Source organism: Lipingzhangella rawalii (assembly GCF_031628175.1).
In the GTDB taxonomy this organism is placed as follows: domain Bacteria; phylum Actinomycetota; class Actinomycetes; order Streptosporangiales; family Streptosporangiaceae; genus Lipingzhangella_A; species Lipingzhangella_A rawalii.
On record NZ_JAVLVT010000011.1, the window covers coordinates 1 to 47177 of the forward strand.

Consider the following 47177-nt stretch of genomic DNA (forward strand, 5'->3'; position numbering starts at 1 on the left):
ACAGCTGCTGGGCCAGCTGGTGCATGGGGGTGGTGGGCGGTGATTCCTGCTCCCCGACACCCCGAGGGCAGCCCTCCGAGCGCGGAGCCGGGCGGGTTGGCGCGGCGGGCCTGGGCGTCCGTAGACGATGAGTATCGGCATGTGGCCCTGGCGGTGGAGGGCACCGAATACGTGTTCTCGGCTGGGGCGCGGGATGTCGGTACCTCGGTGCGGCTCCTACGTCGCCTGGCCGCCGCGGCGCACTTCGCGGCGGGGGCGTTGGAGCAGTGTCACCGGGAGCTTCAGGCCCAGCGGGAGGCCCTGGAACAGGCCCAGGCCTGCCTGCCCCGCTGCGGCCTGTGCACCCACCCCACCACCGGAACCGGGTCCACCTGCACCTGGTGCGGACACCCCCAACCCCCAGCCCACCCCTGATCCCCAACAACCACCCCGACACCCCCGGGAGGAACGTGTGCCCGGTCCAGCACCACGCCCCCCCCGGGGGCTTCCCGCCACCGACGGAGTCTCCGGCGGCTGTGCGTGTCGGCCGCGGATCTGCTGGATGGGAAACCTGAGAGCGGGATCCCAGGCTCGCTGGTTTACACATACGTGGAGAGAAAGCGTTCCTGGATGGCAGAGGAATCACAGTCAGGGCTGCTGGCTCTCAGCTGTTGGGGCCTGTTTCGGCGAAGTGGAGTAGTGGCACGTCGTAGAGGCTGGAGTTTGGGGTGCGGTGCATGGTCGGGGATGTGGTCTCGATGAGTAGCATCTCGGTGAGGAATTGGACGCGCGCGGCCAGGAGATGGCTGGTGTGACCAGCGGCGCTGTGCTCCTTGAGTCCGACGGCGACGTGGATGTGTGGGGAGATGGACCCGGTGGTCTCGGCGTAGGCTAGGGTGCCGCCACCGAGGACTTCGACATTGCTGAGCTGGACCTTGGACCAGACCGGTGCGTCAGGGTCAGTGAGCTTCTCGCAGGTGCCAACAATGTCGACGTGGGAGAAGCCGGCGATGAACATGGGAATGTAGCCCTGCCGGATGTCATTGGCGTGACAGAACGCGTGTAACGAGGAGAAGAAGTCCTCGCCGTGCTCGAAGACGAGACCGAAGGTTCGCCCTTGGGTAAGTTCGTGGCTGCGCACGGTTCCTCCGCTTCGTCAGTTATGGGGTGGATGCGGGATGGGTGTAGCCGCCCGCGGCGGCGAAGGCTTCGGTGATCTCCGAGTGGTCGTGGCCGGTGGCCAGCAGAGTCCACAACAAGACGCGGGCTTTGAGTGGGTCCAGGAACCCGGCGCGAATCCATCCGCGGTGCAACAGGTCCTGTTCGGAGCCGGGGAAGGCGTAGGTGGTGGCGAGGCCTGATCCGGCCCCCGCACGGGAGGCCAGAATGGCGGGCACGCGCCCTGCGAGATCGTCGAGCATGGGCAGCAGGCGTTGGGGAACATGGCCGACCCCGAACGCGGCGATCACGACTCCATCGCTGCGTTCAGCAAGGCCATCCAGCAGCACACCGTCATCGCCAAGACACATAGTCACCAGGGCGACGCGGGGATGTGTGACCGGCGCCGTGCGTTGGAGCGCGTATCGGTGGGTGGGTTGGTTATGCACGCGAGGAATGCCTTCGACGAGGTAGCCGAGGGGGCCGCCGTTGGGCGATTGGAACGCCGATCCGCTGGTGGTGTGGGTCTTGCGGACTCGGCTGGCCGCATGGATCTCGTCGGCGAGGACGACGAGTGCTCCCAGCTGCCGAGCCGAGGGGTGGGCGGCGGTTTGGATGGCGGCGAGAAGGTTGGCGGGGCCATCGGCTCCGGCGAGGGTGGGGTTGCGCATGGCGCCGGTAATCACGATGGGCTGCGGGGCGGTGTTTAGCACGTCGAGGAGGTAGCTGGTCTCTTCGATAGTGTCGGTTCCCTGGGTGACCACGATTCCGTCCACAGTGCCGGAGGCCAGGCGCTTGTTGATGTGCGCGGCCAGCGCGGTGATGTCGGTGAGGTCCAGGGAAGCGCCGGGCATGCGCCGGTAGTCCTCGACATCGATGTCGATCCCGGTCTCGCTGAGCCCCGGTACTGCCTGTAGGAGCTGGGATGCCGATAGCGCGGGGACCACACCCCCGGCGCCCGTTTCGGCCATGGCGATCGTTCCGCCAAGCCCGTAGACCACCACACGCGGTCGGTCCTCGCAGGTGGGCATAGGGCTCTCCCTTCTCTGATGCTGATTCTGTGGGGCAGCCTACTGCCTGGGGGCCTGGAGGCTGCCGATGAAACGGCAGGCACGGTCGACGCCCTCGGTGGACAACAGACGACTGGACGGTTGGGTCAAGCCGGCGAAACCGTATGCGCCTAGCTGGGCGCACCGGTGGCCCAGCCATGTCCAGTCCAGGTCGAGGTAGTCGGCGAGTGCTTGGAGGCGTAACGCCGGCGTGGCTGCGCCGATCACGGAGCTGGCATGGGTGTCGCCCGTGACGTCGGTGTACTCGCGTACCGTCGGGATGCTGTCGGTGGCGTCCACGTGCCAGATGCCGTCCGCCCCGAGCCACGTGGCGATGATCGCCTGGCGTCCGGGATCGAGAACGAATCCTTCCACTGTGCTATAGGCAGGATCGGGGGAGAGGTGGACCTGGATGGCGAAGGATTCCATCAGTGCGGCGGCGAGCAATACGAGGATCCTGGCTGTCCGTGGCGTGGCACGGACCACCGATTCGGGTACGCAGAAGGAGCGCGTGGCTCCGGAAGGGTACCGGGCCGAGAGAGCTTGGAGGTAGTGGTACTTGTGAGCGAACAGGAGCCAAGTGCTGGCTTCTTCACCGGTGCGCTCGCGGGTCCAGAAGGTCGGTGTGGAGGTGAGGTGTTCGCACTGCCGGAGGATGTAGCGGGCACAGAAATCCGAGCCGATCCACAGCCTGGAGGTCTCGCTGAGTCCTGCGGCCATGTCGCGGCCGACAGCGGAACGGCGAAGGTCGGCGAAGTTTCCTAGTTCCTGTCGTTGTGCGGTGAGCAGCGCATCGTCGAACAGGAGCGCAGTGTCGAGTGAGCTGAGCGCCCACAGCAACCCCAGGGATAGATCGTCCAGAACGTAGGCGTCCGGGATGCGCAGCCGGTCGCTTTCGAGCGCTCGTGGCCCGCGGCGAACCTTGCGCGTATCCACGGCTACCACCTGCTGTTCGGCTTCATTGAGTCCGATTATGAGGTGGCTGCGGTGGGATGTCGGTGTTTCGGGCGCCGAAAGCCAGACATGATCACCTTCGCGGGAGGCACGGGAGATTCCCGCTTCGACGATGGCGCCGCCCATAAAGGTGCCGGGAAGTGCTTCAAGGGTGGTTTGGTGCCCCACGGTGACGTTTCCTCGCCAGATCCACAGCGGATTGGCGGGCAGGGTGGATTCGGGGTGTGGGCTCGTGTCCGGTGCCAGCGCTGCGGGGTGCTGGGGCTTCAGCAGCTCACGTGCACGCCGAAGGACGCCTCCAGTATTCAGAACGTCGTCGAGTTGGGCGGCCAGCCCGTCGGGGCAGTCCCGCTCGGCGGTCTCGATCTTGGCGATCATGCTTGCGCTGGTCCAAACCTGGCGTCCGAGTTCCGCTTGAGTCAGTCCGCGAGCCAAGCGCCAATGGCGCAGTTCCGCTCCGAACCAATCGCTCGGGGAACGACCTGGCCGTAGCGCCTTTAGGGGGTGTGGCATCGGAGACCTCCGATAAAGACTGAAGTGGACAGTGACGGTTGTCCAGTTCAGCATCTCGACTCTACGGCGTGTGCGCCATCACTCTGGAACTCTCAGTGAAACATGGGCCATAGCAGTAGGGATTGCCGGTCTCGGGAGCGCTGGGAGGTCAACGGTCTTGTCGCATGTGATGAGCTCCGTCGCAGCAGTCTCCGGAGCCGGAACTGCCCACGCTGGTCACCAGCGGAAACTCTCGTGGTCTCGGCACAGATCAAGGAGTGCAGCAGATGAGAATGCCAACCACCGCCCAGAATGACGAGTTTCAGCAGGTCATGGACACCGAAGATGGGGGCGATCAGTCCGATCCATTCGGTCTGGACATCACGTTCATCGAGAACACTCCCGCATCCGAGTCGGTGCTCATGTGCAGTACGGGTGACAACTGCGGAAGTTCCTGCCCGAGCGCGTGCACCACGTCGTAGGTCCAGTGCCGTTGGCGGAGTGACGCTGTGGTTGCCAGGTGGGCCGTAGGTCGGCCCGTGACGCGCAACGAACGGAGGGCAGACTAGTGGCACGTTCCCGCAGGCGCCTGTACCGAGGGATCGGTGCGGGGATGCTGCGCGCGGCGGCGAACCGTGGTGGACCGGACATGCCGCCGTGGCCAGGAGCCAAGGCACCGCTGGAGCACTGGCGCGGATGGCTAGTCACAGTATGGGCTGACGATACCTTTCGTCGGGCAGTCTCCGCTGCCAGTCCGAACTTGGAGCACCGAGTCCAGTCGATCATCGATGGTCACTCGCCCAAGCCACGGCGGGTACGGCGGGCAGCACTGGCCATCGCCCGGTACGCGGTCAGGTACACGTGCCGATCTACCCCGTTTGGCTGGTTCGCCGGCGTCGCGCCGATCACGTTCGGTGGCTCGACCAGGGTAGGAGTCGGCAACCGCCATCGGGTCATAACTCGAGCGGACCCCCAAGCTCTGGACGCGGCGATCAGCTCTTGGGAAACCGACAGTGAGCGAATGGTCGACTTCGATGTTTGCGTCAACAACCTGGTGCAGCGACGCGCAGGACGCCTATATGTCCCCTCCGAAGGGCCTTCGGAGTTCTCCCTGGTGGCAACACCGGAGATTGAGCTGGTGATGGAGGCGGCCCGGTCACCGATGCCCTTCACCGTCCTCCGCGGCAAGCTCGCCGTCGAGTTTCCGGATACACCCGAACACCATTGGAATGCACTGCTCACACAGTTGTTGCGGATACGGCTGTTGCAGTCATCCTTGCGTGCACCCGCCACCGTTGCCGATCCGGTGACCCAGCTCCCCTCTGCTCTGCGCGAGCACATGAAAGGTTACAGGTCAGCGGTAGACCTACGGCTGGAGGCGACAGTGCGTCTCCCGGCGTCGGTCGTCACGGAGGCTGAGACCGCCGCGACTGCCCTGACTCGGCTCGTCAGATATCCCGGAGGAACTCCGGCATGGCAGCGTTACACCGAGAGATTCGCCGAGCACTACGGCGACGGCGCTGAGGTGCCTGTGGAGCAGGTGATCGACCCGAAACAGGGATTGGGCCTCCCCGAAGGCTTCGCAGGAGTCGCTGAACCGCCTCGGCCGATGACCCTGCGGGACCGTTTGTTGCTGGAACTCGCCGCCACTGCGGCTCTAGAAGGCCGCACCGCGGTAGTGCTGTCCGAGTCGACGATCGAACGGTTGGAGGCCGCAGCCGGGAGGCCCGCACTTACTGCACCGCACCTGGAACTGTGCGCCCAGCTCCAGGCCCTGTCGAAACCGGCCCTGGACGCAGGGGCTTTTCGTCTTCGGGTTTCCACCGTCTCTCGTGGGGTGGGGTCGATGACGGGCCGGTTCTGGCACCTGTTCGACGATCCGGGCGTGAGGTGCACGGATCTGTCCACGGTCGAGCCCGGGGCGGAGTTGGCCCAGCTCTCCTTCCATCCCGCTCGTACCTCAGGCGATCTGCTGACCCGGACACCGCAGGTGCTGCCCCGGATCGTTAGCGTCGGTGAGTTCCGGACCCGCACGCCAGAGATACTCTTCCCTAGTGACTTGGCCGTAGGGCTGAACGAGGGTCGGTTGTATCTCACCGAGACAGCGACCGGAACGCGGCTGGAGTTGCTCGCACCCACCGCGATCAACTTTCAGTGGAACAACTACACCCCTCCCCTGGTCCGGTTCTTAGCCGAACTCAGCCGGGCTGCAACACCGCAGGTGACGTGGTTCGATTGGGGAGCCGCATGGGCGCTGCCGTTCACACCAGCGCTGCACTATCGTCGATCCATCTTGACGCCGGCCCGCTGGAAACTCCATGCGCGGGAATTGCCTGGACACGCCGCGACATCACAGGAATGGACTGATGGCCTGCACGACTGGATGAGGCGGCTCAATGTTCCCGACCAGCTGCTGCTCGCCCAGGACGACCAGCAACTTCCCCTTGACCTGCGTCACGAAATGCACCGGGAGCTGCTGCGTTCCCACCTTGCCACAGCCCCCAACAGTGTCGCGGTTCTAGTGGAATCACCATCGTGTGACGCCGATGGATGGATCGATGGGCGTGCCCACAGCCTCGTCTTCCCGCTGGGAGCACGCTCATGACCACACTGCCCCTGCCGCGCCTCCAGGACCTGGCCGTAGGATCACTGGGACTCGCGCTAGCGCACGTTGAGCGTGGTGATTTCGACGCGGTGCGCCATGCTCTAACGCATGCGGTTGCCGGCGGGGTTAGTTCCGGAAGCAACGCATCGCTGTTTCACGGCGCCCCGGCGCTAGAGTTCGTCCTCAACTGTGCAGGAGCAGATCGCAGTGATGTGCGCGAGGCCGTAGATCGCGTCGTGGTGGCTCGGCTCGCCACAGCACGCCAGCGTCAGAAGTCAGGTGCGCTGGCATCCGTGGCGGAATTCGATCTCATCGAGGGCCTCGCCGGGCTGGGGGCGCTGCTTCTGACCCGGGGGACCCCATCACCGATCCTGGAGGACGTGCTGGCCTACCTGGTCTCCCTGGCACAGCCAATCCACAGCGTTGGTCAGAAGCTACCAGGCTGGTGGACCTCCGCCGGCCCTTCCGGTACGGAACTCGATGGCGGTCACGGCAACAACGGTATCGCCCACGGCATCAGCGGCCCCCTCGCCGTGCTGTCCCTCGCCGTACGGCATGGTGTCCAGGTGCCGGGACACCACGAGGCCATCGCGTTGTTCGCCAGCTGGCTCGACACCTACGGCGGGGACTACTGGACCACCCGTAAGCAGCTGAAGGCAAGTCAACCGCGCACGCTGACACCGTCGCGCCCATCCTGGTGCTACGGCCGAGCCGGCATCGCCCGCGCCCAACAGCTGGCCGCGTTAGCCCTCGACGATCCGGCCCGGCGATATGCCGCAGAGGAAGCCCTCTTGCAGACCTTGACCGACCCGGCCTGGCTGGGCCGGATCAACGACGCCACTCTGTGTCACGGATGGGCCGGACTGCTCTGCGTCACCCGAACCGTCACCAATGACAGTCCGACCCCGGATCGCTTCGCCACGCTGTCCGCAGATCTGCACCAGCGTCTGATCGCCGACATAGACGACTTGCCCGAATCCGGATTCCTGGAAGGCCGCCTCGGAGCCCAACTTGCCGCCGAGGGCACCGACACCACCGGATGGACTCGCCTACTACTGATCACTTGACCAGGATCACCACGCGCCGTGAGGGCCACAACCAAGGAGCGTGCCGAGCCCATGAATTCCGACGACGAGGATCTTCCTACCACCACCGAGACCTACTGGCGGCACGCTGGTGTGACTTTCGCAGCCGCCCCCGGAAAGTCCGCGCAAGCAGCCCGAACACTCGCCGCCGCACTGGGCGAGCAGAGATTCCATTTCCTGCGTAAGGGCACCGGGATACGGCTGCGCACCGAACACTGCGCTGCCGCCCTCCTGGACCGTCTCGTATTCGACCAGCTGGCCACGGGCTGGGTGCGCGGCATCTACGAACCGGAAACCGAAGCCTTCGGCGGCAGCGACGGTATGGCCGTCGCGCACACACTGTTCTGCGCGGACAGTCCAGCTGCCCTGGCCCAAACCGGCACCCCAGATACAAAGGAACGCTGCATCCTGCTGATGTCTACCATGTTCCGACACGCCGGCCTGGACCCCTTCGAGGTCGGCGACGTGTGGGCGAAGTTGGGCGCACTGCGTCCAGGCCTCACCCCAGACAGCGGCACGGAACGTGACCGCGCGGTCGCGGCCATGCGGAAGCTGATGCACACCGATGCTGCGCGGCGGCCGGAGGCCGAACCGGGTTGGACCGCACGCGTCGCCGCGTTCGCCAAGGCCGGACACCACCTGAAATTCCTGGCCACATCTGGACGGCTGACACGAGGCCTACGGGCGGTTCTCGCCCATCACGCCGTTTTTGCCTTCAACCGCGCTGGAGTATCACCCGTTCACCAGGCCGCCACAGCCTGGCTTGGCCGTCACGCCGCCTTCACCGTAGGAGGCGTCACTGACGTGTCCACCCACCCGATCACCCACCCAACGCCTAATGTGTCCCGAGGGGCAGATATGACGCCTACCACCGATCCCGCCGAGCTGAACGAAGCACTCGTGAACCGTCTCATCGGCAGTGGACACCTGCGCAGCCCCGAGATCGTCGCGGCTGTCCGGGCCACCCCACGCCACCGCTTCCTGCCCGGTGTCAATCCTCAGACTGCGTACACCGAGGATGCTGTCGCCATCAAGCACGAGGAGAGCGGGGACATGATCTCCTGCATCTCTGCCCCGTCCATCGTCGCCACCCAATTGGAACAACTTGGCGCAGAGCCCGGTCACCGGATCCTCGAAGCGGGAGCCGCCACCGGCTACAACGCCGCGCTCCTTGGCCATCTCGCTGCGCCAACAGGCCACGTGTGGACTCTGGACGTAGACACCGACCTCGTCGACGGTGCCCGCAAGAACCTCGCTGATATCGGTGTTTCCAATGTGACTGTTGTGCAGTCCGACGGTGCAGCCGGACTGACGGACCATGCCCCCTACGACCGCATCCACTTCACTGTGGGCGCCGGTGACGTTCCCACACCGATCCTCGACCAGCTCGCCCCGCACGGGCGCCTCGTTCTGCCCATGCGGATCCGTGGCAGCATCTCCCGCAGTTTCGCTTTCGAACGCGACGGTGATACCTGGACGACGGTTTCATGCGAAATGGCGACGTTCATCCCACTGCGGCGTGGCGTATGCGGCGACATCTACACCCTTGTTGAGATGGAAGGCCAGGGCAATGTGCGCCTGGAGACCTTCAGCGAGCAGGACGTGGACCGCGACGCGATTTGCACCGTGCTCGACCAGCCCCCGACCAAGGTCTACTCCGGAGTGAGATTCCGCCAAGGGGACCCTTGGGAATGGCTCTACCTCTACCTGGCCGCAGTCCTACCCAACGGCCTCTCCCGCATGCCCGGATCCCGGCCGGGATTCACCCCACACTTTGCCTGGGGTTCTATGGCCGCACTCCAGGGAGAAAGCCTGGCCTACCTAACCGTGCGTGAGGGAGAAGATGATCAAGGCAGATTCTGGGAAATCGGTGCCATCGGCCACGGGCCACGCGCCACCGACCTCGCTGAGCATGTCGCCCACGAGATCGCGGAGTGGGACCGAGGCTGGGGTAACACCGCCCCTGTCCCCTCCTTCCGCATGGCCACTGGCACGACACGCAACCGACTGACGGCCACCGAGCCCCGGTTCATCGTCGACAAGCCAAACAGTCGTCTAGTCATCGACTGGCCGCGCCGCAGGTGAGCTGATGCTTCCCCGAATTTCCGCCCACATCCCACTGGTGTGCCGACCCAAGGCTCCCGCACTACCGTTGGCAGAACGCCTGACCCACCTCACGGGACAGGTCGATGACTCCGCCAGCGCGAGTCACCATAACCCCGTGGCGCGTGCCAGCGGAGTCCTCAACTACGCCGCGCTGATCGCCTCCGACGTCGGGATGCCCGACCTGGCTGCCGATCTATGTTGGAGGCAACACCGGGTCTTCGCCGAGGCCGGCCGTCTCACCGGGGACATCGCAGTGATGGCGCTCATGCCTTTGCTCAACGTTTCCCGTCTGCTCACCCGGGGCGGTGACAGCGACGGCGCCTACGACGTTCTTACCCAGCTCTACCGTGCCGCCCAACAGCGCAGCACGACCGACATTCGCGGCCACACGGTCGATCTCTCGATTCTCACCACCAGCGAATCCGACCACTACCGGGTCTGCCAGGAACTCTGGGGCGCCGTCCTCGTCGACGGTGCCCGGGCACTGGCCCGCAGTGGGCGCTGGAGCCATGCCGCTGATGCCTTGACCGTGTACCGCGGCGTGGGGCATCGTCTCCTGGACGGTCGTCAGATCTACATCATGTCGCTGCTGGAACGTGGCCTCCATGACCAGGCCCGCGCCGCCACCGAGGCCACAGCCTCCACCGACTCTTGGGAAAATGCCATCGCAGCTCTTTTGCGGGCAAGCTGTCACTCACAGGCCGAATCCGTACGCTCAGACGAGCTCGACGATGTTCTACGGGAGTCGGTCGCGGTGCTGTCCTTCCCAGATCCCGCGACCGCACTATTTCAGGCCCGCGTCGGCCTTGCCGCTCTCGACCTAATCTGTGACCACAACGGCCCTCAGTCGATCCGACTCTACGATGCTCTCCACGACGCGGCACTTCTCGACGCCTACGCTGCCCGCGACGTCCGGAACCACCCCAGGGCGGAGCGGTATCTGGACGACGAACAGAAACAGCACCTCGACGTCGTGCTCCGCACAGCGGGGCTCGGCGCTGGCACACTGCCACACCCCCACATGAACACCCTCACTGTCGCCGTAGAAGAAGCCGAAGTTCAGCTCCACAGACTTCTGTCGTGATGACCCTGCCCCCGGTCAGGGCCTGTGTCGAATGTGGGGGGGAAGCCCGTGGTGCGCATCGAGATCCTGGGTCGGCTGCTGGAGCTGAACCACGAGCGCTACGCCGCCGAGGTTGCGGCCGGGTTGCGCGAGTCCAAGAAGGGCAGCCGGAAGAAGCAGCCCGGCCTGCCCCGGCCGAGTGGGACACCCTGTTCTGAGGCTTCCACCCGGGTGGGCAAACCACCCCGCCGGGGTCTGGCTATAGCTCCTGGGTGCGCACGGCGTTGAGGAAGGCGGTCCACTCGGCGTGGGGCACGGTGAGCTGGCCGAGCGCCTGGCCCTGGATGAGGGCGAGGATGTGGTGCGAACGCAGTACCTGATCCGCATGGATGGCCAACCTGTCTCAGCATCCCTGTCGTGGGAGCCGGCACGGATTACTGCCGGAACTGACGTCGAGGATCCACATGAGGGACCGTTGGCAAACACGGGCATTGTTCCGCGTATGGACGCGATCGGTTACCGCGTTACGGACGTGCGTGAAGATGTGGAAGGGCGCATGCCCCATGCTGAGGAGCGGGAGCGCCTCGACATAGCGGCGGGGGTCCCCCTGATCGAAATCCAACAAACCTTCTACTCCGGGGATACTCCGGTACAGGCAGCTGATATCACGATTCCGGCTGATCGCTATCGTCTGTCGTTTCGGATGCCGGTAGAATGACGCAGCGGCAGGATCCGATCTCCCCCCATTCTGGGACCAGAACCTCACCAGTCCCACCACAGTCCGGGCATTGTGGGTCAGGGGCATGCTTCATACGTCCACGGTAGCGCTGTCAAGCTCTCCCGGGCACACATACATACGTGAATCCGGGAGAGCAGCCTGTGGGGTCCGCGGTGCGGCGTGACGGCAGCTGTGCATGCTCGGCAGGGGTGAGTGCTACCCCAGCGGATCATGGCTGAGGAGGTCCGCTACGCTCGGCCCTACGACAGGGAGGAGGAACGCGCCGCGGCCCTGGCGACCTGGAACATCCATTACAACTATCATCGCCCCCACAGCGCCGCCGGCGGCCTGCCCCCGGCCTCACGCCTACACGCCGGCGTCACCAACGTCCAACCCTCATGCAACTAGCCCAGGGAGTGTCAGATCTCGCCGCGGTCCCATTGCCCCGAGGGGACTCGCCGTTCGGGGCTACAGCTCCCCGGTACGCACCGCCCCAGGAAAGCCACCCACTCCTGTCGCTGCACTCTGACCTGGCCCAGGTGCCGGTGCTGGGCATCGCGCAGGTCCACATGCTGTGGAGTTTCGCGGACCTCGACACATTCTTGGTGCGCCGCTCCGCTGTAGCTGGACGTGTGCCAGGTGGGGTGGGACATGGTGTGGTCTCCCGGGGTACGGGTGGGGGGTGGTGGGTGTGTACCCCGGGGTGTCGGTGGCTATAGCTCGTGAGTGCGTAGGGCGTGGAGGAAGGCGGCCCACTCGCTACAGGGCACGGTGAGGTGGCCCAGGTGGCGGTGCTGGGTGTCGCGCAGGTCGATGTGGTGGCTGTCGTGGCGGCACTCCAGGCAGTTCCCGCCTGAGTTTTGACTGTAGCTCGACTTAAGCCACTGCGCGTTGGAGGTCATCGTGGGTCTTTCTGATCAGGTCCAGTGAGGCGTTCGGGGACAGTGCTTCGGCTTGGAGCTGTCCGAACAGAGTTGACATCTCCTCGACATGTTCGGGTGACTCGTGTGTGGTGCCTCCAAGCGGGTGTTCGAAGTACACGACGGCCTGCGTCGGGCTGAGTGTGCTGATCCGGAAGTGGGAGCACAAGCCGGCGGTGGTCGGTGTGTGGGGCAGGACTTGGAGTCGGATGGTGTCCTGTTCGCCTAGTTGGGCGATTCGCTCCAGCTGCCCTTTCATGATCATCTCATTGCCAACTATCTGCGAAAGTACCGTCTCACGCACGACAAACAGCAACAGGGGGCGGTTGTCCTGGATGTTGGCTAGCCGTTCGGTGCGGATGCGAACGAGCTCGTTGGTTTCCTCGGTGGTCTTGCGCGTGTGGCGGGCGCGGATCATGGCCTCGGCATAGTCGGCTGTTTGTAGGATTCCGGGGACCACCATCGGTTCGTACTCGCGGATGGTCTGTGCTCGCTGTTCGATGAGGAGGGCATCGCGGAACCATTCGGGTGCCGATTGCTGGTCGGCTAGGTCCCTGCGGAGGCGTTCAAGGGCTCCACCTGTAGACAGGGCCGTGTCGAGGGCTTCCGCTTGGTGCTGTTTCGGTGCGCGTGTCCCTCGTTCGATTGCGCTCATTGTGGCCTTGGCCATCAAGGCGCTACGCCCGAGGTCGGTCTGCGTTCGCCCTGCTAGTTCGCGTAGACGCCGGACCTCTGCGCCAAAGCGTGCCCACACAGCATCCCGAGTATCACCCATGACTACAGCATTCCACAGTGATTCTCGGCCTGTCCTGGCAATCCAAAAGACTCCACAAGACAGTAGATGGCATCGCGGACTTGAACTGGGGTTGTCATTGTAGACACCCAGAAACAAACGAGCCCCGGCGAGTGTTGGTCCCACTCCCCGGGGCGTGGCCCACCTGGGAGGTGTCCAGATGGATGTGTCCATGGTAGTTGCGGTGTGGTTGGTGCGGGGGTATCGCGCGTCGGTTGGTCGGGGGTGGGTGGTGCGGCCGTATGTGTTGGCCGCGGAGTTGCGGCGGGCGGAGGCGAATGCGCGGCGGGAGTTGGCGGGGCTGGTTGGCCCGCAGCTGCTGGGTCAGCTGGTGCATGGGGGTGGTGGGCGGTGATTCCTGCTCCCCGACACCCCGAGGGCAGCCCTCCGAGTGCGGAGCCGGGCGGGTTGGCGCGGCGGGCGTGGGCCGCGGTGGATGACGAGTATCGGCATGTGGCCCTGGCGGTGGAGGGCACCGAATACGTGTTCTCGGCTGGGGCGCGGGATGTCGGTACCTCGGTGCGGCTCCTACGTCGCCTGGCCGCCGCGGCGCACTTCGCGGCGGGGGCGTTGGAGCAGTGTCACCGGGAGCTTCAGGCCCAGCGGGAGGCCCTGGAACAGGCCCAGGCCTGCCTGCCCCGCTGCGGCCTGTGCACCCACCCCACCACCGGAACCGGGTCCACCTGCACCTGGTGCGGACACCCCCAACCCCCAGCCCACCCCTGATCCCCAACAACCACCCCGACACCCCCGGGCCGAAGCTGTGTCCGATATGGCATCGCGTCCTCGGGGCTTTGGCCTGGGGGCGCGGGGCGTTGTGTCCCGGGGGTGGTGGTCGTGTTGAGGCATCAACCCTCGCGGTGAGCGGACCAGGGGAACACGTGGTGGTGTTGGGTTCGGCTTGTCGTTGACCGGACCGCGCCGCTGTATGTCAGATGTCCGAGTAGTACCTTTTAGGTATATACGCCCCCAATGTTCCGTCCGGTGGATTTCTGGTATGAACCGGAGTAGCGAGGACCAGCCGAGCGATCCCGACGGCGCACCATCACCCGGGCAAGCCAACCGCGTCACCTCGGAGCAGGCCAGCTGGTTCGTGCAGGCCCGCGATATCCACGGGTCCGTGTACGTGGGCGGCCTTAGGCCCACAGGGGCAGAACCGCCACGGCAAGTGCCCGCCGTCCCCGCGACATTCACCGGCCGCACGGCGGAGCTGGAGCAGCTGGAGCGGATTTCAGCGGCCGGGGCTGGCGAGCAGAGCGTGATCATGATGCTGGTCGGACCGGGCGGGGTGGGCAAGAGCGTCTTAGCCACCCACTTCCTGCACGCAGTCACCGAACGGTTCCCCGACGGGCAGCTGTACGCCGATCTCGGTGCGTTCGGGGTTGGTGGCGGCCGAGACCCCGCGGAGATCCTGGATGGGTTCCTGCGCTCTCTGGGAATGGCGCCGGAACAGATTCCGGTTGAGGTGGCCGACCGGGCAGCGGCGCTACGTTCGCGCACCAGCGGGCGGCGGCTGGCCATGCTGCTGGATGACGCTGCCAGCGCGGCCCAGGTACGCACACTGTTGCCCGGAACGGGAGGACACCTGGTGGTGGTGACCAGCCGCCGGCAGCTGGCCGGGCTCGTCGCCGAGGGAGCGGTCCCGGTCGAGGTGGCGCCACTGACGGAAGACGAAGCGGTAACGCTGGTCCGCAGCCTGCTGGCACCACATCGGGTCATCGACGCCGAGGCCGCACGGGCGCTGGTGCGACACTGTGGCGGGCTGCCGCTGGCCGTGTGCGCCGCCGCGAGCCGCCTGGCGATGCGTCCGGGCCAGGACCTGACCGCCATGGTGGCCGAGCTGGGCAACCAGCGGCGCCGCCTGGGGTCGCTATCCCGGGATGAGGAAGTGTCGGTGCGCGTGGTGCTGCAAACCTCCTACCACGCACTCGCGGACCCGGCCCAGCGGGCCTATCGCCATCTGGGACTGCACCCGGGAACCGGGATCGATCGAGCCGCCGCGGCCGCGCTGCTGAACACAGATCCGGAGGAGGCCGAAGCGCTGCTGGAACGGCTGGTGGAAGCCAGCCTGCTCCAGCCCGAACCCGGCCCGGAACCCACCCAGCCGCGCTGGCGCCTGCACGATCTGACCCGACTGCACGCCGCCGAGGTCGCCCACCACGACGAGAATTCCGCAGCGGTCGAGCAGGCCCGGGAGCGGCTGTTGGACTACTATCTTTCCACCGCGATGGCGGCGGACGTTGTGCTGAATCCGCACCGGTGGCGCTTGGCTCCGCTTGCCGACCCGGCCGCGTTAACCGAACGGTTCGTGGATGCCGATGCGGCCCTGTCCTGGCTGGAGGCCGAGCTGGACACGCTCCGCACCTGCGTACGCCTGGCCCACGACAGCGGACACCACCACCGGGCTTGGCAACTGTGCGACGCACTCAGCAGCCTGTTCATCCGCCGCCAGCACTATTCCGCATGGCGGGAGACTCACGCTCTGGGGCTGGCCTCCGCCGAAGCCCTCGAAGATCCCACCGCCCAGGCTCGCATGCACACCGCCCTGGGGGCCCTGGAACTCCACCTGAACCAGACCCACCAGGCCACCGAGCACTACACCCGTGCCCAGCACCTCGCCGAGGCGTGCGGCCATAAGCTCAGCCTCGCCGCCGCACTGGAAGGCCACGCCAAGACCGCCCTGCGCACTGGCCAGCCGAACACGGCGATCCCTCACCTGGACCGCATCCTGCATATCCACCAGGACCTGGGCCGGCCCCGGGGCGTGGCCCTGATGCGTCGCTACCTCGGCCAGGCCTACCGTGCTGTGGGGCAGCCGAGCACCGCCGCCACCCACCTGCGTGCCGCCCTGGACTACTTCGACTCCACCACCGAGCCCTACGCCCACCTGCGCGCCCGCACCGAACTTGCCCAGACCCTGCACACCGCCGCCGACCCCCAGGCCCACACCACCGCCCGGCAGGCCCTCGACCTCGCCGAGCGGATCGGTGCGCGCCACGAAGTCGCCCGCCTGCACGAACTCCTCGCCACCATCGCCCAGCACCACGGCCATACCACCACCGCCCACACCCACCTCACCCACGCCCACACCATCTACACCGACCTCGAATCGCCCAACGCCGACACCACCGCCCGCAAACTCGCCGAATGGGCGAACCCGCCCGAGCCGGAGTAGCCGCCCCGCCCATGCCCCGCAGCCACCGGCAGGCAGCACGCCGACAGCCACCGCAGCGGTGGCTGACATCCCCGCAGTGCCGGGCGCACCCACCAGGCGCCGTCCCGCCGCATCACCCACCAGCGACCCGGGCGGTACACGGCCGCCAGCGCGCATCCGGGATAGCGCGCCAGCAGTATTGCGGGCGTTAGCGTCCGTGCGGCACCCCAGGCCGGATCGGCGAGTGTGACGATGTCGGCCATCCCCAGCCAGGCCGCGGAGCTGGTCGCGGCGTCGGCCCAGATCTGGGTGTCCAGCCCGGCGACGCCCCCAGGTGGCGTCGCCGAGCCGTCCCTGTGCTCCCAGTGGATCAGCGCCGGGCTCACGCCGCCCACCTCCCGTCCTCGGGACTGTCGGGGGAACCCAGCACCGGCAGTGGCCGAGGCAGATCCGCGGGAGCGATCACCGCGGGCGACTGCGGCTCCTCCAGGCGCAGCATCCGGTACATGAGGCTGCGCAGCAGCGGCGCCGCGCGGCCCGGGGCTGAGGTGAGCCGGCGGGCAACGCGGTCGCCGTCCCGCGGGTCGTGCTCCAGCTGCGCGGACGCCAACTGGGGGGCCAGCTCCTCGTCGTAGCGCAGTCGGGGAAACTGCCGGGCCAGCTGGGACATCGCCGAGCGGGGGCTGACATCCCCGCGCGGGCAGGCCCCCAGTAGCACCGGCCGTGTGGCGGCTGCGGCATAGCAGGTGACACTGCCCAGATCCCCCACCACCAGATCGCTGGCCACGAGTGCGGCCTGCCACCCCCACTCCGGGGGAAGCACCATCAGGCCGTCCCGCTGTGCGGGGGCAAACCAGGCACGCACTTGCCGCCGCCCGTGCCAGAACCACGCCACCGGGTGCGGAACCACCACGACCCGGTAGCGGCCCGCGGGCAGTTCCCGCACCAGCCGCTGCGGCAGCTCCGGGTGACGTCCCAGCAGGGACCGTGGCCCCCACCGGGAGGAGACCACGACGAGGCGCTGCCCATCACCGACCCCGAGCGCGGCCCGGTAGGCGTCCCGCAGTGCCGTGCTGGCCTGGATCCGGTCGTGGCAGTGGTCTCCCACCACGTGGGTGACCTGCGCCGCCTCGGGTACTTCGCGTCGGATGAGTTCCCGCAGCCGTTCGTTGGCCACCCCGATCGCTGCGGGGACGACGCGCCCGCGGTGCACCAGCTGGTTCGGCACGGCGCCGCGAACCGGACGGGACACCGCCGGCCCGTGTCCCGGGCGCCGTGCGTCCCGGGAGCCGGGCCCCACCCCGTGGTTCAGGACCAGGGCTGGCGCCCGGAGCTGCTCCAGCCCGCCGTAGTTGGCGGCCACAGCCAGATCGAAGTGGGTCCGGGTCGCCTCGTCCCAGGGCAGGTAGGCACCGTCCAGCTCCCGCACGAACCGTGTCCCCGACCCCGCGAAATCCGAGGCTGGTGGGACCGTGAACGTGACCTCGACGTGTGGGTTGGTTTCGACGAGGGGGAGGACCTCGTCCGCGAGCCGCGTCCCCGCGGTCAGGTGATGCACCACCGCCACCACGCGACGGCGGACCGGCCAGGTCGCTCGACGCATGCCGCCAGCTCCGAGACCACGGCCCGGTTGATTCGCCACCATCTCTACACCTCCGAATTCGAGTGCGGACGGTCCCCGTGGGGGACCGGCACACTCAGCCTCGGCGGCCGTGCATGGCGCGAACCGTGCGCTGCGGTTTCACCTCACTTGCAGGTGGTGGAGCTTTCGTCCTGCCTGAATACAGCTTTGCGGGCCTCCGTGTCTGGGCTGGAGATCCCGTTTCCGGTGGAACCCCGGCGCGTTGGTTTCCCACCCGCGCCCTGTCTGCCAGTGGTCTACGCAGATGGAGAGGCCGTGTTCTGCCACAGGTGTCCTCACGAACAGTATGTTTGGGGAGTTTTTGGACATACGTGTGCCCGGGAACAAGGAACAGGAGCCCCGGCATGGGAGATGCTATGACATCAAGGCGCTCAAAGGGCAAATGCGGACCGGTAGTACATGCCGGATCCTCGTATTTTGCGTCAATGGTACAAATCGGAAATATTGGTAGCGCAGGGGTCGATTGTGGTTTTTTGGGTCAGTGGTTCAGCTTTGCTCGGATCCGATCGACGCCGGAGCTTCCGTGCTGATCCAGGAGGGAAAGAGCGCGCAGCCAGTGGATCTGAGCTTCATGCGCCGTCGAGACCTTGTTTCGGCAGTCCCCTATTCCCTCCTCGGCCTGACCTTCATGTAGTGGCGACCCCAGGTTTCGGGCAGCCTCAGCAGCGGCTGAGTAGTAATCGATTGCCTCGGCATAGCGGGCCTGTGCGTACCTGACATTGCCCAACCCCAAGGTCGCCGTGATCCATGCCCGATCGGGGAACTCCCGCGTGCCCTCAGTGGTGGTACGTGCACGCTCGTATGCCTCAACAGCTCGTCCAAAGTCTTCTCGTCGGAGATGCGTGTCCCCAGCATTGCAGTCCACATCTGCCATGCTGCGAGTTGCTCCGATCTCTTTGAACATACTCCGGGCTTCCTGGAAGTGCTCCAGGGCCGTGTCATAATTCCCGAGCTCATGATGCGCCCACCCAATGTTTCCGATGGTGAGAGCCTCGTGGTGGCGCATTCCCAGGCTATGGTACATATGAACCGTGTGCTCGGATATATCTAGGCTCCTTTGGGGTTCTCCATTGTTTAGATGGATCCCCGCGATATTGGCAATGGCCATGGTGGATTTTGCGGCGTCTCCTATTTTTGTGAATATCGAATACGCCTCTTCAAAGTAGGGTTTTGCATTGTTGTAGCTGCCCATCTCGAACCAGGCGATTCCGTAATACAACAATGCGGTTCCCACATCAGACAGATCGCCAACTTCCCGCATGATCGACAAGGCCTGGCTCTGGATACGCACCGCGTCGTTGAGTTCCCCGAGTTGCCGATGCGTGTCTCCAACCTGATTCATGGCACGAGCAGTCTCGACAGCGTCGCCAACGTCCTGAAGAACAGCGAGGGCCTGGTGTCCACATGCTTTCGCTGCACGGTGCATCCCTTGGCGCATCCAGATCCTGGCTAGGTCCAGCTGCGCCCACGCCGTACGCTTGCTCTCACCCTTCTCCTCCCACACCTGCACCGCGCGCATGTACAGCCGTGGGGTGCTGTCGACGGTCGGATCCACACTGAGGTGTTCCACCAACACGTAGGCCAGATTGGCCTCGTACTCCGCAAAGCCGTGTTCGCGGGCGATTCGGGCCGTGTGTAGGAGCCATTCCCGGTGCGTGTGGAGCCACTCCACGGCCGCCTGGGTGTTGCTGAATGGCTGGTGGTCGCCGTGGTCGGTGACCGAAGGTCGACGAGTGTGGGGATAGGCGGTGCGCACGGCAGCCTCGGCTGTCACCAGATGTTGCTCCAGCAGGCGACGTACCGCCGCGGTGCGCTCCTCCGCGTCGATATGCTCGTCTGCCTGCTGCCGTGCGAACGCCCCCAGTAGGTCATGGAACCGGTACCAGCCGCTGGACGGCTCCGCCAGCAGGCTGTGCCGCAGCAGGTCCTCCACGATCCGGTCCGCGCGAGCCGGAGCGCAGTCCAGCAGTGTCGACACCGCGAAGCTGGTGAACACGCCACCGGCCAGCAGTCCCAACATGCGAAACGCCCAGGCGTGGTCCGGGGCCAGGTCGTGCAGCGCCAGCTCGAACCGGCTGTCGAGTTCCTGGTCCCCACCCCGGATCTCTGCGATCGGAGCCGGGCTGGTGCAGACCTGCCGGTACACCTGAACGGGGCTACGGGCCGGATGTTCTCTCAGTTTGGCCGCCAGAATCCGCAGGGACAGGGGGTGCGACGAACACCACCGCACAATGTCCGCGATCGGTGCCTCATCCTCCTCCCGGTCACGCCCGGAACACTGGTGGAACAGGGCCAGCGCGTCCGGCCACTCCGGCGCGTCGAGCGTCAACGTCCGTACACCCTCCAGATCCGCGAGGTGCCGTCGGCTGGTGATCAGTACCAGGCTGTGCGGGGACTCCGGAAGCAGGTGTCGCACCTGGGCGCTGCTGGCTGCGTCGTCCAACACCAGCAGCATGCGCGCCTGCGCCGTGCGGTCCCGCCAGCGTGCCGCCAGAGCGTCCCGGGCCTGTGGGATGCGCGCCTCCGCGCCCTCGTAGGAACGCAGCAACTGATGCAGAACCTCCGCCGAGTCCCGCGGGGTCCGTTGGACACTGTCCACCCGCAGGTCCACTTGGAGCTGCGCGTCCGGGAAGGTGCTGCGCAGCTGGTGGGCGATGCGCACGGCCAGCGCGGTCTTCCCGATTCCGCTCATGCCGGTGATGTTCCAGACGCGGGGCACGGCCCCCGAGCCACGCACACTGTTCATGATCGTGTCGATCTCGGCGGCGCGCCCCACGAAGTCCGGCGTGTCCCGGTGCAGGGTGAACGGGCGGTCCGGGGGGCGGAGCGAGGCCTGCGGTTCGGTGGGGACCCGGCCGATGTCGGCGGGCACAGCCGGCCCCGCCGGTCCGCCGCTGGTGGCCGGCGTGGGGGAGCGTGGGGCGGGAACATCAGCCACGGTGGGATTCGGGGCCGGAGCCGGTTGCGGATCCGGGATGGCCGAGGCGCGCAGACTCGCGTCCTGGCGCAGGATGCGTTGGTACAGCTCGTTGATCCGGTCGCTCGGGGCGAAGCCCTGGTCGCGCAGACGACGTTGGAACTCCCGGGCCGCGTCCAGGGCCTCGTGACCGCGTCCACACCGGTGCAGCGCCGTCATCAGATGCCGGGTCACCGCCTCGTCGTTGCGGTAGCGTCCGCTGAGCTCGACCAGGTCACCGACCAGCGAGTGTTCTTCCCCGAGTTCCAGCCGCACCTCCACCAGGTCCAGCCGGGCCTGGCGGCGCGCTTCGTTCATCGACTGGCGCAACCCGTCGATTCGCGGCCCGTCCAGGCCGATCAGTGGATCCCCGGACCACAGGTCCAGCGCGGAATACAGCACGTCCCGCGCCTCCGCGAGCGCCCCGTTGTGTCGCGCCTGCCGTGCCTCGGCCACCCGGCTGCGAAACAGGTGCCAGTCCACCTGCTCCGGGGTCCCGCGCAGCATGTAGCCACCGGCGGTGCGCTGGATAATCTGCCGCCCCGCGCCGAAACCGTGGCGTTCCAGGATCTCGCGGGCGCGGCGGATCTCGGGATGCAGCGCGCCCCGCGTGCGGGTGGCCTCGCCCCAGACGTGGTCGAGGAGCTCCCCGTCGGACACCGGGCGGTTCAGGCTGTGCAGGAGGACAGCCAGAATCAGCACCCGGTTACTGTCACCGAGTGCGAACATCCCCTGGTCATCAACATGGAGCGCCACCGGTCCCAGAATCCGGAAGCTCGGCTCCACGAGACACTCCCGTAGTCATCCCGTCCGCGCTCGTTTCTGCGTCAACCATATTCGGGTTTCGCGGACACGGGAATGCATGGTTTCGGCCGAGATGGTGGCACGGCGTGGGCGGCCGTTCCCCTTGGTTCCACGGATGATCTCGGGGCTGAACTGAGGTTTTTCCGAATTCGATCTTGGCGCCGCATACATTGGCGTCGCCACGCGCACTCCATCATTTCCGGGATGCGTTATGGAATCGAGACGGGTGCGGTGGCAGCGGTCGCAGAGGCGTCGCGGCGCAGCACACATGGTCAGTGTGCTTGCAGTTGGCGTGCAGCCCACGGACAGCAGTGGCTGGCCCGAAGCGGCCAGAGACGGGCGCTTCGCGGCAGGCCACGACCGGCCTGCCGCGAAGCCGGATCAGGTGATCGACACTCCGCTGTCGATGCTGACCACCTGGCCCGTCATACAGTCCTGGCTGAGGAACAGGTCCATGCTGCGCGCCACCTCCTCGGGGGAGACGAACCGCTGGACGGGAGCCTGTTCCCGAAGCCCGGAGACAACGCGGTCCGAGAGCCCTTCGGTCATGGGAGTGTCCATGAATCCCGGGGACAGGGCGTTCACGGTGACGCCGCGCCGGCCGCACTCGGCAGCCAGGGTCCGGGTGAAGCCGATCAGCCCCGCCTTGGACGCGGAGTACGCGGTCTGCCCGGAGGTCGCGATCAGGCCCGATGGCGAGACGATATTGACCACCCGCCCCCATCGGCGCCGGAGCATGCCCGGAACCGCGATCCGGGCCGTGTGAAAGGATCCGATCAGGTTGGTTGTGATCACGCGGGACCATTCGTCCGGATCCTGCATTGCCATCAGCGCGTCCTTACGGATCGCACTGTTGTTGACCAGAACATCCACCGGCCCGAGACCATCGGTGATCTCGGAGAACAGGCTGGTCACCGCCTCGTATGAGGCGACGTCACCGGTTACGATCATCGAGTCGTTGTGCAGTTTCTCCTGAACTGCCAGGGCCTGTGCTTGCGCACTGTTGTAGTGGACGGCCACCCGGCAGCCCAATGCGTCCAGCTCGACCGCCAACGCCTGGCCGAGACCGCCGGAGGCTCCGGTCACCAGGGCAATGGGCGAGTGTGGACGGGTTTCGGCCGTTCCCCCATCACTCATGTCTGCGGACCTTTCCATTCGAACAACACCGATCCCCAGGTCATGCCGGCTCCGAACCCGGCCATGAGGACCAGGTCCCCGTCCTTGATCCGATGCTCGTCGAGCGCCTCGCCCAGAGCGATCGGGATGGATGCCGAGGCGGTATTCCCGAACCGGTCCAGATTGCTCACCAGCCGCTCCCGGGGAAGACCGGTGTGTTGCAGGATGGAGTTGATGATCCGGATATTGGCCTGGTGCGGGAGGATGTGCTGCACCTCGGAGGCGTCCACCTTCGCTGAGTTGAGGGTTTCCCGAACCGTCTGGACCGTGTAGCGAACCGCGTTGAGGTAGATCTCATTGCCCTTGATCTGCGCGTAGTGCAGTCCCGCACGCACGGTTTCCTCCGTGGGTGGCATCCGGCTGCCACCGGCGGGCACCTTGAGACTGCCCGTGCAGGAGCCGTCGGCGCCCAGGTTCCAGGCACGCACCTGCCCCGGCGCGATTTCGGGTATCAGGACGACCGCACCCGCCCCGTCGCCCACCAGGATGCTCAGGTCGCGGTCCTGGGGGTTTGTCGTGAGGCTGTGTGTGTCGGAACCAACCAGCAGGATCGGGCGGGGATCGAGGGCCATCAGTCCGAGGGCGGAGACCAGCCCGTAGATGAACCCCGCACACTCGGAGTTCACGTCGTGGGCGCTTCCGGTGATCCCCAGATCGTGGTGGACGAAGGCGGACGTGGCGGGCGAAAGCTGCTCGGGTGTGGCGGTGGCGACGATCAGGTGGGCGATGTCCGCGCCAGTCATTCCGGCTTTGTCCAGTGCTGCCCGACCAGCATCCACAGCGAGGGACGCGGTGGTCTGTCCAGGAGAGACCACACGTCGCTCCTGGATACCGCACCGGCTGACGATCCACTCCTCCTCCACACCGAACCGCTGTCCGAGTTCCTGGTTGGACACGATGTTCTCGGGAACGGCTACGCCCCACCCGGCGATACTGAATCCAGTCATCTGGGCTCTCGTCAGTTCTGGCTCGGTACGAGCTTCTGAATCCGCTCGTGCACGTTCCGTAGCGTCGTGGTGTCGTCCATGTCGGCGAAGAGCGATTCATCGACAGGAATGTCTGGGTGTTCGTTCTGGAATCCGTAGAGCCATTCCATGAGGTCAAGCGAGTCGACGTCCGCGATGTGCTGGATGGGATGGTCAGGGTGTACCTCGTCGGCGCCGGATACCTGCGCAAGTTGCTTTGCCAGTTCCTCGACGGTGGGAATGGACATGACCACCGGTCCTCTCTTGCCGAAACTTCAGGTCCCGCCTGTATGGGACAACCGTGCTCGCAAGCGAGGCGCAACACAGCAGCGATATCGCCCTGGTGTTGCGCCTCTGTTGCGAGACCCGCGTTGTGCTGGGCCCTGGAGGGCTCCCGCCACACGAGCATCACGAGACACGAGGACAGGCGCGAAATGAACGTCACCACGGAAACCAGTGACACCGAAATTTCGGTCAACCCCGGGGTCTACGCCATTCGACACCACTATGAAGTGGCCAACGACTTCTACCGGCTTCTGTTGGGGCCGACGATGATGTATTCCGGTGGCTACTGGGAGCCCGGTGCGGACCTCGTGGCCACGCTGGACCAGGCTCAGGAACGCAAACTGGACGTGTTCGCCGAGCTGGCCCGCGTCGCCGAGAACGATCGTGTGCTCGATATCGGCAGCGGCTGGGGCACCCTGCTGGACCGACTCACCCGACGACACGGAGCCGGACACGGGGTCGGGCTCACGTTGAGCCGGACCCAGCAGACCTTCACCGAAGAATTGAACAACCCACGTATCCAGACCCGGCTGGAGAGCTGGGACGAGCACGAGCCCGACCAACCCTACGACGCGGCCTTCTCCATCAACTCTCTGGAACACTTCGTGCACGCCAGTCTGCCGCCACGAGATCGCAGGAAGCGCTACCACACGTTCTTCCAGCGGGTTCACACTGCGTTGCGTCCAGGGGCTCGGTTCGTGCTGCACACGATGACAGCCGAGGCGCTGCCGATGAACCAAGCCCTGCTCTCCGACCTGAAGTTCCTCCAGCGTTCGGAGTTCGAGGGTTGCCACATTCCCCACCTGCACGAGTTGACCTGGGGCACGGAGGGGCTCTTCCACGTCGTGGAAATCGTCAACGAACGTGAGGCCTTTGCCGCAGCGTGTCGTGCCTGGCTGGAGCGCCTGGCCCAGCGCCGAGACGAGGCGGTGGCCCTCGAAGGTGAGGACGTGGTGGCTCGGTTTGAGCGCTACCTGGACATCTTCGCCTACACGCTCGAAGACGGGTTCTTCAACAACTTCCGCATCACCCTGGAGCACCGTTCCTGAGGAGGCCGTCCGCATGACGAGTGTTACTGGCCCGACCCACGATTCCGGCGAGGGGGCCGTGCGCACCACCCCAGACGGAAGCGACACCGGACCGAGACCTCGGGAACTACGCGTTGCCGTGATCGGCAGTGGCTTCTCCGGGCTCGGTATGGCTATTCGTCTGGTGCAGCAGGGGATCGAGAACTTCCTGGTCTTCGAACGGGCCGACGAGGTCGGCGGGACCTGGCGCGACAACACCTATCCGGGGTGCCAGTGCGACGTCATGTCCCACCTGTATTCCTTCTCCTTCGCCCGCAATCCCGGATGGACGAGTACGTTCGGGCATCAGGCAGAGCTCTACGCCTACCTGCGCGACTGTGCCGACCGGTTCGGCGTGCGCCCCCACATCCGCTTCGGCCACGAGATGCTCGCCGCCCACTGGGACGGTGACCTCCGTCGATGGCGGGTGCAGACCTCGCAGGGTGAATATCTAGCCCAGGTTCTGGTGACCGGCAGCGGCTACCTCAGCGAGCCCTCGATTCCGGACATCCCCGGGCTCGCGGACTTCGACGGGACCATGTTCCACTCCTCGCGCTGGAACCACGACCACGACCTGTCGGGGAGGCGAGTGGCCGTCATCGGTACCGGTGCCTCCGCGATTCAGTTCATCCCCAAGATTCAACCGCAGGTGGAGCGGCTGGACGTCTACCAGCGCACCCCACCCTGGATCGGCCCCAAGAACGACAAGTCCACCACCGCTGTGCAGTCCTGGCTGCTGCACAATCTCCCTGGATACCAGTCCCTGCGCCGTAACTGGAACATGTGGGGACGCGAGATCCTTGCTTTCGTCATGGCACGTCCCCGAGTCGCGGCCAAGATGCAGAAGATGGCCAGCGACCATCTGCGCAAGAGCGTCCTAGACCCGCAGCTGCGAGCGCGTCTCACCCCAGACTACGTGATGGCGTGTAAGCGACTGTTGTTCTCCAACACCTACTATCCCGCCATTCAGCAGAGCAACGTTGAGCTGGTAACCGACCGCATCAAGAGTGTAAAGGGGCGCTCCGTCCACACCCAGGACGGCCACCAGCGCGACGTCGACACAATCATCCTCGGCACCGGATTCCAGGCCACCGACCAGCCAATAGCCCGCCGCATTTGGGGTCGCGACGGTGAGCAGCTGTCGCAGGTCTGGCAGCGGGACGGGATCGCGGCACACCGTGGCACCACCGTCGCCGGTTTCCCGAACCTGTTCATGATGCTGGGCCCCAACACGACCCTCGGCCACTCCTCTCAGACCGTGATGATCGAGGCACAGATCCGCTACGTCCTGGACGCACTACGGCTGATGGACAGCCGTGACCTGGACAGCGTCGAGGTTCGCCCACACGCCCAGCAGGAATGGAACAGCACACTGGCCAGGCGCCTCCGAGGCACCGTCTGGACAGCCGGCGGCTGCACGAGCTGGTACCACGACGCGCAGGGGCGCAACCCGTCGATCTGGCCCACCTACACCTGGCGGTTCCGCCGAGAGACCAGACGATTCAACCCCAACGAGTATCAGCTCGCGCGCCGTTCGGACATCGCAGGAACCACTTCCCCCGTCCACGCCTAGCATCGGAAAGGGATATACTCGTGAGTAACACGCTGTCGAGGCGCAACGCCCTGGGAGGCATCGCCGCCGCTCTGGTTGTCGGCTGGAGCGCGAGCCGTGGGTCCTGGATCACCGCCCCTGCCCACGCCGACACCGACGTCGCTTCCGTGCCCCAGTTGGACGGAAGTCTCACCACATCCGCCGACGCCCTCAGCAGTTTCGGGCACGATTTCGGTCGCCTCGTCACGGGAGACCCCTGGGCAGTACTGCGCCCCGGCTCCGTGCGCGACGTGCAGAAAGTGGTGCGGTACGCCGCTGAGCACAACCTGAAGGTCGCCGTGAACGGACGCAGCGGCCGAGACGACGACATCGAGTCCCATTCCAGCCACGGTCAGGCGCTGGTGCCCGGCGGTGTGGCCATCGATGCTCGAGGGCTCGCCGAGATCACCAACCTCGACCCGGGTAACGGGACCGCCGTGGTGGAGGCCGGGGTTACCTGGGCGGACCTCACCAACGCGGCGCTGGAGCACGGAATGACCCCGCCAGCCCTTCCCGACTACCTGCACCTGTCGGTTGGCGGGACACTGAGTGTCGGTGGCATCGGCGGAACCGCGCACAGGTACGGCCTGCTGGTGGATACGGTCACGTCGCTCGAGGTCGTCACCGGCCGCGGGGACCTGGTCACCGCCTCACCTACCCAGAACACAGCGCTGTTCGACGCCGCGCTCGGTGGTGGCGGGCAGTGCGGCGTCATCGTCCGTGCGACGGTCGACCTCGTCTCGGCCCCCCAATACGTCCTGTTCTGCTCCCTGTTCTATGACGACCTGGAGACCTACATGGCGGCCCAGGAGAAGGCCATGGAGGAGGAGCGCTTCGACGCCCAGGCCGGGGAGCTCCTCGTGCCTCAGGAGGGGCAGCCCAGCTGGAGATACAAGCTGGAGGGTGTCGCCTACTTCACCGACGAGGAGCCCGACCGGGACGAGCTCCTGGCGGACCTGAACGACAACCGCTCCGAAGCCGAGATCGTCACCATGCCCTACCGGGCTTATGCGTTCCGTCTCAACGAGTACGAGGACTACCTCAAGGCGAACGGGTTCTGGGACCAGCAGAAGCCTTGGCTCAGCCTCTTCCTACCGGCCTCCCGTACCCAGGAGTTCCTGGAGCTCATCCAACAGGAGGTGACGGCGCAGGACCTGGGAGCCGGCTTCACAATCTGCTACCCGTACCCGACCTCCAAATCGACGCGGCCCATGGTGGCACAGCCCCGCGACGAAACCACCTACCTCTTCGATCTGTTGCGGTTCCCGCCCCCGGGAGATGTCGACTCCGAGCGGATGATGCAGCAGAACCGGCACCTGTTCGACGAGGCGGTCCGGATGGGCGGCAAGCGCTACCTGGTCGGGGCAATCCCGGACATGACGACACGGGACTGGAAGTGGCACTTCGGCTGGCGCTGGCACACCCTCCTGCGCGCGAAGATGTGGTACGACCCCTGGAACGTGCTTACGCCGGGACAGGGCTTCTTCCCCTGGGGCCGGCTCGGGTCCGCGGAGGAGGAGCAGGGTGAGTAGAACACGTGAGCCGCGCCCTCCGTCGTTGGTCCACCGTCGATTCCTGAGGTAACTCCCAATGCGCACCTATGACCTGCTGGACGAAGCGGTGATCCCGGCTCCCCCCACCACGGTGTGGAGCCACCTGGTCGACGAGCTGAGCGGAGCTCGCCGCTGGTGGGTGCCCTACAACACCTTCGAGGTCCGCTCGGGGGCACCCGACCAGATGGGCGGGGAGGTGCAGTGGACCGTCCACACCCGGGGCGTGGGCCGTGGTGGCCCCAAGATCCGGTTCCTCTCCCGAACGACATCCGTCACCCCCGGTACGCACCTGGAGCTTGCCTACGTTAGTGGAGCCTTCCACGGGAGCGCCGAATTCTCCCTGGAACCGGTCGGAGACGGGGCTCGCACCCGGTTGGGGCTGCGGTTCCAAGCCCGGCCCCGGGGCTGGGTGCGGCTCCTCGCCGGGCTTGCGCCGGTCGACCAGGAGCACTCCCGAGCCGCGCACGCGGCCTTCGCCGCACTGGCCACGCTCCTCGCAGCCGAGCAGGACCACCTGGAGCGCTCACAATGACCAGAGGCACAGCCACCACCACCGACTACACGATCCGCACCGACGACGGAGCGGATCTGGCCGTCACCGACCTCCCGCCGCTCCGCTCCACCACCCCAGTGTCCAACGAGCCGTTCCCCGTGGTGTTGGTGCACGGCTGGGCCGCGAGCCGGCGTGTCTGGGGGGTGGTCGCCGACCGCCTGGTGAGATCCGGACATCGGGTTGTCTGCTACGACCAGCGCGAACACGGTCTATCCAGTGGCGGACGGGAACCGATCAGTCTACAACGGCTCGCCGCGGACGTGGCGATTGTGCTGGACCGGACCGTCGGAACGGACCCGGCCGTGCTGGTGGCCCACTCGGGTGGCGGCTTCGCCGCCCTGACCCACGTGTGTACGGTCCCGGAGCAGGCGAACACGCGGTTAGGCGGGCTTGTCCTCGCCGCAACCGCGGCGCATGGCCAGGACACCCCAGAGCGGGAGGTCCGCATGATGGGCAGCGCTCTGTTCACCCGCGCGCTCGCCCGCCCCGGGCTTGGCCGGCGGTTCCTGCGCCGGACCATGGGAAAACGAGTGGATCCGACGGTACTGGATGTCAACCGGCAGATGTTCGTCGCCACCACCCCCCGGGTGCGGGCCGCGTGTTTCGGATCCACAATGGGGATGGACCTACGGCCCCGGCTGTCGTCGGTGCGGGTGCCGGCCGTGGTGCTCTCCGGCTCCGTGGACCGGATCGTTCCGAGCAAGCTGGGGTGGACCGTAGCCCAAAACCTTCCGGACGCGCGGTTCCTAGAACTGCCCGACACGGGCCACATGCTGCCACTGGAGGCTCCCCACCAGATCGTGGACAGCGTAACCGGCCTAACTGCCCGCAGGGAGTCCGAGACCACCGCACCGTGATCGAGCAGCTGGTCCCACGGGCGGCCGTGGGAGCCGAAGCCGTCGACGACGGTGACTCGGCCGGGCTGTTTCCGGAGGAGCTACCGTTCGTGGCGGGGCGTTCCCCGCGTCGACACCGCCAGTTCGCGACAGTGCGCGACTGCGCCCGACGAGCCCTGGAGACGCTCGGTGTCCCACCGGGGCCGATCCTGCCCGGCCACTGCGGGGCACCGCGGTGGCCGGCAGGCATCGTCGGAAGTATGACCCACTGTGCTGGGTACTGTGGCGCCGTCGTGGGGCGCACGACGGACCTGGCAATGGTCGGGCTGGACGCCGAACCCGCGGCCGCGCTACCCAAAGGAGTCCTGTCCATGGTGGCGTCTCCTGGGGAGCAGGAACACCAGAATGCACTGCACGAGACCCAGCCGTTCCCGTACTGGGACCGACTGCTGTTCTCGGCGAAGGAGGCCGCCTACAAGGCGTGGTTTCCTCGGTCCAGACGCTGGTCGGCACTTCGGGACGTGGCCGTGTGCCTGCACCCGTCGGGCATCTTTACGGCCAGCGTGCCCCGTGTCGTCGGCGACACCGGGGCCGCGGCGGACCACATGCTGCTCGCCGGCCGTTGGCTCGTCTCCGGGGACCTGCTGTGCACGCTCGCTACCGAAGCGACCGAGGACACCGTGGTGGACGAGGCGCTTGCTGGCGTGCTCAGTGGCTGAGTACGAGCGTGCGTGGGGCCGCTGTGGACTGGGGCAGTTCGGTGGTGCCACCACGGTACTCCTGCGGGCTGACCCCGTAGGAGCGTTTGAAGGCCGTGCTGAACGCGAAGGCGCTGCCGTAGCCGACCTGGCGTGCCACGGTGGCCACCGTAGCGTCGGGTTGATCCAGCAGGTCCACCGCGAGGGTCAGCCGCCAGTTGGTCAGGTAGGCCATTGGTGGCTGACCCACCAGCGCATTGAACCGTCGAGCGAGCGCGGCTCGGGAAACCCCTACCGCACTGGCGAGGGAGGCCACGGTCCAGGGACGCGCGGGTTCCTCCTGCATCAGACGCAGGGCCGTGCCAACCACGGGATCGCTCTGGGCCCGATACCAGGTCGGGGTGTCCGGGGTGTTGCCCGTAAGCCAGGTGCGCAGCACGTTCACCAACAGCAGGTCCAGCAGGCGGTCCAGCATGATCTCCTGGCCCAGTTCCTCCTTGTTCAACTCGGTCGCCAACAGCGAGACCAGCGTCTCACTTCCGCCCACGCCGGCCGGCTGGACCAGCAGCTCGGGCATGGAGGCCAACAGGTGCCGGCCGACCTCGCTCGGTGCCTGGTAGGTGCCACTGAGGATGACGGTGGAGCCCTCCTGGAGACTCTCGCCCCAGGTACGTACACCCAGCGACATGCTTTCCGTGACATCACGACCACTGGAGGTCGTACACCGCTGCTCGGGTCCCACGGTGATCTCGATGGGGGTCTCGGGGCTGTCGGCCAGGGTGTAGGGACCCGGCCCACGGATCGCGACCACGTCGCCCGGCGACAGTCGGGCTGGGGTGGCGTGGGCCGGAAGCAGCCATGCTTCACCGCGGACCACCGTGACCACGGAGACCGGGGCCTGGTCTTCCACCCGCAGGGCCCAGGGAGGATTGAAGACGGACCGCAGCAGAAACGCCCCACGAGCCTTCGGCCCTTCCAAGAGAGCCGTCAATGCGTCCATAGAACCGATCATAAACTGTGTTCCTCCATTTGCCGCTAGCACCAGGAAATTCGGAAGGAAGCGCTCTGTCCATGGAAACAGCTCGCGTAATCACGCTTTTTGTTTCGACCGTAACCACGGGATTGATTGCCGGTCTCTTCTACGCCTATTCATGCTCGGTCATGATCGCGCTGCGCCGGGTGGAGGACCGCGTGTTCGTAGAGGTCATGAACCGGATCAACGTGGCGATCCTCAACGTGTGGTTCGTGTCCTGCTTTGTGGGCGGGCTGGTGGCCACGGCGGCGGTAGTGGCGCTCCAGGCGGCGGGCGCACAGCGTCCCCTGCTCCCGGTTGTGTCCGCGTTGGTGCTGTACATCGCGATGATCATGATTACCCGAGGCCGTAACATCCCATTGAACAACGAGCTTGCCGCGACGCAGGCATCGGATCCCCCGGCGGAGCTGGCTCGGGCCCGGCAGCGGTTCGAAGGACCTTGGGTGCGCTGGAACCTGGTCCGGACGCTGCTGTCGATCGCCGCGTTCTGCTGTATGGTCGGGGCGCTGCTGGTGGCCTGATGCGCGCCGCCACGGGCACCGCGGGTGGCCGTCACGACTATCGAGTCGCGGTGTGGCCATTCCGGTCACCCCAGGAACCCCCTGCGTTGTTCTCCAACCAGGAACGGCACTCCGCCAGAAATCCCAACGCGGCCCTGTGGTACTCGGGGGCCGCCCAGCCAAGACTTATGTTGTGTCCGGCTTCGGCCTGGTGGTCGACCCGGACGAGCGGTGCTTCGGATAGGCGGCTGGTCATGTCTGTCAGCGTGGCGTCGTCCAGGAGCCACCAGAACTCGTGTTCGGCGAAGGTGAACCGTACCGGGACGGTAACCCGCGGCGCGAGCCGTGCGTAGTGATCTGGCCAGTGTGGCCACTCCTGCTCCTCCCGCGGCGGCACCGGAGAGACCAGCCTCCGGCACTGCTGGAACGTCTCGGGTGGGTAGAGTTGCAGTGGCCCCCAGTTCATCCGGATCTCGCCGGCGAAGGTGTTCGGCGGGTGGAGCCCGTCTCGGCTGTAGCCGAAGCCGCATCCGGAGATGTCCAGCCCGACAACGCGGTTCTCGGTGTCGTCAGCGGCCAGATGCAGGGCGACCATGCCGCCGTAGGAATGGGCGACCACGAAGAACCCGGCAACCCCCGGCAGGGTGCGGGCGAACGCACGCAACACGCCGTGCAGCGTGGTGGACTGCTCGGCCAGGCTCTGCCCGTCATGCAGGTCATCCGCGAAGCGGCCGTATCCCGGACGATCCAGTGCCAGGACCGTGTAGCCGTGAGCTCCGGCGAGATCGAGGAGTGAGAGGTCGGGGTGTGCCTGCCCGTGGAAGTACCCGGCGCCGGTGGCACGGCCGTGCAGCGCCACGATCACGACACTGTGGGATGAGGCCGCCTCGGCGGTACGGGGCTGGGCGAGAAGGCCGGATATCCGCACCCCGCCGGCGTCCAGGACCACATCGTGCACCTCCGCGGGTGCGGCACGCGGGTGCGTACCAGTCGTCACGGGTTCCCCCCAAGGATCTGATGGGGGGCCTCCCCCGTGGTCCGGCCGCCGGCGGAACTGTCCCTGGCCTCCCGAAGCGCCGCAACCCAGTCCTCGGGGGCGGTGGTCCGCATGAGGGCCGTGCCCACGAGCAGTCCCGCGAAGCCGGCGTCCAGCACACGGGCCGCTGTCGCGGGACTGTCGATAGCGCTGGCACTGACCGGGCACGGGGTGCCGGTAGCGATCAGCGACGGCAGCAGGCCAAGACTGCGGTCGAGCTCTCCGCCGCCGCGCTCCCGGTTGCGAATGTTCTTGTTGTTCACCGCGATCACGCATTTGTCCGGGTGCGGGACCAGGTCCACCTCGGCCTGCTCGGTCACCTCCACGAAGGGGGTGAGACCGCTCCCCAGACAGGCGCTCACCAGAGACGGGAGGGTGGCCTTCGGAAGTAGCCCCGCGGTGACGAGTACGGCCGAGGCCCCCAGCTCCACCGATTCGGTGATGTGCTTGCGTCTGGTGATGAAGTCCTTGCGCAGGATCGGCCGTTCGGTCGCGGCGGCGACGTCCCGAAGCAGCTGCGGTCCGCCCCCGAACCAGCGTCCGGTTACTACGGAGAGACACGGGGCGCCCGCCCGATCGTACCGGGCGGCGATGTCCTGGGGAGAGCGGTGTGCCAGAAGGTCGCCGCCTTCGGAGCTGCGGGCCTTGATCTCCGCGATCACCGGAATGTCCGCGCTCAACAGAGCATCGATGAAGCGATGCGGCATCGATCGTCCTTTCCACGATGGCCGGGTCCGGTACAACTCGGGGACGGGGTGTTCCATGGTGGGTGGTCCGTCGTGGCGGGTCATCCCCGCTCGACGCAGGTGCGGCCGGTGCCACGCCAGGTGTGGGCAAGTTCCCGGACGGCAGCGGCTGACAGGGTTCCGTCCGGGCCGCGTGCGCCGGTGTCGACATCGATGCCACGAAACCCCGGACACCGCAGAACCTTGGTGTAGTCCGTCAGGTTGTGCGCGGTGACGCCCCCGGCGAGGAGAAACGGCCGGGAAAGGCGACCGGCGATCTCAACGACCTCCTGGTCGGACACCTGCTCTCCGGTGCTGCCAAGCCGCCCGTTCGCCCCCGCTCTGTCGATCAGGAACAGGTCGGTGCCCGCACGCGTGTAGGAGTCCAGCAGCGGAAGTTCCGGACAGTCACCGTCGGCGACGTGCAGCACCTTGATGATGACGCAGTCGGGCAGAGCGGTACGCAGTCGCTGGACCACGCCCGGCGGCTGGTAGGCGTGCAGCTGGATCCAGCGCACCCCGGACCGTTCCACAAGCCACGCCAGCCTGCCCGCATCGCTGAGGAAGGTCACCAGTACCGGCTCCAGGGTGGCGGTGTCGGATGTGGCCCGGGCGAGGGCGACCAGGTCGCGCTCCGACAGGTCCGCCGAGCCCTCGGGGACCCCGTGCCACAAGCCGACACAGTCGGCGCCGGTGGCGGCCAGCGAGCGCACCTCCTGCGGGGTGGTGGCTCCACAGATCTTGACGAGCCGGTCCGAGGCCCGTTTCCCAACCCGCGCGGGCGTCATGGACTGAGTCCCAACGCCGAGGCGATGCGGTTGTACTGTATCTCGTTCGTCCCGGAGTAGATCGTGCCACCGACCGCGTCGCGCACGCCCTTCTCCAGGCCCTGCTCCGTCAGGTAGCCGTGTCCGCCGAACACGTTCACGGCGGCGAGACTGGTGGCCATGTTGTTCTCGCTGGCGATGGTTTTGGAGATCGCCAGGTCCGTGGTGACGTCTTTCCCGGCGGCAAGGCGCGCCCCGGTGTCGAAGATCCACTTGCGGGCCGTTTCCGTGCGGATCTTCATGTCGACGATCTGATTGGAGACCGACTGGTGGGAACCGATCGGACGCCCGAAGGACCGTCGGGTGCGTGCGTACTCGACACAGCGGGCGAGCCGGTGCCGCATCTCCCCGGTGGTCACGGCGAACGTCAACAGGATCTCCCGTTGCATGACGAAGTCGAGAACGAGGAAGCCCCCACCGACGCGGCCCAGAACCTGGTCTGAGGGGATCCGACAGTTGTCGAAGGACAGTTCACCCAGGGGGGAGGTTCGCAGCCCCATCTTGGGAAGCGCCGGCCCGACGGCAAGCCCCGGGGTGGCCCGGTCGACGAGGAAGGCGGTGATGCCAAGCGCCCCACCATCCGGGTGGGTACGCGCGTAGACCACGAACACATCCGCCACCGGCCCGTTGGTGACGAAGGTCTTACTTCCGGTCAGGACGAACTCGTCTCCGTCCCGGTGTGCGTGAGTGTGCATGGCGAGGGCGTCGGAGCCACTGTCCGGCTCGGTGATGGCATGTGCACCAATCGCCTCTCCGGAGCAGATTCGCGGGAGGTACTTTTCCTGCTGGGCCGTAGTCCCGAAGCGGTGGAGGGGGATTCCGGTGCTGGCCATGGTTGTGGTGGCGGAGAAGCTGAGCCCGGAGTCGCGGCAGTGCTCGCCCAAACTCTCCAGCGCATGCATGGTGGTGAGCAGGGAGTGTCCGCGACCGCCCCACTGGGGATCGAAGGGCAGACCGAACAGGCGGGCCTTTCGGAGTAGCTGCCATTGGTCCCAGGCGAATTCGGCGGACTCGTCGCGAGCGAGGTGGCCAGTACTGAGCTCCTCGCCGCACTGGGCCAGCTCCGCGCGCACCTCGGTCTGTTCGACCGTTTCGGAGATCATGGGGGCGCTCCTTAGTACGTGGAGTGTGTCTGTCCGTCCAAGTTGTGGACCTCGTCGCCCCGCAGGGCCGGAGAGAAGACGCACACCAGGCGGAGGTCCTCGTGTTCACTGGCGATCAGAAAGTGGGGATCGTGCTGGTCCAGGGCGTACACGCGTCCAACCGTGATCGGGTGGGAGGTGCCGTCGAGTTCGACAACCTGGCCGGAGCCTTCGATGCAGTAGCAGGCTTCCAGATGGTTGGGGTATTCGAGTCGGGACTTCGTCCCAGCCCAGACGATGGTGTCGGTCAGGCTGTAGCCCAGCCCGTCCTCCTGGAGGAGAAATCGTCGGCTCAGACCGTTGCCCCATTCGACGGTTCGGACGTTCGCAAGGTCACGAATGATCATGGTGCACTCCAGTGGTCAGGAGATGGAGAACAGGAACGAACGAAGTCCCGGAAGTCGGCGACAACATCGCCGCCCTTCTCCTGGGATCGCGCAATGTGGGTGACGCCCGCCGACCCGATCACCGCGGCGTCCGCACCCGCCGCTGCCACCGACCACACGTCCTGTCGGGTCCGCACCCCAAATCCGACAGCGACCGGTGCCGAGGTCAGCGTCTTGAGGTGGGCTATCGTCTCGGCCAGCGAGGAGTAGCCCACGGTCGGGCTCGTACCGCTACGTCCGTACCGGGCAACGAGATAGAGGAAAGCGGTGGCCCGGCCAGCGGCCGCTGCCATGGTCGCGGGGGTGCTCTGTGCGTAGCAGGTACTGACGACGGGTAGTCCCGCCGCTGTTGTGCGGCGATAGTACTCCTCGCTCAACCGGGGCGGCAGGGCGTGGGCCAGCAGCGCGTCGGCACCCGAATCTGCGACCGCGGCAACCATCGCGGCAATTCCCCGGGGCCGCATCGTGTGGCCCCAGTCGGCCAACACGGCGATTCGCAGCTGGCGCAATCTTGGGCGCACCTGGGCGACAACGGTAAGCACGTCCTCGACGCCCACCCCCCGGGCCAGTGCCCGCCGGGCTGACTCCCGCACCACCGGACCGTCGGTCACCGAGTCAGGGAACGGAACGGCAAGCTCCAGACAGTCGACTCCCTCCTCGTCAAGCATGAACACGAGATCGTGAAGTTCCGGAAGCGGGGGATCCCCCGCATTGAGAAACAGGGTCAACGCGGGCCGCTCGGGCCCAGCGGAACCGAAGAACTCAGGCATGTGCCACCGCCGTGGAGGTGGGGCCACCCGAGGGGGCTGTGGCACGCATCCGCTCCACGAGGGCTCTGGCCTGGCCCCCCTCCATCGTGGTCCGGGCCGCCCGGAGCGCGTCCCGCCAGTCGGGGGTGTGCCCGGACGCCACCGCGAGAGCCGCAGCATTGAGCCGGACCGTATGGGCTATCGCGGCGTTGGTCTGACCAGCCAGGATGTCGAGGAAGTGCGGCACCGCGGTATCCGGATCCACGGGAGCGAGATCCTCGAGGGTGCCCTCAGCCGCCACCAGGCTCCCCCGGGCGATGACCGTCTCCCGGTCCTCGTTCGGCGGGGCGCTGACGTGAACGACGTTATCCACGAACCCGAGCAGTTCGTCGGCTCCCAGTTCGTTGTGGCAGATCCAGACGGTGTCGGGGCATCCCCCCGCCGCCAACGCCCGGACCGTGTCCACCGGAAACTCCGTGGAAACGCCGGTTACCTGGGCCGATACCGGAAGGTTGGATAGGAACGGGCCGAGCGTGTTCAGAAACCGGCCGAAGGGTCGCAGACTTGTCGGTGCCAGCAGCCGGGCCAGCCGCGACAGCTCGGACGGATAGACGAATGGACCCGCGAAGGCGAGCCCCCACTGGTCCAACGCGTCGTGCGTCTGCCCCCGGGAGACGGTTAACGGGATACCGAGCTGCTCCACGAGGTCATAGGAACCAAGGACACTCTGGTAGGCGCGAGACCCCGTCTTCACGACGGGCACCCCGGTGCTGGCCGCGACAACCGCAGCCGCAGTGGAGACATTGACCGTGTGCGGGCCCCCACCGGTGCCGACAATGTTGACCGTGCCCGGCCACTGCTCCTCCCCGGTGTGGTGACGCTCGGTCAGGGAGTCGAGTAGGGGCCGGAGGACGTCCGGGCCGGGCAGCCGAGTGGCCAGGGTCGACAGGAGCGCCGCCGCCCACGCCCGGTCCAGGTTGTGGGTGTTGAGCCGTTCCCACACCTGGCGCCAGGTGTGGGAACGGTCCGGCGGCTCCCCCGACACGAGGCTCCGCAGCACGTCAGACATCCTGCGGCTCCACGCCCCGCCGTTGACGTCGTTCGGTGATGAACGCGGAGATCGCCGTGACCGTGCGGAAGTTCTCTGGGTTCATTTCCGTGTCCTCAACCGCGAGGTCGAAGTTGTTCTCCACCCAGGAGATGAGCTTCAACGTACCGATGCTGTCGATGACGCTGTCGGCCAGCAGGTCATGGTCGTCGTCGAGCTGATCGGTGGTGAGGTCAGGGAGGAACTCGCTGATGATGAACTGCTTGATGGCGTCGTTGTGACTCATAGGTTTCCTTCCGAGATGAATGACAATAGGGGCGAGCTAGAGGCGATCGAGTGCGGTACGGTCCACCTTTCCGGTGGAGGTGCGTGGGAGCGCCTCGTCGAGAACACGGAAGTTCGTGGGAACGAAGGCGCGAGGTAGCCGTTGGACGCAGTGCCGGCGCAGGCTGAGACTGGTCAGCTCGGATTCCTGGGTGCGGCGTATGACGGAGAGTAGGGCCCGCCCGGCCACCGGGTCGGGAACGGTAGTCACCCCGGCCTCCAGGACGTCGGGGTGACTGAGCAAGGTGCGTTCCACCTCGGCGAGGTTGACCGCGACGCCGCGAATCTTGACCTGGAAGTCGACACGACCGAGGAGCCGTATACTTCCATCGGCCTCTCGCCGCACCAGGTCGCCGGTGCGATACCACTGACGTTCGTCCCGCCCCAAGGGATGGCTGAGAAAGGCGTCGCTTCGTAGGCCCCGGTCGAGGTAGCCTTCCGACTGGAACGGGGTACAGACATACAGCTCACCGGTTCCGGCGTGCGTCACCTCCTCCCCGTTGTCGTCCAGGACGAGTGCCCGGACTCCGGGGATCGGGGATCCGATCGGCAGCCCCCCGTCGCGGTGGGTTTCCGTACCGGTGATTTCGTGCCGGAAGCTGTCGTTGGTCTCGGTACAGCCGTACACGTTGTGGGCGCGGGCGCGAGGCAGGAGCCACGTCAAACCCGCGTGGGTGCGTTCCGGAAGCACATCTCCGGTGACGATCGCGTGCCTGACTCCGGCGAGAGGCGTATCCGCAGCTCGTGCCGCATCTAGGAGCAGCCCGTAGGCCATGGGCACCGCCTGCATCACCGTCACCTCATGGGTCACGATCAGCTTGAGCAGGTGTCGCCCCTGGGCGGCGTACTCGGGGTCGACCAGGACGACGCGTGCCCCGTGGGCTAGGCTCGTCCAGATATCGAACAGGCACAGGTCGAAGCTCAACGGCGCGTGGTTGAGCACCGTCGTCCCCGGGCCGAGGTCGAACGCCGGCCCAGCCCAGTCCATGAACCGGCCTACGGCCGCCCCGCCCAACGGAACGATCTTCGGGCGTCCCGTGGACCCGGACGTGGTTAGCATAAACGTCGTCCCGTCCGGAATCCGCTGCCGGGTCCACTCCTCGGGAGTGTGGACCTGCTCCGGATCCCCGGTGGCGGGCAGGATGAAGCGGCATCCGGCTTTCCGGGCCAGGTCGGTGGCGGTGTCCGACGGTAGGTCTGTGGGCAGCAGCAGAAAGGGACGTTCGTCGCACAGACACGCCAGCACCAGGGCCACCGCCTCGGGTGACTTGGCGGCCCAGATCCCGAGGGGACGATCGAACTCGGGTTCCACCCGTTCCAGCCGGGTGCGTTGGGCCTGCGTCCGGTGGTGCAGGTGCCCGTAGCTCGTCTCCTGCCCGTGCCACACGAGTGCCGGTGCTGCTGGCCGGTCCCGAGCCTGGTCCAGGATGCGTTCGCCCAGGGGTGTCCGGTCTGACCTCACCGCTGGCCCCCCTTCGTGTCTCGGGCGGCGGCGAGTTCAACCCAGCCGCCCTTCACCGCGGTGCGGTGGGACGTGCGGCAGCTGAAGCGAACCACGCGCCGGGTGGCGTCCGGACACAGCACGCTGTCCACGTCCTCGTCCACCGGCACGGGAGCCGCAAAACGAGCGCCCAGCCCGCACACCCGGGAAGTGTCTCCGTTGGCGAACCGGTCAATGACCTCCTCACAGACCACACCCACCAGTCCCATTCCATGGACGATGGCCGTGTCGAAGCCCGCGGCCCGAGCCGCCCCGTCGTCAAGGTGGATGGGGTTGTCGTCCCCGCTGGCCCGCGCATAGCGCCCCGTCCACTCCCGGCCGAACCGGTGGCCGAGGACCGTGGGCGATTCGCCGGAGTCGGTGCTATCGGGGGGACGCACGGGGGGAAGCTCCCCGAAGGCCGTAGTGATGGTGGTGTCCCCGGACAGCAGGATGGTGGTGATCGACTCGGCGACGGGGCCCCCGTCCTCCCTGGTGATGAAGGCGCGCAGCGCCGCGCGGACCCCAGCCGCTCCCGGCCGGGCACCCTGGAGCTGTAGACCGGTGCGGATCCGTTGGCCGGCACGCAGGGAGTCCTGGAGCCGGATCTCCTGGCTAAGATGAACTGGGACGGGGGCTGGGGCGCCCTCCGGAGCCAGGTGCTGTCGCGCCTGGTCGGCGAGTGGGTGTGAGAGCACGAACGGAAGGGTGGGGGACGCCAGAAGCCCGGGCGGGGACATGTGGGCACGTAGCGCCTCCCGGTGGTCCGCGATGTCAGCCTCCGCGACCACACGTTCGATGCTCCAGGACGTCGGGCTTGACCGCACAATCGCGTTCTCAGTCACGCAGGCCTCACCACCAGTGCCGAGTTGTGTCCGCCGAAACCGAAAGAGTTCGTCAGCGCCGCTCCGGAAGACACCGCACGCGCCTGGCCGTGCACGACATCGATATCCAATCCCGGTTCCAGCCGGTCGTGGTTCGCGGTAGGCGGCACCTCGCAGCGCCACATGGCTTGGACCGTGGCGACAAGTTCCACCGTGCCCGCGGCGCCGATCAGGTGCCCGAGAACCCCCTTGGGGGCAGTGACCGGTGGAGGGTCCGCACCGAACACGGCACCCAAAGCTGCCGCCTCGGCACGGTCGTTGTGCGGGGTGGACGTTCCGTGCGCGTTCACATGGACGATGTCTTCGGGAGTCAGCTCGGCATCGCGGATAGCGGCGGCCATGGCTGCCGCCGCACCGGCGCCACCGGGTGCGGGCATCGACAGATGATGGGCATCGGAGGTGGCCGCGTAGCCCGCCACCTCCGCGTAGGGAACAGCCCCACGAGCCATGGCGTCGGAGTGCCGCTCTAGTACCACGCATCCCGCACCTTCACCCATGACAAACCCGTCCCGAGTGGCGTCGAAGGGACGGGAGGCCCGCTCAGGCTCGTCGTAGCGGGTGGAAGTGGCGTTGAGGTTGCGGAATCCGGCAAGCGTGACCGGCGTCAGGGTGGCCTCGCAGCCCCCGGCGATGACCACGTCGGCACGGTGCGTCTGCAACAGCAGCATGGCGTGGCCGACGGCGTCCGCACCACTGGAGCATGTGGTCGCGATGGTGACGGCGGGACCGTGCCAGCCGAGCAGCATCGCAATCCGTGCCGCGGCCGCGTTGGGCATCGTCATCAGCGGCATCAGCGGGTTGACCCGATGGGGGCCGGTCTCGGTGAACTGGCGCGACTCGTGGTCGCTGGTGTGCCGGCCACCGACAGCATTGCCGATGACAATGGCGGTGCGGTCGGGGTCGGTCTCCGGATACGCGGCGTCGCGGTGGGCGCCCAGCGCCGCAGTCACGCCGTAGCGAGCGAAGGGATCCGTCCTGCGGGCCTCCTTGGCGGAGACGCCCACATCCGTTTCTTCGAGTCCGCGTACCGGACAGCCGAAGCTCGGGCGGTTACCGGACGGGTCGAGGTTGGCGAGTGGCGCCGCGGTCGATCGTCCCGAATACAGCTGGTCCCACAAGCTCTTCGGAGTGCAGCCCGCCGGGGTCACAACGCCCCAGCCGGTGATCACCACGGAATCCCTGGAGGAAAACGGCATGACGGCCCCAGATCGTCGTGGACGGTGGACTAGCCGGCGAGGGCAGGGCAGGTATTGGCCGCCGCGCGGAAGGCCTCGGCGGCAGTGTCGATATCGGCCTTGGTGTGTATCGCGGTCACCGCCACCCGTAGCCGTGCCAGATTGTTGGGTACGGCGGGAGTGACCACGGGAAGACCGATCACCCCCTCGCGGCGGCAGGCGGTTGCATAGTCGTACGTCGCCTCGTCAGAACCGATGATGAGCGGAATGACCGCCGTGGAACTCGCTCCGGTGCGCAGTCCGGCCGTGGTGAGGTTCGCGCGGAGCCGTTCGGACTCTCGCTGGATGTGTGTAACGCGCTCGGGTTCCCGTTGCAGGATGCGCAGGGCTTCCAACCCGGCCGCGGCCGAGGCCGGCGCCAGCGCCGCGGAGAACAGGAACGGCCGTGCCGCGTAGCGCAGATGCGCTATGAGGTCGCGATGACCGGCGACCCAACCTCCCATGGAGGGGATGGCCTTGGACAGGGTGCCGAGTTTGATGTCCACCGGGACAGCGTTGTCGAAATGTTCCTCGATCCCGCGTCCGGTTGCGCCGATGACACCGAGAGCATGTGCCTCGTCGACCATGAGCAGAGCATTGTGCGCGTCGCACACGCGGCGCAGCTCGGGCAGGGGCGCGATGTCTCCGTCCATAGAGTAGACGCTGTCCACGATGACCAACCGAACGCCCCGCGTGGAGGAGGATGCCAGCCGCCGGTCCAGGTGGGCCGGATCGTTGTGACGGAAGCGGGACACCGTGGCCCCACTGAGGCGACAGCCGTCGACGATGCTGGCGTGGTCGTACTTGTCGATGAAGACGGTGTCCCCAGGCCCCACAAGACCGCCGACAGTGCCGACGTTGGCGGCATAGCCGGAGCTGAAGACCATCGCGGCCTCGCGGTTGGCGACCCGGGCGACTTCCTCCTCCAGTTCCTCGTGTAGCGGAATGGTGCCAGCCAGTGCCCGTACCCCGTGACAGCCGGTTCCGTATACGGACAGTGCTCGCCGAGCAGCGTCGATGACCCGTTCGTCGCCGCCCAGGCCGAGATAGCTGTACCCCGACATCATGAGACAGCGCTGGCCGCCCGCATCGGCGTGCGCGGAGTCACGGTCCACCGTGTAGGGGACGAAGCTGTTTCGGCGCTGCGGCTCCCACTCGAGTTCCTGGACTCGTTTCCTGGTCGCGGCCAGTTTCGGCTCCAGGGCAGCCCACGGTCCTGTTGGATCCACGCGTGACTCCTCCGATCCGCTCGTTGCCGGTACCTTCTTGGGCCCGCGTTGTGCACCGGCCTCGCAGCATTCCTAAGACGGGCTGCGCAAAGCCGGCGCAATAGGAACGCGAAACTCCGCGGTGAGCGGGAGCTCCCTACGCTCCGGGACGGCAGCGATCGATGCCCCGCAGCCGGCTCCGTGGGAGCGTGCGCGAGCGCCACAGGGTGGGGGCCGACCCGCGCGATCCCCTGAGTTTCGGTCGGGTGAGACGAACGCGTATACAAGTGAGCTTCACGGCTATGGTCTGTCTCTGTCGTTCGGGGTTTGACTTGAACCATGACGAACTCACGTAATGCACAGGCGCGGCAGACACTGGTTACCGGAGGCACTGGGAAGACCGGCCGGCGAGTGACCGAGCGGCTGATCGCCCGGGGTGCCCAGCCGCATGTCGGGTCACGTTCGGGGACCCCTCCGTTCTCATGGGAGGACCCGAACACCTGGGAGCCCGCTCTGGACGGGGCCGACAGCCTCTACATCGCGTTCCAGCCCGATCTCGCATTTCCCGGCGCCGCCGACATCGTCGGCCAGCTGTCCCGCCTGGCCGTCGACAAGGGGGTCCACCGGATCGTGGTGCTGTCCGGACGTGGGGAAGACGGCGCACTGGCGGCTGAGCAGGCCGTGCAGCAGGCGGGTGCGGAATGGACGGTTGTTCGGTGTAGCTGGTTCAACCAGAACTTCAGCGAAAGTTTCTTCCAGCCGCCGGTCATGGCGGGCGAGCTGGCGGTTCCCGCCGGTGACGCAATGGAGCCGTTCGTTGACGCCGATGATATCGCCGACGTTGCGGTCGCGGCGCTCACCGACGGTGCGCACGCCGGCAAGGTCTATGAGCTCACCGGGCCCCGTCTGTTGAGTTTCGACGACATCGCCAACGAACTGTCCCAGGTGACGGGGCGCACCATCCGGTACGTGCGGATCACCGACGCGGAGTTCCGGGCCTACCTCAAGGAGAACGACCTTCCCGAAGAGCTCGCCGATCTGTTCAGCGAGGTCCTGGACGGACGCAACGCCCATCTTATGGATGGGGTTCAGCAGGCCCTTGGGCGCGCCCCGAAGGACTTCGCCCAGTTTGCTCGGGAGGCGGCCGCCGCTGGGGCGTGGACACCCTGACCAGGGACGCGACGATAGGTGGTGTTCTGGCCGAGGTGAAGGAGAAGGGGACGTGGTGCTGTCCGGACGCGAAACCGGTGTGACTCCTGATTCGGATCAGGTCAGGGGAAGGGGCGGTCCGGGAGCTGGTATAGCTCTGATCGGAGCATCGCTCGGTGTCGGATTCATGGCCGGCCTGTACTTCGCCTTCGACGTGGGCGTTATGCCCGGCTTGGAAGGCAGTGACGACCGGACGTTTGTGACCGTGATGCAGGACGTGAACCGGGCGATCGAGAACGGCTTGTTCGGCTTGGTATTCGTTGGTGCCTTCCTGGCGACCGGAGTGGCCGCGACTCTGCACCACCGTATCGGGCACCATCGGATCGCCCGTCTGGTGTGGGCGGCACTCGGGTGTTACTCGGGAATGCTGCTGGTCACCACGCGGGTGAATATTCCCCTCAATACCCGGTTAGCCCGGGCCGGCCCGGCATCGACGACGGCACGCCCGGAGGACCTTCGGGACCTGCGGGAACGGTTCGAGCGACCCTGGCGGAACGCCAACACCGCACGGACCGTGCTGTGCTCCATTGCCTTTGGGCTGCTCTGCCGGGCGCTGGTGCTACACGGCAGGGCTCGATGACGGGGCTCGGCCAGCTTGTCCATCGGGCCGTGGCGAAGAGCGACGGAGCAGCACGTGGAACGCGGTGTGTCTCCTGTCGGCAGCCAGTGTCAGGCACGACGGGAAAGGTGCGGAGGTGCAAGCTGGCCGAGGACGGCCTGTTGCGACGACGACAGGATGGAACCGTGGACGCCCAGCGTGGGTGCTGCACGGAGACTGTCATCGCAGGCCTGGAGCAGGTCCAGGTAGGCGGCTTGCACCTCGGGCGCCGGATCGATGCCCAGCTCCTCGGCAAGCAGCAGTCGCAGCTCATGGTAGGCGCTCAATGCCTCGGCCCGATTCCCCATGATGGCGTGTGCCGTGATGCGGCATCTGTGTGCGCTCTCCCGGAACGGCGATTGCCGGATGGCCTCGTTGGCGTACTGGAGAGCGCGGTGAGTTCTGCCCAGGGCCGCTGCGGTGAGGCTCGCAACTTCCAGTGCGGACAGCCGAAGCGAGTCCACCTGCTGTCGGACACTGTTCACCCACTCGCCGTCGTGTGTCGGAAGGAAGGAGCCTTGCAGTTTCGCGGCGACATCCTCGCAGCTCTGAAAGGCCTCCGCATTCCTCCCATCTTTCATTTTGGCCATGGCATCGCTGATCGAGCGCTCGGCACTCTCGATATCCACGACGACGTCATCAGGAAAAGTAAGTACATAGCGCCCTCCTTGGCAGGCCAGGGTCGTTTCCAGCCCCGGCGTGTCCAGCTCGTTGAGATATGTGCGTACTCGACTGACGATGCTGCGGAGGGCCGAGGTCCACGTATTTGGCGGACCGTCTGGCCACACGGCCTCTGCCAGCTGCTCACGGCCGGTTCCCCGGTTTCGCTCGAGTACCAGCCTGGCAAATGCGACCTGGACATTGGCGCTCGTTATGGGACGGAATGAAGACGAAGCGAGCTCTATGCCAACGAAACCCGAAAGTCTGATCATCAAATGTTTCCCAGATTCCACGTTGGGGAGGTGTGCCTCGGCCGTGTGCACGGTCGGCGAATATCGTTGCTCCGTTGCTCAGACTCCGAGGAAGTTCATGATTCGTTACGGTGGAAGATTTTTCATCAAGTTCACCTTCTTCGAGAGGGGTCAATGTCGGAAATCTATGGGGTGCTGCCAGAAATCAGACAACCATCCCTCCGAAATCAATTAACCACACTCCGTGTGCAGGCTTCTGGAGGTCCTTTGAGTAGTTGCTCCACGGGGGGATGCAGATCGCATCTTACATGATCAGTTCTGGGTTTCAAGATGTTGATCGAGGTGAACATTCGTCCTATGTTTGTGTCTGAGCGGTGTCAGTGTCGATAGGGAAGCATTTCCTTAGCTATCTACTGCTTGGTAGCAGCAATAAATGAGACGCTTGGAGGTTGTTTAGGGGTACAGGTGACTGCAATGCCGGATCAATAGTTTTTCTGGATAGAAATAAAATACTCTCTGTTGTCAATTGAATTTATTTAGTGATGTTCGTTTCGCTTGTTCATGGCTGTCGTGGGAGCAGAGGTAAAAAGCTGACTGAATATCGCTGTTCGGTCTGCGCAAACATGGTCATTGTTCGTACACGACGGATGTGAATCACATGGCGTCGTGGTTACCGAGGGCATCTGGGGTAGCCACCCGTCCGGATGCGAATGGTGACCGACGCGGTCGGGACGCCTGCCGACAGTGCCCGCGGGCGTTACGCGTACGGGCGTGATGGCGGCGTCACCGTACTCCCAGCCCCCGGGTGGCCAACTCCGTGGCTACCCCGCCGCCCAGGCGGGATGCCGCGCTGCGACCTCCAGAATGGCCCGCTCCACCACACGGGCGCGCTGCCCCGCGGACGTCTCCCTGGCCAGGGCGCTGATGCGCTGCGCCTCCTGCGTGCTTGGCAGAACCCCAGTCAGCAGGAACGGCAACAGCAGGCGCCGCACCAGCAGTTCCCGCTGCGAGGTGACCGCGGGGCGGCGCACCACCGACACGTGCACCCGGACCGCATGTTCGTTGCGGGGCGGAGCCCCCGGCTGGTCCCGCTCGATTGCCGCATATCGGAAACCGTGGGCGCGGTCACAGGAGGCGCACCCCACCGGGCCACGACTCAACGGCCCACCACATTCGGGACAGCGCAGCCGGTCCAGCGCCGCGTCCACAACCCGCCAGTCGTGCTGGTCCGGCTCGTCAGTCACCAGCGCGGCGAAGGTGGCCTCATCCTTGGGGCCGGCGCGGCACCGGCCCAGGAAGGAACTCCACTCGCCCTCCACGATGGTGTCCACGAGCCCACGGCAGGTGACGCAGCTGGGAGCCCCGCCGTACTCGAATTCCCCACACTCTGCGCAGCGGCCCAGTCGCTGCCCGACCACGGGTCGCGTCATCAGCCCTCCCGCCGGAAACAGTGCCGTACCGGTCCGTTGTGACGAGAGTGTGCCGTAGCGACGCCGGACCCAGCCAGTGGATTACGGCACGCCCGCGCCGGCGACGAAGACCTGCCGGCATCACCGAACCGCTACCGTGCGTACTGGGGCCGAATCCGACACATGCCGGGGGTGCCGCACCGGGACGCAGGAGTGTCCGGCTACGGTTTCCGCAGAACGCCGCCGTATTCGTAGCCAGCCTGCTGGCCCTGTGCAGCCCCCACATAGGGCC

Annotated in this window: 47 protein-coding genes and 1 pseudogene; 21 read left to right on the forward strand and 27 right to left on the reverse strand. The window is 66.4% G+C overall.

Annotated elements, in window-relative coordinates:
- The first annotated feature begins 39 nt into the window (after window positions 1-39).
- Window positions 40-414, forward strand: coding sequence for a hypothetical protein (locus tag RIF23_RS19215; protein ID WP_310914014.1), 375 nt, complete (start codon window positions 40-42; stop codon window positions 412-414).
- Window positions 415-643: 229 nt separating this feature from the next.
- Here the strand turns inward: RIF23_RS19215 and RIF23_RS19220 are convergent, their stop codons facing one another.
- Genes RIF23_RS19220 through RIF23_RS19230 form a run of 3 tightly spaced genes read right to left on the reverse strand, consistent with a single transcriptional unit; the run spans window position 644 to window position 3707 of the window.
- Window positions 644-1120 (reverse strand): PPC domain-containing DNA-binding protein, encoded by a 477-nt coding sequence (locus tag RIF23_RS19220; RefSeq protein ID WP_310914015.1) that lies wholly within the window; start codon window positions 1118-1120, stop codon window positions 644-646.
- A gap of 19 nt (window positions 1121-1139) precedes the next feature.
- A complete protein-coding gene (locus tag RIF23_RS19225) occupies window positions 1140-2168 on the reverse strand; it encodes an asparaginase (RefSeq protein ID WP_310914016.1) in 1029 nt (342 codons plus the stop codon).
- 39 nt (window positions 2169-2207) lie between these two features.
- Complete coding sequence (locus RIF23_RS19230; RefSeq protein WP_310914017.1) at window positions 2208-3707, reverse strand: helix-turn-helix domain-containing protein; 1500 nt, start codon at window positions 3705-3707, stop codon at window positions 2208-2210.
- Window positions 3708-3919: 212 nt separating this feature from the next.
- Here RIF23_RS19230 and RIF23_RS19235 point away from each other — a divergent pair, with 212 nt between their 5' ends.
- From RIF23_RS19235 to RIF23_RS19270, 8 genes and pseudogenes are all read left to right on the forward strand, one after another.
- Window positions 3920-4114 carry an FxLD family lanthipeptide gene (locus tag RIF23_RS19235; RefSeq protein ID WP_310914018.1) on the forward strand — a complete coding sequence of 65 codons (195 nt, stop codon included), beginning with the start codon at window positions 3920-3922 and terminating at the stop codon, window positions 4112-4114.
- A gap of 167 nt (window positions 4115-4281) precedes the next feature.
- Entirely contained in the window at window positions 4282-6237 is a 1956-nt protein-coding gene (locus tag RIF23_RS19240; protein WP_310914060.1) for a lantibiotic dehydratase family protein, read from the forward strand.
- Window positions 6234-7304 carry a lanthionine synthetase C family protein gene (locus RIF23_RS19245; RefSeq protein ID WP_310914019.1) on the forward strand — a complete coding sequence of 357 codons (1071 nt, stop codon included), beginning with the start codon at window positions 6234-6236 and terminating at the stop codon, window positions 7302-7304. Before RIF23_RS19240 ends, RIF23_RS19245 begins: the two co-directional genes overlap by 4 nt.
- Before the next feature lie 51 nt (window positions 7305-7355).
- The gene (gene fxlM, locus RIF23_RS19250; protein ID WP_310914020.1) at window positions 7356-9407 is read left to right on the forward strand and encodes a methyltransferase, FxLD system; all 2052 of its coding nucleotides are present in this window, start codon (window positions 7356-7358) and stop codon (window positions 9405-9407) included.
- A gap of 4 nt (window positions 9408-9411) precedes the next feature.
- Complete coding sequence (locus tag RIF23_RS19255) at window positions 9412-10512, forward strand: hypothetical protein (RefSeq protein WP_310914021.1); 1101 nt, start codon at window positions 9412-9414, stop codon at window positions 10510-10512.
- Window positions 10513-10563: 51 nt separating this feature from the next.
- Window positions 10564-10779: a hypothetical protein gene (locus RIF23_RS19260; RefSeq protein ID WP_310914022.1), complete on the forward strand. Its 216-nt coding sequence runs from the start codon at window positions 10564-10566 to the stop codon at window positions 10777-10779.
- A 19-nt stretch (window positions 10780-10798) separates the two neighbouring features.
- On the forward strand, window positions 10799-11209 hold the full coding sequence (locus tag RIF23_RS19265) for a UTRA domain-containing protein (RefSeq protein WP_310914023.1): 411 nt from the start codon (window positions 10799-10801) through the stop codon (window positions 11207-11209).
- 225 nt (window positions 11210-11434) lie between these two features.
- Window positions 11435-11617 (forward strand): annotated as a pseudogene (locus RIF23_RS19270) (integrase core domain-containing protein); the annotation flags it as partial.
- Between the two features lie 11 nt (window positions 11618-11628).
- Here the strand turns inward: RIF23_RS19270 and RIF23_RS19275 are convergent.
- Genes RIF23_RS19275 through RIF23_RS19285 form a run of 3 tightly spaced genes read right to left on the reverse strand, consistent with a single transcriptional unit; the run spans window position 11629 to window position 13096 of the window.
- Window positions 11629-11862: a DUF397 domain-containing protein gene (locus tag RIF23_RS19275; RefSeq protein WP_310914024.1), complete on the reverse strand. Its 234-nt coding sequence runs from the start codon at window positions 11860-11862 to the stop codon at window positions 11629-11631.
- A gap of 60 nt (window positions 11863-11922) precedes the next feature.
- Window positions 11923-12111 (reverse strand): DUF397 domain-containing protein, encoded by a 189-nt coding sequence (locus RIF23_RS19280; RefSeq protein ID WP_310914025.1) that lies wholly within the window; start codon window positions 12109-12111, stop codon window positions 11923-11925.
- The gene (locus tag RIF23_RS19285; protein WP_310914026.1) at window positions 12086-13096 is read right to left on the reverse strand and encodes a helix-turn-helix domain-containing protein; all 1011 of its coding nucleotides are present in this window, start codon (window positions 13094-13096) and stop codon (window positions 12086-12088) included. Before RIF23_RS19285 ends, RIF23_RS19280 begins: the two co-directional genes overlap by 26 nt.
- On the opposite strand from RIF23_RS19285, the gene RIF23_RS19290 reads away from it, so the two are divergent.
- The 3 genes from RIF23_RS19290 (at window position 13095) to RIF23_RS19300 (ending at window position 16097) form a co-directional block, all read left to right on the forward strand.
- Window positions 13095-13277, forward strand: coding sequence for a hypothetical protein (locus RIF23_RS19290; RefSeq protein ID WP_310914027.1), 183 nt, complete (start codon window positions 13095-13097; stop codon window positions 13275-13277). The genes RIF23_RS19285 and RIF23_RS19290 overlap by 2 nt on opposite strands.
- Entirely contained in the window at window positions 13274-13648 is a 375-nt protein-coding gene (locus RIF23_RS19295; RefSeq protein ID WP_310914028.1) for a hypothetical protein, read from the forward strand. Before RIF23_RS19290 ends, RIF23_RS19295 begins: the two co-directional genes overlap by 4 nt.
- A gap of 271 nt (window positions 13649-13919) precedes the next feature.
- Window positions 13920-16097, forward strand: coding sequence for an ATP-binding protein (locus tag RIF23_RS19300; protein ID WP_310914029.1), 2178 nt, complete (start codon window positions 13920-13922; stop codon window positions 16095-16097).
- Here RIF23_RS19300 and RIF23_RS19305 read toward each other — a convergent pair.
- The 6 genes from RIF23_RS19305 to RIF23_RS19330 form a co-directional block, all read right to left on the reverse strand.
- Window positions 16016-16462, reverse strand: coding sequence for a hypothetical protein (locus tag RIF23_RS19305; protein ID WP_310914030.1), 447 nt, complete (start codon window positions 16460-16462; stop codon window positions 16016-16018). The two genes, RIF23_RS19300 and RIF23_RS19305, sit on opposite strands and share 82 nt — an antisense overlap.
- On the reverse strand, window positions 16459-17679 hold the full coding sequence (locus tag RIF23_RS19310; RefSeq protein WP_310914031.1) for a hypothetical protein: 1221 nt from the start codon (window positions 17677-17679) through the stop codon (window positions 16459-16461). Before RIF23_RS19310 ends, RIF23_RS19305 begins: the two co-directional genes overlap by 4 nt.
- Before the next feature lie 517 nt (window positions 17680-18196).
- The gene (locus RIF23_RS19315) at window positions 18197-21460 is read right to left on the reverse strand and encodes an AfsR/SARP family transcriptional regulator (protein WP_310914032.1); all 3264 of its coding nucleotides are present in this window, start codon (window positions 21458-21460) and stop codon (window positions 18197-18199) included.
- Between the two features lie 399 nt (window positions 21461-21859).
- Window positions 21860-22615, reverse strand: coding sequence for an SDR family NAD(P)-dependent oxidoreductase (locus tag RIF23_RS19320; protein WP_310914033.1), 756 nt, complete (start codon window positions 22613-22615; stop codon window positions 21860-21862).
- The gene (locus RIF23_RS19325; protein WP_310914034.1) at window positions 22612-23601 is read right to left on the reverse strand and encodes a 3-oxoacyl-ACP synthase III family protein; all 990 of its coding nucleotides are present in this window, start codon (window positions 23599-23601) and stop codon (window positions 22612-22614) included. The genes RIF23_RS19320 and RIF23_RS19325 overlap by 4 nt, the downstream gene beginning before the upstream one ends.
- 11 nt (window positions 23602-23612) lie before the next feature.
- Window positions 23613-23867 carry a hypothetical protein gene (locus RIF23_RS19330; RefSeq protein ID WP_310914035.1) on the reverse strand — a complete coding sequence of 85 codons (255 nt, stop codon included), beginning with the start codon at window positions 23865-23867 and terminating at the stop codon, window positions 23613-23615.
- A gap of 186 nt (window positions 23868-24053) precedes the next feature.
- Here RIF23_RS19330 and RIF23_RS19335 point away from each other — a divergent pair, with 186 nt between their 5' ends.
- Genes RIF23_RS19335 through RIF23_RS19360 form a run of 6 tightly spaced genes read left to right on the forward strand, consistent with a single transcriptional unit; the run spans window position 24054 to window position 30223 of the window.
- Entirely contained in the window at window positions 24054-24953 is a 900-nt protein-coding gene (locus RIF23_RS19335) for a class I SAM-dependent methyltransferase (RefSeq protein WP_310914036.1), read from the forward strand.
- Window positions 24954-24966: 13 nt separating this feature from the next.
- Window positions 24967-26544 carry a flavin-containing monooxygenase gene (locus RIF23_RS19340; protein ID WP_310914037.1) on the forward strand — a complete coding sequence of 526 codons (1578 nt, stop codon included), beginning with the start codon at window positions 24967-24969 and terminating at the stop codon, window positions 26542-26544.
- A 20-nt stretch (window positions 26545-26564) separates the two neighbouring features.
- Window positions 26565-28094, forward strand: a complete 1530-nt coding sequence (locus RIF23_RS19345) for an FAD-binding protein (protein WP_310914038.1) — start codon at window positions 26565-26567, stop codon at window positions 28092-28094.
- 58 nt (window positions 28095-28152) lie between these two features.
- Entirely contained in the window at window positions 28153-28647 is a 495-nt protein-coding gene (locus RIF23_RS19350; protein WP_310914039.1) for an SRPBCC family protein, read from the forward strand.
- The gene (locus RIF23_RS19355; protein ID WP_310914040.1) at window positions 28644-29525 is read left to right on the forward strand and encodes an alpha/beta fold hydrolase; all 882 of its coding nucleotides are present in this window, start codon (window positions 28644-28646) and stop codon (window positions 29523-29525) included. The genes RIF23_RS19350 and RIF23_RS19355 overlap by 4 nt, the downstream gene beginning before the upstream one ends.
- Window positions 29522-30223 carry a 4'-phosphopantetheinyl transferase family protein gene (locus RIF23_RS19360; protein ID WP_310914041.1) on the forward strand — a complete coding sequence of 234 codons (702 nt, stop codon included), beginning with the start codon at window positions 29522-29524 and terminating at the stop codon, window positions 30221-30223. Before RIF23_RS19355 ends, RIF23_RS19360 begins: the two co-directional genes overlap by 4 nt.
- Here RIF23_RS19360 and RIF23_RS19365 read toward each other — a convergent pair.
- Window positions 30213-31202, reverse strand: coding sequence for an AraC family transcriptional regulator (locus RIF23_RS19365; RefSeq protein WP_456085746.1), 990 nt, complete (start codon window positions 31200-31202; stop codon window positions 30213-30215). The two genes, RIF23_RS19360 and RIF23_RS19365, sit on opposite strands and share 11 nt — an antisense overlap.
- A gap of 71 nt (window positions 31203-31273) precedes the next feature.
- Between RIF23_RS19365 and RIF23_RS19370 the strand changes: the two genes are divergently transcribed.
- Window positions 31274-31756 (forward strand): anthrone oxygenase family protein, encoded by a 483-nt coding sequence (locus tag RIF23_RS19370; RefSeq protein ID WP_310914043.1) that lies wholly within the window; start codon window positions 31274-31276, stop codon window positions 31754-31756.
- Window positions 31757-31793: 37 nt separating this feature from the next.
- Here the strand turns inward: RIF23_RS19370 and RIF23_RS19375 are convergent, their stop codons facing one another.
- The 12 genes from RIF23_RS19375 to RIF23_RS19430 all read right to left on the reverse strand — a co-directional run bounded on the left by RIF23_RS19375 (window position 31794) and on the right by RIF23_RS19430 (window position 42779).
- A complete protein-coding gene (locus RIF23_RS19375; RefSeq protein ID WP_310914044.1) occupies window positions 31794-32732 on the reverse strand; it encodes an alpha/beta fold hydrolase in 939 nt (312 codons plus the stop codon).
- Window positions 32729-33478, reverse strand: coding sequence for a beta/alpha barrel domain-containing protein (locus RIF23_RS19380; protein ID WP_310914045.1), 750 nt, complete (start codon window positions 33476-33478; stop codon window positions 32729-32731). The genes RIF23_RS19375 and RIF23_RS19380 overlap by 4 nt, the downstream gene beginning before the upstream one ends.
- An 80-nt stretch (window positions 33479-33558) precedes the next feature.
- On the reverse strand, window positions 33559-34284 hold the full coding sequence (locus RIF23_RS19385; RefSeq protein WP_310914046.1) for a phosphoribosylanthranilate isomerase: 726 nt from the start codon (window positions 34282-34284) through the stop codon (window positions 33559-33561).
- Window positions 34281-35426, reverse strand: a complete 1146-nt coding sequence (locus tag RIF23_RS19390) for an acyl-CoA dehydrogenase family protein (protein ID WP_310914047.1) — start codon at window positions 35424-35426, stop codon at window positions 34281-34283. Before RIF23_RS19390 ends, RIF23_RS19385 begins: the two co-directional genes overlap by 4 nt.
- Before the next feature lie 11 nt (window positions 35427-35437).
- Complete coding sequence (locus tag RIF23_RS19395; protein ID WP_310914048.1) at window positions 35438-35812, reverse strand: ectoine synthase; 375 nt, start codon at window positions 35810-35812, stop codon at window positions 35438-35440.
- Window positions 35809-36621, reverse strand: a complete 813-nt coding sequence (gene trpA, locus RIF23_RS19400; protein ID WP_310914049.1) for a tryptophan synthase subunit alpha — start codon at window positions 36619-36621, stop codon at window positions 35809-35811. The genes RIF23_RS19395 and trpA overlap by 4 nt, the downstream gene beginning before the upstream one ends.
- A complete protein-coding gene (locus RIF23_RS19405; protein WP_310914050.1) occupies window positions 36614-37669 on the reverse strand; it encodes a hypothetical protein in 1056 nt (351 codons plus the stop codon). The genes trpA and RIF23_RS19405 overlap by 8 nt, the downstream gene beginning before the upstream one ends.
- A complete protein-coding gene (locus RIF23_RS19410) occupies window positions 37662-37934 on the reverse strand; it encodes a phosphopantetheine-binding protein (RefSeq protein WP_310914052.1) in 273 nt (90 codons plus the stop codon). Before RIF23_RS19410 ends, RIF23_RS19405 begins: the two co-directional genes overlap by 8 nt.
- Before the next feature lie 36 nt (window positions 37935-37970).
- Window positions 37971-39434 (reverse strand): AMP-binding protein, encoded by a 1464-nt coding sequence (locus tag RIF23_RS19415; RefSeq protein WP_310914053.1) that lies wholly within the window; start codon window positions 39432-39434, stop codon window positions 37971-37973.
- Window positions 39431-40297 (reverse strand): MaoC/PaaZ C-terminal domain-containing protein, encoded by an 867-nt coding sequence (locus RIF23_RS20885; protein ID WP_407659512.1) that lies wholly within the window; start codon window positions 40295-40297, stop codon window positions 39431-39433. Before RIF23_RS20885 ends, RIF23_RS19415 begins: the two co-directional genes overlap by 4 nt.
- A complete protein-coding gene (locus tag RIF23_RS19425; RefSeq protein WP_310914054.1) occupies window positions 40294-41532 on the reverse strand; it encodes a beta-ketoacyl-[acyl-carrier-protein] synthase family protein in 1239 nt (412 codons plus the stop codon). Before RIF23_RS19425 ends, RIF23_RS20885 begins: the two co-directional genes overlap by 4 nt.
- Before the next feature lie 29 nt (window positions 41533-41561).
- On the reverse strand, window positions 41562-42779 hold the full coding sequence (locus RIF23_RS19430) for an aminotransferase class I/II-fold pyridoxal phosphate-dependent enzyme (RefSeq protein WP_310914055.1): 1218 nt from the start codon (window positions 42777-42779) through the stop codon (window positions 41562-41564).
- A gap of 318 nt (window positions 42780-43097) precedes the next feature.
- On the opposite strand from RIF23_RS19430, the gene RIF23_RS19435 reads away from it, so the two are divergent.
- Window positions 43098-43928, forward strand: a complete 831-nt coding sequence (locus RIF23_RS19435) for an NmrA family NAD(P)-binding protein (RefSeq protein ID WP_310914056.1) — start codon at window positions 43098-43100, stop codon at window positions 43926-43928.
- A gap of 166 nt (window positions 43929-44094) precedes the next feature.
- Complete coding sequence (locus RIF23_RS19440; protein WP_310914057.1) at window positions 44095-44547, forward strand: anthrone oxygenase family protein; 453 nt, start codon at window positions 44095-44097, stop codon at window positions 44545-44547.
- Between the two features lie 89 nt (window positions 44548-44636).
- On the opposite strand, the gene RIF23_RS19445 is transcribed toward RIF23_RS19440, so the two are convergent.
- Together RIF23_RS19445 and RIF23_RS19450 are read right to left on the reverse strand one after the other, a co-directional pair.
- Complete coding sequence (locus RIF23_RS19445) at window positions 44637-45497, reverse strand: AfsR/SARP family transcriptional regulator (protein ID WP_310914058.1); 861 nt, start codon at window positions 45495-45497, stop codon at window positions 44637-44639.
- Window positions 45498-46297: 800 nt separating this feature from the next.
- Window positions 46298-46906, reverse strand: a complete 609-nt coding sequence (locus RIF23_RS19450; protein ID WP_310914059.1) for a hypothetical protein — start codon at window positions 46904-46906, stop codon at window positions 46298-46300.
- Between the last annotated feature and the right edge of the window lie 271 nt (window positions 46907-47177).

What these genes read in the sequence shown, in the direction of transcription:
- RIF23_RS19350 (WP_310914039.1), top strand. Translation starts at nt 28,153, where the DNA reads ATGCGCACCTATGACCTGCTGGACGAAGCGGTGATCCCGGCTCCCCCC.
- RIF23_RS19275 (WP_310914024.1), bottom strand. Translation starts at nt 11,862, where the DNA reads ATGTCCCACCCCACCTGGCACACGTCCAGCTACAGCGGAGCGGCGCAC.
- RIF23_RS19235 (WP_310914018.1), top strand. Translation starts at nt 3,920, where the DNA reads ATGAGAATGCCAACCACCGCCCAGAATGACGAGTTTCAGCAGGTCATG.
- RIF23_RS19445 (WP_310914058.1), bottom strand. Translation starts at nt 45,497, where the DNA reads ATGATCAGACTTTCGGGTTTCGTTGGCATAGAGCTCGCTTCGTCTTCA.
- trpA (WP_310914049.1), bottom strand. Translation starts at nt 36,621, where the DNA reads ATGCCTGAGTTCTTCGGTTCCGCTGGGCCCGAGCGGCCCGCGTTGACC.
- RIF23_RS19320 (WP_310914033.1), bottom strand. Translation starts at nt 22,615, where the DNA reads ATGAGTGATGGGGGAACGGCCGAAACCCGTCCACACTCGCCCATTGCC.
- RIF23_RS19285 (WP_310914026.1), bottom strand. Translation starts at nt 13,096, where the DNA reads ATGGACACATCCATCTGGACACCTCCCAGGTGGGCCACGCCCCGGGGA.
- RIF23_RS19385 (WP_310914046.1), bottom strand. Translation starts at nt 34,284, where the DNA reads ATGACGCCCGCGCGGGTTGGGAAACGGGCCTCGGACCGGCTCGTCAAG.
- RIF23_RS19230 (WP_310914017.1), bottom strand. Translation starts at nt 3,707, where the DNA reads ATGCTGAACTGGACAACCGTCACTGTCCACTTCAGTCTTTATCGGAGG.
- RIF23_RS19310 (WP_310914031.1), bottom strand. Translation starts at nt 17,679, where the DNA reads ATGCGTCGAGCGACCTGGCCGGTCCGCCGTCGCGTGGTGGCGGTGGTG.
- fxlM (WP_310914020.1), top strand. Translation starts at nt 7,356, where the DNA reads ATGAATTCCGACGACGAGGATCTTCCTACCACCACCGAGACCTACTGG.
- RIF23_RS19255 (WP_310914021.1), top strand. Translation starts at nt 9,412, where the DNA reads ATGCTTCCCCGAATTTCCGCCCACATCCCACTGGTGTGCCGACCCAAG.
- RIF23_RS19290 (WP_310914027.1), top strand. Translation starts at nt 13,095, where the DNA reads ATGGTAGTTGCGGTGTGGTTGGTGCGGGGGTATCGCGCGTCGGTTGGT.
- RIF23_RS19380 (WP_310914045.1), bottom strand. Translation starts at nt 33,478, where the DNA reads ATGCCGCATCGCTTCATCGATGCTCTGTTGAGCGCGGACATTCCGGTG.
- RIF23_RS19405 (WP_310914050.1), bottom strand. Translation starts at nt 37,669, where the DNA reads ATGTCTGACGTGCTGCGGAGCCTCGTGTCGGGGGAGCCGCCGGACCGT.
- RIF23_RS19240 (WP_310914060.1), top strand. Translation starts at nt 4,282, where the DNA reads ATGCCGCCGTGGCCAGGAGCCAAGGCACCGCTGGAGCACTGGCGCGGA.
- RIF23_RS19335 (WP_310914036.1), top strand. Translation starts at nt 24,054, where the DNA reads ATGAACGTCACCACGGAAACCAGTGACACCGAAATTTCGGTCAACCCC.
- RIF23_RS19225 (WP_310914016.1), bottom strand. Translation starts at nt 2,168, where the DNA reads ATGCCCACCTGCGAGGACCGACCGCGTGTGGTGGTCTACGGGCTTGGC.
- RIF23_RS19425 (WP_310914054.1), bottom strand. Translation starts at nt 41,532, where the DNA reads ATGCCGTTTTCCTCCAGGGATTCCGTGGTGATCACCGGCTGGGGCGTT.
- RIF23_RS19245 (WP_310914019.1), top strand. Translation starts at nt 6,234, where the DNA reads ATGACCACACTGCCCCTGCCGCGCCTCCAGGACCTGGCCGTAGGATCA.
- RIF23_RS19355 (WP_310914040.1), top strand. Translation starts at nt 28,644, where the DNA reads ATGACCAGAGGCACAGCCACCACCACCGACTACACGATCCGCACCGAC.
- RIF23_RS19325 (WP_310914034.1), bottom strand. Translation starts at nt 23,601, where the DNA reads ATGACTGGATTCAGTATCGCCGGGTGGGGCGTAGCCGTTCCCGAGAAC.
- RIF23_RS19365 (WP_456085746.1), bottom strand. Translation starts at nt 31,202, where the DNA reads ATGGACGCATTGACGGCTCTCTTGGAAGGGCCGAAGGCTCGTGGGGCG.
- RIF23_RS19440 (WP_310914057.1), top strand. Translation starts at nt 44,095, where the DNA reads ATGGCCGGCCTGTACTTCGCCTTCGACGTGGGCGTTATGCCCGGCTTG.
- RIF23_RS19410 (WP_310914052.1), bottom strand. Translation starts at nt 37,934, where the DNA reads ATGAGTCACAACGACGCCATCAAGCAGTTCATCATCAGCGAGTTCCTC.
- RIF23_RS19330 (WP_310914035.1), bottom strand. Translation starts at nt 23,867, where the DNA reads ATGTCCATTCCCACCGTCGAGGAACTGGCAAAGCAACTTGCGCAGGTA.
- RIF23_RS19435 (WP_310914056.1), top strand. Translation starts at nt 43,098, where the DNA reads ATGACGAACTCACGTAATGCACAGGCGCGGCAGACACTGGTTACCGGA.
- RIF23_RS19280 (WP_310914025.1), bottom strand. Translation starts at nt 12,111, where the DNA reads ATGACCTCCAACGCGCAGTGGCTTAAGTCGAGCTACAGTCAAAACTCA.
- RIF23_RS19395 (WP_310914048.1), bottom strand. Translation starts at nt 35,812, where the DNA reads ATGATCATTCGTGACCTTGCGAACGTCCGAACCGTCGAATGGGGCAAC.
- RIF23_RS19390 (WP_310914047.1), bottom strand. Translation starts at nt 35,426, where the DNA reads ATGATCTCCGAAACGGTCGAACAGACCGAGGTGCGCGCGGAGCTGGCC.
- RIF23_RS19340 (WP_310914037.1), top strand. Translation starts at nt 24,967, where the DNA reads ATGACGAGTGTTACTGGCCCGACCCACGATTCCGGCGAGGGGGCCGTG.
- RIF23_RS19450 (WP_310914059.1), bottom strand. Translation starts at nt 46,906, where the DNA reads ATGACGCGACCCGTGGTCGGGCAGCGACTGGGCCGCTGCGCAGAGTGT.
- RIF23_RS19300 (WP_310914029.1), top strand. Translation starts at nt 13,920, where the DNA reads ATGAACCGGAGTAGCGAGGACCAGCCGAGCGATCCCGACGGCGCACCA.
- RIF23_RS19370 (WP_310914043.1), top strand. Translation starts at nt 31,274, where the DNA reads ATGGAAACAGCTCGCGTAATCACGCTTTTTGTTTCGACCGTAACCACG.